This window comes from Haloarcula sp. CBA1127, from assembly GCF_001485575.1.
Lineage (GTDB): Archaea > Halobacteriota > Halobacteria > Halobacteriales > Haloarculaceae > Haloarcula.
This window is the reverse complement of the sequence record NZ_BCNB01000006.1, coordinates 2,234,971-2,289,494: the sequence shown is the minus strand read 5'-3', so window position 1 is coordinate 2,289,494 and position 54,524 is coordinate 2,234,971. Positions and strand designations below refer to the sequence as shown.

Here is a 54,524-nt window from a genome sequence, read left to right as displayed (position 1 = left end):
GCTTGGTCTGGGCGGCCTCCTTGACGAACGACTCGCCGGCCATCTTCTTATCGGCGGCCTGGTGCATCAGTAGGCGGGCCGCCTGCGTCTTCGTGTCCATGTCGGCGAGCTTGTGCTGGATGGCCTGGAAGTCGCTGATTGGCTGGTCGAACTGCTCGCGGTCCTGGGCGTATTGTAGCGCCTCGTCCAACGCCGCCTGGGCGATGCCGACACCGCGGGCCGCAATGGTGATGCGTCCGCCGTTGAGCGTTTTGAGCGCGTGGACGAACCCGCGGCCCTCCTCACCGAGCATACGGTCGGCAGGGATGCGCATATCGTCGAACCGTAGTTCGGCAGTCGGACAGCCCTTGTCACCGAGTTTGTGCTCGGTCCCTTCGACGATGAAGCCGTCATCCTCCTCGGGACGGACAATGAACGAGGAGATGCCCTTGTTGCCGGCCTCAGGGTCGGTCTTGGCGAACAGGACGACAGTGTCGGCGACGGACCCGTTGGAAATCCAGAGCTTGCCGCCGTTGACCAGATAGGCGTCACCGCCGTCAACCGGTTCGGCGGTGGTGTCCATCGCCGGTACGTCACTGCCTGCGCCCGCTTCGGAGAGGGCGAACGCGCCGATTTCCTCACCCGCTGCCAGCGGCGTGAGGTAGGTCTCTTTCTGGGCCTCGTTACCGAACTCGTAGATCATGTTGCAGGCCAGCGAGATGTGTGCGGCGACGATTGTGCCGAGCCCGCCGCTTCCCCGCGAAATCTCTTCGAGGGCCATGGCGTAGCTGTGATAGTCTAGTTCGGCCCCGCCGTACTCCTCCGGAATCGGCATTCCCATCAGACCGAGATCGGCCATCTCGTCGACGAGGTCCCACGGGAACTCGTCGGTTTCGTCGATCTCCGCCGCCCGCGGCTTGACCTCGTCGTCGACAAACTCCGAGACCATGTCCTGTATCTGGCGTTGTTCCTGTGTGGGGCTAAAGTCCATGATAGATTCTAACGCGGGTTGGGTCTTTACTGTTGGCCAACGCGCGGCCCGTTGCCGGGTATCGTACTCGGCCCGCTACTGTCGGTGTCTGTCACCGCAGAGCGGTCAGTCGTAATCGTAGAAGCCCTGCCCGGATTTTTTGCCGAGGTCGCCGGCCGCGACTTTCCGTTTGAGCAGGTATGCAGGCTTGTAGCGGTCTCCCAGCTCTTCATACAGCGTTTCAGAGGCGTCGAGAACCACATCAAGGCCGATGTGGTCGGCCAGTTCGAGCGGCCCCATCGGGACGTTTGTCCCAAGAGTCAGCCCACGGTCGATGTCGGCCTTGTCGGCGACACCCTCGTCGTACGCGCGAACGCCTTCATTGATCCAGGGCATTAACACACGGTTCACTACGAAGCCGGGCTTGTCGTCGGCCTCCCAGGTTTCCTTGCCGATGTCGTGGGCGAACTCCCGGCCCAACGTCACTGTCTCGTCGCTAGTTTTCTCGCCGACGACGAGTTCGACGCCTTTCATGACCGGCACAGGATTCATGAAGTGCAGTCCGAGGACCTGCTCGGGCCGGTCGGTGACACTAGCGATAGTCGTAATGGAGAGCGTGCTCGTGTTGCTGGCAAGCACTGTGTCAGGCCCACAGACTGCGTCGAGGTCCTCGAACACAGACTGCTTGATGTCCATGTTTTCCGTCACGGCCTCAACGACGAGGTCGGCGTCCGCGAGGTCGTCCACCTCGGTAGTTCCAGTGATGCGGGCTGTTGCCGCTTCTGCCTCCTGCTCTGTGACTGTATCCCGCGCAACGAGTGTCTCAAAGCTCGACTGAATCTCCTCAAACCCGGCGGCAACCAGTTCATCTGTCATATCGCGCATGACGACGTCGTAGCCGGCCGTCGCCGCGACCTGCGCGATGCCGTTGCCCATCGTTCCAGCTCCGACGACGCCGACGGTGTCGATTTTTTCGAGATGCATACCGGCGTCTTCGTCGGGTGGTCGTGTAAGTCTGCCGACGGTATCGGACCGTCACGGTGCTAGCATTCTACCGAGAGAATCTGTCACAGGCTTAGCGGCAATCACTGCCCCGTGGCTGAATATTCACTCGAAATGTAGTAAATGTCAGCAAAAAGATACTTATGGTGTGCCGGAGAACCAACTGGTGATGAGAGACCCTGCGGGCAGCAGGCTCGGAGAAAAATTCGACTGGTCACCGGATGGCCAGTTTCTGCCCCTACACCTGACAAATGAGTAAGTCACTCGATATTTCGACCACCGAAGCCGAGCAGACAGTCACGGAAGTCATCGACACCATCGCCGGGACGACACCGGACGTCCGCCGCGCCATCGCCGACTACCGTGGCCAGAGCAACTCCGTCAACCCCACCGGCGACGACCAGCTCGCGGCTGACCTACGCGCCGACGAACTGTTCGAGCAGCGGGTGCTGGACATCGACGGTGTCGCCTCCTACGCCAGCGAAGAACGCTCGGACGTGAAAACGACAGACGGCCGTCTCCACGTCGCGATGGACCCCCTCGACGGGTCGAGCAACCTCGAACCCAACAGCGGGATGGGGACGATTTTCGGCATCTACAGCGAGCAGCCGCCGACTGTCGGTACCAATCTCCTTGCCGCCGGGTTCGTCATCTACGGCCCGATCACCTCGATGGTCGTTGCTCGGGACGGCAGCGTCCGCGAGTATATTCTCGAAGACGGCGACAAGCGGGTCGTCGACGATGAGGTGACGGTTCCTGAAGACCCCACCGTGTTCGGGTTCGGCGGCGGCGTCGACTCCTGGACGGACGAGTTCGAGCCCTACGCCGAGGAAGTCCGTCACGAACTGAAACTCCGCTACGGCGGGGCAATGGTCGCGGACATCAATCAGGTACTCACCTACGGCGGTATCTTCTCGTACCCCGCACTGGAGTCGTGCCCCGAGGGGAAACTCCGAGTCCAGTTCGAGGGACACCCGATGGCCTACATCCTCGAATCGGCCGGCGGTCGGTCCTCTGACGGCGACCAGTCGCTACTTGAGATCGAACCCGACGAGCTACACGAGCGGACGCCGCTGTATCTCGGGAACCCCGACCTGATCGACCGACTCGAAGCGAACATCGATTGATACGCCCGATTTTGTCATTCAGTAGCCGAGATAGATCGCCAGCGCTTTGAGAACGCTGTACAGCCCGACAGCGACGCCCAGTAGTCCACCGAGGACGGTTCCGACGATGCCGTCAGGCCACAGCGAGAGCGGGTTCGGAACGCCAATCGAGGGGAGCGCTGGAATCGGGAGGCCACCGCTATCACCAGTCACGTTCCCGACGCGCTGCCCGTCGACCGTCAGCTCGCCAGTCCTGTTTTCCGGAACGGAGCGGGCGAACTCCGTCGTTCGCGCCTCGCCAGCAGGGACGGTGACCGTCCGCGTTGTCAGTATCGAGGTGTTGAGCGCGACGATTACGTTGTGGTCGCCGCTCGCAGTGCCCCGGTTTTCCAGTTCGACAGTAATGACAGTCCGGTCGCCGGGACTGAGCGTCGATGGAGCGGCCGTAGCGTTCGTAACCACGATGTCCGGCTGCCCGGACTCTGCTGTCCGTATCTCGGTCGTTGCTGGTTCAGACGGCGACGGTTCCGAGTCGGTTGTCGCCGCCTCCGCATCCATGTCTGTTGCTGCCGTTTGTTCGATTCCGACGACGAACGTCGAGAGGCCCGGAGCGTCAGCCCGGTAGATGATGTGTGACTCGCTCCGGCCGGCGATATCAGTTGTCAGGGGCGTCCACCCGTCGCTGTTCCGGTACAGTGTCACGGCATCGGGTTCCGCACCGACCGCCGCCAGCGCATCACGGTCCACAGTAAATGTGAACGTCGCGTCCTCGGCCCGGACGGAGCCATGGTCAACGTCGAACTGGCTGACGCCGGTGTGACCGGTCGCAGCAGCGAACGCCGGCCCGGGCCGGCGGGAACGGATAGTGAGTGTTGCGGATTCGTTCCGCGGGAACGACACGGCAAGCCGCTCTAGCGTGCCGTTCTGGCCGGTGACGAGTGCCCCTTGTGGGGGCTGAATTCGCTGTGTCTGGCCAGTCCCGTTCAGCGACACGTTCGCTGTTGTTGCGTTCAATTGCCGTACGGTTACGTTCCCGCTTGTTCCATTCCCCATCACAGAAACGATTCTGGTTACTGTCGCCGTGTTTCCGAGCGAATCCGCAGCCGTCACCGTGACTTCGTGGCTGCCGGGCGAAGCGAAGGCCACGGTAATGTTCTTGCCGGTCAGAATCGTGTCGCTCCCCACCTGCCACCGAACCGAATCAACGCCCTGGTCGTCTGTCGTCTCCGCCGCCGAGAAGGTCACCGACTTGCCAACCGTCGTGTTCTCTGGCCCGGTGATGGTGACGTTCGGCGCGGAGTCGTCATAGAGGAACGTCTGCTGCCGGCTAAAGGAGTTCCCGTTTCCGTTCTCGTCGGTCACCGACATCAGAAGCAGCGAATACTTGCCTTCCTCCGGGAATGTGTACGTTCGTGTATATGTGACCGTGTTACCGGTGCGTTCGGTGAACCCCGAGAGATTGAGTGTGTCTATCGACGGGCCACCGACAGAGACTCGGAGCTGCTGTATCGGTTCGTGAATCCCGACAGAGATGCGGGCGGTGGAGCTATTGATACGGCTGACCTCGAACGACTGATACTTCGGCACGACGGAGTCCATTCCGGTGACAGTAACTGACTCCCGGGGCAGTTCATTCCCCGCCTCATCGGTGATACTGCCGGTGTCACGGAGGCTGACGGTGACGTTGTCCGTGTCCAGCTTTTTGTCCAGCAACAGCGAGACGCGTACTCCGGTCCTGTTTGCTCCGGAGGCGTTGATCGATGCGACCGAGACGTTCTCCACTCGGCCCGCAGTTAGCTCGAAATCCGTCGCCTGAATCGTACCCGTGTCCAGCGACCCGCCGTCGTCGTACAGGGACACCTCGATAGTCGTGGCGTTACCCCGCGTCGCATTGCCCCACTCCGGCGACTCGGTGTCTTCGGCCGCGGCCGTGCCAGAAGCGACTGCAATAAGCAGCGGGAGCAAAAGAAACACGGCGAGAACCGGCAGCCACCAGCGACGACGCCCGGCCGACGGCGGCGTCTCTCGGGCGTGACCGGTGGCACTCATAGTGCATGAGTAGTCCGGCACCCGATATCAATGGTGCGCCACCATTATGAGAGGTGATAATCGCGTGCACAGCAACTACATCACATCCGCCAAGGCATCGAACGCGTCGCCAACGGTCGACCCGTTGGGATCATATTTGTCGAGAGTATACAGTCCCTACTCCCTCAGTTTCAGTGGTAAACAGTGTGTATTTAATACGGTGGATGAGAACGGGTTAACAGACCACGTGGGGGCGTGGTTGCGGAGGGTGACGTGTTCACAACGGACCGAACGGTCCTGATAGGGACCATCGACGGGTGGTGTAGCGCCCTGCTCGACGAACTTGCGGCCGTCGAGCGAGAACTATGGCTTGTCGTCGCCGTGACGCTCATTGTCGACGTGTGGCTGACACACATCGGCCTCCAGCACGGCCTACACGAGGGAAACCCCGTGATGCGGGCCGCGATAGAGACGTTTGGAATTGCCGTTCTCGGCCTGACGAAGATCGGCGTTCTCGGGCTGGCGGGGCTGACCCGCCAGCTACTGAACGACCAACGTGGTGTCGTCGTGCCGCTCGGGCTAGCGCTTCCGTGGGTGGCGGCCGTCGTGATCAACGCGGCCCTCTTGGTTAGCCTGTAGCCGCCCTGGGATTGCGCTGTCTTCCGGCGTTACCCGTTCGCTCGCTGGACCAGCATCCCGTACGTATCGTGTCGCCGTGGGCGATTCAGTCGCAGACATTCCGTCTGACCGGCTGGTTCCGTCGTAGGTAATTGTTATCTGGAGAATCCCATGGACGGCGGTACCCTTTTGCCCACAGTCTGAGATATTAGCCGTATGTCGCCTGAGGTAAACCCCTTTGAGAGTTTACAGGAGCAGATCGACGACGCGTCGGACTATCTCGAATATTCGACCGACGTGCTCGAACGGCTGAAACACCCCGAGCGAGTGCTGGAGACGAATCTCTCCGTGGAGATGGACGACGGCTCCGTTGAGGTGTTTCGTGCCTACCGGTCACAGTTCAACGGTGACAGGGGACCGTACAAGGGCGGGATCCGGTATCATCCACAGGTCACACGCGATGAGGTCAAGGCGCTGTCTGGCTGGATGGTGTACAAGTGTGCTGCGGTCAACATCCCCTACGGCGGCGGGAAAGGCGGCATCGAAATCGACCCGCGCCAGTACTCGGCCAGCGAAATCGAGCGGATAACGCGGTCGTTTGCGAAAGAACTCCGGCTAATCATTGGCGAGGACCGGGACATCCCCGCACCCGATGTCAACACCGGCCAGCGGGAGATGAACTGGATCAAAGACACGTATGAGACACTGGAGAACACCACCGAACCCGGCGTCATCACCGGCAAGGCACCCGAGTCGGGCGGAAGCGCGGGCCGCGTCGAAGCGACCGGCCGGTCCGTGATGCTCACGGCCCGTGAGGCGTTCGACTATCTCGGGAAGGACATGGCGGACGCGACGGTGGCCGTGCAGGGCTATGGCAACGCCGGCTCCGTGGCGGCGAAGCTCATCGAGGATCTGGGCGCGAACATCGTCGCCGTATCGGACTCCTCGGGAGCTGTCTACAACCCCGACGGGCTCGACGCACGCGACGCGAAGGCGTTCAAGAGCGAGACCGGGTCGCTAACCGGCTACGAGGGTGCGACGGAGGAACTGACGAACGAAGAGCTGCTGACGATGGATGTGGACCTCCTCGTCCCGGCGGCGCTCGAAAACGCTATCGACGGCGACCTCGCACAGGACGTGCAGGCCGACATCGTCGTGGAGGCGGCGAACGGCCCGCTAACGCCGAACGCGGACGACGTCCTCACCGAGCGAGACGTGGCTGTGTTCCCCGACATCCTCGCCAACGCCGGCGGCGTCACGGTGTCGTACTTCGAGTGGGTCCAGAACCGCCAGCGCTTCTACTGGTCCGAGGAGCGTGTGAACAACGAACTGGAGACCATCATCACGAACGCGTTTGACGACCTCGTCGAGACCTACGAGGAGACCGGCGCGCCGAACTTCCGGACCGCGATGTACGTCGTCGCCATCCAGCGCGTCGTCGCTGCGGCCGAGGAAGGCGGCATCTGGCCCTGACCGTATCCCGGAAGCAGTCGCGGCTACCGCGGGTGTTTTGCCGGCGCTTCCCCTACTGTGTGTATGGACATTTACGAGCGTCAGGTTCGCGTCGAAGCCCCGCTAGCAGAAGTCTGGAAATTCCACGCGACAGGCGACGGGCTGGTCGCACTGACCCCCGACTGGATGAACATCCGCATCGAGGCGGAGCGGGGACCGGATGGCGAGCCGAACCCCGACGAACTGACCGCCGGATCAGTCGTCGAATCCTCGATCAAGCCCTTTGGCGTGCCGCCGCGGCAGCAGTGGGTCTCGAACATCGTTGCCCGAGAAGAAGGCGAGGGCGAAGCGATGTTCCGTGACGTAATGGCGGAAGGGCCGTTTCCCCACTGGGAGCATACGCACACCTTCCGGGCGCTGAGCGACAGGGAGACGCTCGTCCACGACCACGTCGAGTTCGAACTGCCCGGCGGACCGCTCGGCCAAGCGCTCGGGCCCTTCGGCTGTCTCGGAATGGAACCGATGTTCCGGTATCGCCATCGGCAGACGAAGGAACTACTCGAAGGGTAGCGTACCCGTGCCCGCAGACGGCACGGTCCCGACTATGGTATCCGGTGTTTCTTTATCCCCGTGTCGGATACTGCCACAGGATGAGTAGACGTGTCGTTACGATAACTGGTGTGGTCGTGATGTCTCCGCGCCACAGCGGAGCGGAGTGGACGTGACCGAGCCGCGAATCGACCCGCGAATCGGGCTGGTCGTCGCTGTCCTCGCGGTCAGTACGAGCGCGATTCTCGTCCGCTGGACCGACGCTGCGGCGTCGGTAGCGGCGTTCTACCGTGTCCTGTTGACGACCGCGCTGTTGGCCCCGCTGGCGCTGGGTCGGCATCGGTCGGCGTTCGGGCGACTCGCCCGACGGGACGTACTGGCGGCCGGGGCGACGGGCGTCGCGCTCGCAGTGCACTTCGCCGCGTGGTTCGAGAGCCTGGCGTGGACGAGCGTCGCGGCGTCGGTCACGCTGGTTCAGTGCCAGCCACTGTTCGTCGCCATCGGCGCGTGGGCGCTGCTGGACGAGCGTGTCACGCGCGGCACGACGGCGGGCATTCTGGTCGCTATCGGCGGTATCATCGTGATGTCTGTCGGCGAACTGCTCGGGAGCGGGACCATCGGCCAGCGTCCGCTGTACGGTAACGCCTTGGCCCTCGTCGGCGGTGTCATGGCCGCCGGCTACGTGCTTGCCGGGCGCTCGCTCCGCCAGCGGTTCCCGCTCATTCCCTACGTAACCGTTGTCTACGGCGTCGCCGCCGTATGCCTCCTCGGCTTCGTCGTCGCGTCGGGCCACCCCGTGACAGGCTACCCGCCCCGGGAGTGGGCACTGTTCTTCGCGATGGCTGTTGGCCCCGGCGTGTTCGGCCACACCGTCCTCAACTGGGCGCTGGCACACGTCGAATCCAGCATGGTTAGCGTCTCATTGCTCGGTGAACCGGTCGGGAGCGCGCTGCTGGCGCTGCTGTTGCTCGCGGAGATACCCGGTCCGTCGACCGTCGCCGGCGGAGCCGTCGTGCTCGTCGGTATCGGCGTTGTTGCCAGAAGCCGGTCGGTCGGAGCAGCGCCAGCGGACTGAAACTGTTCCGGACGGCCTACGCGTGTTTTTCGACGGCACCGCGGATTTCGGCGGCGGCGAAGTCGTGGTCCGGGCGGATGTTGACGAAATCAAGGAACTCCTCCGCAGCCAACAATTCAGACGTATCGTAATGCTGTGCGGCGGCGGAGACAGCAGCCGGTGCACCGATGAGCGGCTCCAGCGCGCCAAGCGCACACGCAAGATCATAGGCACGAGCGTCACTGATGGCATCCTCTCGGACGCACGTAGCATCGATGAAGTACAGGTCGTCGTGGGCCACGAGCACGTTCTCACAGCGGAAATCGCCGTGGGCCAGGCCGTCCTCGTGCATCCGGTGGAGGAAGTCAAACACCGTTGGGCTGTGTCGCTCGACGGTTTCGGCCGGGAGGTTGTCCAGCGGCTCGAAGTCGGGGATGTACTCAAGCACCAGAACCCCCATCCCGTCGTACTTGAATGCCTCGATGGGCTCGGGAGCGTTGACGCCGATCTCCCGCATCCGCTGGGTCGCCGCCAGTTCGTGTTCCGCCATCTCGTAGGGCGTCCCGAAGTGCTCGAAAAAGCCCTCGGTCCCCGACGAGAACGCGCCGATATTGCGGCCGGCGGTCAACAGTGTGTGAACCAGCGAGTTCTGCCCCGTGATGACTTTCACGAACCATTGGTCGTTGACGACCAGCGGGGTCGAAAGCCAGTTGTCCGCCTCCAGAAACGCCACGTGGGCCGCGGGCTCGTCGTACCGCTCTATTACCGCCCGTACCACGCCTTCGAGTTGCTCCCAGGGGACCGTCCCGCGGAGGAGTCGCCGGAACGCCATTCCCTCCAAGAAACGCCGTGGGCGGTCAAATGACTTGTGTCTGCCCCCGTGTGGTATTTAATAACACAATACATAGATCCGGTATGGAGTTCGACGTTCCCGGCGAACACCGGATGATACGGGATTCGGTCCGCGAGTTCTGCGAGAACGAGATTCAGCCGATAGCCCAGGAGATCGAGGACGAGCACCGCTTCCCGGCGGAGGTATTCGAGGAACTCGGCGAGCTGGACGTGATGGGGGTGCCGATCAGCGAGGAGTGGGGCGGGCTGGGCGGCGATACGCTGATGTATGCGCTCGTCGCCGAGGAACTCGGGCGCGTTTCCGGAAGCATCGGGCTCTCATACGTGGCCCATACTTCGCTCGGGGCCAAGCCGATAGAGCTGTTCGGCACGGACGCCCAGAAAAAGCGCTGGCTCACACCGCTCGCCGCCGGCGAGCAACTCGGCGGCTGGGCACTTACAGAGCCGGGCAGCGGGAGCGACGCCAGCGATATGGACACGATGGCCGAGCGGGACGGCGGCGAGTACGTCATCAACGGCACCAAGCAGTTCATCACGAACGCCTCCGTCGCCGGATCAGTGCTGGTCAAGGCTGTCACCGACTCCGAAGCCGGATACGACGGTATCTCGACGTTCATCGTCGCCCCCGAAGACGACGGCTGGGCGGTGACGACTGAGTGGGAGAAGATGGGGCTGAACGCCTCACCGACCTGCGAACTCCAGTTCGACGACTGCCGGATTCCGGCGGACCGACTACTCGGCGAGGAAGGCGACGGCTGGGCGCAGACGCTGAAGACGCTCAACGGGGGCCGCATATCCATTGCCGCGCTCTCGACTGGGCTCGCACAGGGGGCGTTCGAGGCCGCAAAATCCTACGCCACCGAACGCGAGCAGTTCGACCGCCCCATCTCGAAGTTCGACGCCGTCCGGGACAAAATCGTCGAGATGGACCGCAAAATCGAGCGTGCTCGCCTGCTGACTCACAAGGCGGCGACAATGTACGATCAGGGCGAAGACGTGACGCGGCTCTCCTCGCTTGCGAAGCTCGATGCCAGCGAAATCTGTCGCGAGGTCGCCGAAGACGCCGTTCAGGTGCTTGGCGGCTACGGGTACACAACGGATTTCGCCCCGCAGCGGTTCTACCGGGACGCGAAGCTCATGGAAATCGGCGAGGGAACGAGTGAGATACAGCGGATGGTGCTCGGCCGGGAACTGGGCCTGTGATACGCCGCGCGGCGTTCACGCGTCGCCGGGACCTTCCGGGACGATAGTAACGGGCACGTCAGCGGCGTCGATGACGGCGACTGCGGCGTCACCCTCCCGGAGTCTGCCGGCCAGCCCCTTCGGCTCGTGGCCCATGACGATGTGCTGAACATCCACGTCAGCCGCGAGTTCGAGCAGTTCGTTGCCGATCCGCGTGCCAGAGCGCATCGCAGACCGTCCGACGTGTTCAATCGCGACCGTCGCCACGACGGTGGCGTCACGGAACCGGTCGCGCATCTCGTCCCGGAGTTGCATGGCCGTGCCATCAGCGGTGTTCTCGTCGACGAGATGGACGACGTACAGTTCCTCGTCGAGTCCGTCGGCGAGTCGAACTGCCGTGTCAATGACTGCCGGCGAGACCGAATCGTTGGCGATAGCCACAAGAATGGTCATACAGGAGACAGGGCCTTCGTGTCCTAATCACTTTCTGCCAGACCAACAGGTTCGCTCACTCAGTTGCCTTCAGATTATGGACGGCGTCGACGTACTCGACGACCTTGGCGGTGGGCTGGATGGCCGAGAGTATCGCGTCGGCGTCCTTGTACGCCATCGGCGCTTCGTCCCGGACGCCTTTGATGACGGACTCCGAGTAGATGCCGTCCATCGCTTCGGCGAACTCGTCCATATCGACCACGCTGTGAGCCCGCCGCCGGCTCATCACGCGACCCGCGCCGTGTGGCGCTGTCTGGTGGTACTCGTCGTTGCCCTTCCCGCGTGCAATAATCGACCCATCGGCCATGTTGAACGGGACCAGCAACCGCTGTCCGTCGCGGGCCGGGGTTGCCCCCTTGCGGATGGTCAGGTCGCGGAAGTCGATGTAGTTGTGAATTGACTGGAAGCGGTCGACGGGGTCGACTCCCAGCGCGTCACAGACGGCATCGCTCATCAGTTCGCGGTTCCAGCGGGCGTACTGCTGGGCGAACAGCATATCGACGAGGTAGCCGTGGGCCTCGCGACCCTCCAACCAGTCTAAGTCCGTGTTGCGGTCCTCGTCGTCGCTACTGTGGATGGCGTCTTGGACCTGTCCCAGCGCGTCGAAGGCGTTCTCGATTTCCTTGCCATCCAGTTCGCGGCGGAGGCGGTCCTTCCGGATGTAGGACTCACCCATGCCGCCAGTGACCCAGGCGTAGAGGTCGCGGGATTCGACTGTATCGGGGTCAAACTTCAGATACTCGACGTACTCTTCGGGAATCTGATCGCGGATCTCGCCGATTGTTCGGCGGTCCGTCGCCGTCGACTGCCAGTACTCGGCGACGGACTTGCCCAGATACCGGGAACCGCTGTGGATGACCAGCCAGTAGTCACCCGACTCGCGGGCCTGACCGAACTCGACAAAGTGGTTCCCGCCGCCCAGCGTCCCCGCGCTCTTGATTATATAGCCCATGCCCTGGCGCTGGTCTGCCAACACGCGGTCACACAGTGACTCGAAGTACTCTCCGTCGTAGCCGTCGAAGTCGAACTCGACGGGGTCGATGTGTTCGCCGAACCGCTCGGCATAGGCTGTGTCGAACTGCTCGAAGATGCGGTTGGCCCGCTCGAACGGGAACTCCTCGACGAAGTGGACCGCGTCGTCGTAGTCGTGGACCGACCGGCCCATCGGGACCGCCTCGCGGACGCGTCGCTCGCGCTCGGCGTCTTCTAGTGGGAGTTCCGGTCCGAGATTTGTCGCGGCCATCCCACATCCCACGTCGACGCCGACGATGTTCGGCACGACACGCTCGCTCAGCGGCATCGTGAAGCCGATAGGTGCGCCGGCCCCCCAGTGCGTGTCCGGCATGATTCGAACCGGCTCAGTAAACGCCGGATGGTCGATGAGCGTCTCGATCTGCTCCCGACACCCGCTCTCGACGAGCGATTCGTCGTCGACCATCACCCGTGCTGTGGTGTGTTCGCCCGTCAGTTCGAGTACCATTGGTGTCGTACCGTAGTTGCATGGAGGGTTTGAACCTCACGGTGGCCCGTGGGTGGCCCTCATCCTTGCGAAAGCGATTAAAAGCCACAGCCGAACTGGGCCCGAGACACGCAGCCACTGAGATGTGCCTTCTCAGCCGCTGAGATGGGTTTTCACTCTGTGGGAACACTCTATCCCTTATATGTCATAGTGGTGCGGAACTTCAAATGTGAGGTGACACAGATGTCCTATCAAGCGGCGAACCCCCTGGCAGACGACTTCGAGCTCGAGCTCGGCGGGGCCTGGACCGCATACTGGCTGGCGTTCCTGCGTGTCGTAACCGGCTGGTGGTTCTTCCACGCAGGCGTAACGAAACTCATCGAAGACGGGCTGGCCTACAGCTACGGGCCGATGTATCTCAAGCAGATGACTGGCACGGCACTCGGTCCGATCCCCGTGCTGATGGGCGAACACTTGGGCTGGGTCATTCAGGCGATGGTCCCGCTCGGAGAGACGCTCATCGGGCTCGGACTGATGGTCGGCGCGCTAGTCAGGCTCGCATCCGTGTTCGGGGTCTTCTTCATGTCCCTGTTCTGGATCGGCAACGCGGGCTTCGGCCACGGGCTGGTCAACAGCGACTTCATGGGCCTGCTGCTGTTCATGACGATGATCGTGCTGGCCACCGGTCGCTACTACGGCCTCGACGCGATCATCGAGAAGACCACACTGGTCAAACGACACCCGAAACTCAGGTACCTGCTCGGCTAAGGAAGTGACCACCAATGCAACAACACACCACCGTCATCGACAAAGCGGCGATGGCACTCAGCGGCGGACTGATGCTGCTGGGCGTCGTCGTCCTCGGCATCGTGGAGATACTGGCGGGGAAGCCCTACAGCGCGGCACCGCTGACGAACGACGCGGGCGAGATCATCGCGACACCGATGATCGATCCGACGCTCCGGACCGGGCTGGTCTTGGCCGGCCTCCTGGTCTTGGCCCTGTACGGGGTCTACAGGCTCGTCGCCCCAATGAAGACTGAGACGGCCACAACACAGCAGGAAATCACGGCAGACTGAGCAGTTCTCGTTTTCGCTGTTTTGACTCGGCGTGTCGCGTCCGTCGACAGAAGTGATAATGGGTGCCGTTTCACCCCACCGATTCCCCACTAACAACGTATTTACTATGGGTATATTAATCAAGTGGGGTAGTTTCTAATTCTGATAGAGCCCACCACAACGCTCATTTCTGTGGTAGTATTGATATCTATATGCCTTCGCTGGTGGTTCACTACGCCTTCGTTGGGTTACTCGCTGCAACGCTGCTGGGTGCTGCATTTGATAAGCGGTCGCTCCTCCTGTCGATACTCGTCGTCACATTCCCCGACATAGACGCGTTCATCGGGCTCTACTGGCAGGCCGGCCATCGGGCTGCGACGACGAACCTCGTCATCCCGGCGGTACTGGCACTCCTTATCGCGATGGACCTGTACGTGCGCGACGAATCGTATATCGAGGGCCGCTGGGGGGCCTACGGTGTTCGTGTCAGCTGGTTCTGTGTCGTGGTGTACGCGGTGGGTCACGTCCTTTTGGACCTGATTACGGGCGGCGCGAACCTCTTCTGGCCGCTGTACGACCAGTTCTATCAGCTCAGTGGCCACCTAGAGCTGTCGAGCCAGCGCGGTATCGTCCAGACGTTTGTCGAGCTACCCGAGCCGCGCGCTCAGACAGCCGGTAGCACCGGTACGGGCGGGAGCGGTGGCTCGACCACGCAGTCGATGGGCAACTCCAGCGAGGTACAGATGAGTACGGGCGTCGATCCCAATCCGGGACAGTCGGAGCCAGAAAACGTCGACCGCGTGTTCCCCATCGCCCGGAGCGGCTGGGAACTGGTCGTTCTCGTCGTTGGGACGCTCGCTACCAGCGCTCGCCTCGTCATCGGCCACGACCTCCCGGAGGAGTGACGGGGTGCCAGTCGGCGCTGTATGGCGTTCGTTTTCGAGTCCTTCATATACGCCGTGGCCAACCGGGGAACCATGGGCTTCGAGGTACGCCGACGACTCAGTGTCGCCGACACGGTGACCTTGTTCAACGCCGTCGTCGGGTTCGTCGCCGGAGCCATCGCCTTCACTGACCCGCATTTGGCCGCTCGGCTCATTCTGCTGGCGGTTATCGCTGACGCAATCGACGGAATCGTCGCCCGGAACGGCGATAGCTCAGCGGTCGGCCCGCTGCTTGATTCTGTGACTGATGTGGTTTCGTTCGGTGCAACACCGAGCCTCTTCCTTTACGTGCTGTTGACAGACGCGTACGGCGGTATCGAATCCGCCCATCCGGCCGTGTTCGTCGGCCTCGCGTTGCTCGCCTCTGCGTACGTCGTGTGCTCCATCGTCAGGACGGCGTTCTACTCGACGTATTTCGATGCACCTGACGAGCGGCCGGGAATGCCGAACACGCTCGGGAGTATCATCATCGCAACGGCGTATCTGAGCGGCATCACGAATCCGCTCGTCTTGAGTGTCGGCGCGCTCGCCCTCTCGCTGGCGATGATCGCACCCTTCGACTACCCCAAGCCGGGGCCGAAACACGCCATTCCCATGGGTGTTGTGCAAGCGGTCGCCGTCGTCGCGCCAACGGCGTTATTCCGTGCTGGACCGCGAGTGATGCTTGCCATCGCTTTGTTGTTTTTCGCGCTCAGCCCGTGGTTCTATCTCGGAGACTGAGCTACCTGCAACAGAAGCCGTTCGTTTTCCGTTATACTCGCCACACCACCATCTTGCGCACTATGTCTGGTGGTTTAAAGTCTGTTAACCGCATACACGTGGAGTACGGAGCTCACAGTAGGAATGGACTTCCAGTTCTCTTGGTACCTATATATCCCGCTTCTATCCGCTGTGGTTTCGCTTCTCATCGCTGGCGTTGGCGTGCATTACCGCGAGTGCACGGGTTCTCGCTCGCTCGCTTTTTTGATGCTTGCAATCGCATGGTGGTCAGTAATCTCTTTGATTGAACTCGGGTCGACTGACCTTGCAACCAAGCGCCTTGCACTCAAGCTCATGTATCCGGCAATTGGCGTCGTTCCTGTCGTGTGGCTCCTGTTTGCCATCCAGTACACGGGCCAAACCCGCCTTCCGACTCGCAAGGAATTGGGAGGCATACTCCTTGGGCCTGCCCTGATGGTTCTGCTCGCATGGACGAACCAATACCACGGGCTGTTCTGGTCCTCGATGGAGCTGACGTTTCAGGGATCACTTGTCGTTCTGGCGACAGATAGAGGGCCCGCGTTCTGGGTCTGGACCGCCTACGCGTATGCCGTGGTGGCTGTCGGGACCGGTCTCATGTTGAAGTTGGCGCTGTTCTCAGGACGTGTCTACCGTAGCCAGGCCATCGGACTCAGCTTAGCAGCACTCCTCCCGTGGACGGGGAACATTCTCTATCTGACTGGCGTTTCGAGCGTGTTTGACCTGACCAAGATAGGATTCGTATTCAGTGGGGTCCTTCTGGGGGGTGCTATTTTTCGCCAGCAATTGCTGCAAGTCATTCCTGCAGCCCGAGAGATTGCCCGAGATGAGATCGTCGCCTCAATGGCGGAGGCCGTCATCGTTGTCGACGAACAGGGTATCATAGTTGATCTCAATCCACAGGCAAAATATATTATGGGCGCCTCACGCCCGGAATGTATTGGCCGACCTCTCAAGGATTTGCTCCCCAGTCTGGCAGCTCTCCGTGACGCACCAACCGATGACCCCCCGGACCGAGCCGAACTTACCATTTCTGTAGATGGGGACGACCGAGCATACGAAGTCCGGCTGACACCGCTATACCGTGGCTACGGTACAGTCACCGGACAGCTACTCACACTCACTGACGTAACCGAGCGCAAAGAGCGCGAACAGCGCATTGATCGCCAGCGCCAGCGACTGGAGGTCGTCAACCGTGTCCTTCGTCACGACATCCGTAACGATATGCAGGTTATTCTGGGGACCGCTGAGAACCTTCTCATGTCACAAGGAGACCAGCCACAAGTGAAGCGAATCAAACGGAAAGGCGAGGACATTATTACATTAAGCGAGAAGGCTCGAGATCTTGAACGGTTTGTCGGGAACGGGACAGCCGAAACGACGACTGTTGATATCAGTGCTGTCATTGCAGACGTAGTTGCTGACCTCGAACAAACGTATCCAGACGCGGAATTTCACGTCGAGCGACCCGAAACGGCGGCGGTGTCCGCTATTGATTTGGTTGACTCCGCGCTGCGAAACGTTCTGGAAAACGCGGCCGAACACAATGATCAGGCGGTCCCGGAGGTAGCGGTGACGGTTAGGAGGGACACTGATGGACACGGGGACGTCATAGTCGAAATTGCCGACAACGGTCCTGGGCTCCCTGACCGGGAACAGGAGGTGATCGAAACGGGGACAGAGACAGCACTCAAGCACAGCAGTGGACTGGGTCTCTGGATCGCCTACTGGACAGTCACCAACTCCGGCGGCACAATCACGTTCAGCGAGAATACGCCACGGGGCTCAGTCATCACGATTCGCCTGCCGCCTGCTTCAGCAGCACAACCGCAGCCGTGATGCCTGCTATTGCCGGCACCTGACATTGGTACCCTGAAATATTCGAGGGACAATCGGGTGGCAAACCCATTGCGCCCACTTCAGAAGAAGTCACAGACAGTAGACAGCCAATGGATTGCCCTTCCGGCTCCTGTACGCTGTCAGCAGGTGTGAATCTCAACAGCGCCGATTCAGGAGACGCCGAATCGTTCAGACCGCATCCTGAATAAACGACGCCATACTGTCATTGAACACCTTAGCCTGTTCGACCATCGCTAAGTGGGCGGCATCGGGGACAAACGACACCTCTCCGTGGGGGATTTCGTTGGCCAGTGTCTCGTGATACGCACGCGGAGTCAGTTTGTCGTGCTCGCCACAGATAGCCAGCACGGGCACGTCGATCTCATCGAGTCTGTCGCGCACATCGAACCCGTGACAGGTCATGAAATCGCGGCGGGTCACGGCCTGCCCGACCGCCGCCATCTGTTCTCGGGAGCGGGCGAGGGCCTCGTGGTCCGTATCGTGGAACAGGCGGTCCCGTTCGTGTAAGAACTCGACAGCACGGTCCCAGTCGTCTGCGAGCCATTCCTGCAGCCCTTCGAACACCGGGAGTTCGGGGCCGGTCCCCAGCAACACTATCGCCGCGGGCGTCCAGTCCCGCTCCAGTGCGACCCACTGGGCGACGGCCCCGCCCAGCGAATTCCCGATCAGCACCTCCGCGTCTGTCTCCCGCCCCACAGCGACCACATCGTCCGCGTAGGCGTCGAGTGTCGTGGTCCCGGCGTTGGTGTCGATATCCTCGGAGTCACCGTGACCTGACAGGTCCAGTGCGACGGCAGGATGGGTCGGACCGGACGGCGCGTACTGGCGGCCCCACACGCGGTGTGTCGCCCCGCTGCCGTGGACATACAGCGCCGTCGGTCCCGTCGCAGTAGACTGTGTCTGTCTGTACGCCGTGACTCGCCCGTCGTGACTGACCTGTTCCATGCGACACCGTTCGGAAGCGGTGTGGATAAAACGTTGGCGCGCTCAAAGAGAGTGTGAACCGCATTCAAGCAACTCTACTTATTTTTCTGCCGTACGGCGTATTTCGGCGATGAGTTTATATACTTATAGCACTTACTTTTGGTTAGCATGACTTCAGAACAGCAGTTGTTCGACGAGACGCCCCTCCGCCGATTCGAGTACGACGACAGCGTCGTGTTCGCGGCGGACGTGGGACCTGCCGCCGATGCGAGTGTCGATGTGGTCGACGGGACCGTCATCGTCGTCGCTGACGGCCACCAGTACGAACAAGAAATCCCCGCTGGCGACGCACGAGCGTTTATCAACCACGGGGTTCTCACTATCGAACTGTCAGAGAGCGAGGGAGATTACTGATGAGACTCACTGTTAAACCACTCAAACAGAAAGACGCCGGCCGTGGCCTCGCGGCTATCGACCGCGCCGCGATGGATGAACTCGAACTCGAGAACGGCGACTACATCGTTCTCGAAGGGAAACAGGACAGCCGCGCGGTCGCCCGGGTCTGGCCCGGCTACCCCGAGGACGAGGGGAACGGTATCGTCCGCATTGACGGGCAGCTTCGCCAGGAGGCGAACGTTGGTATCGACGACCCCGTCAATATCGAAAAGGCCGACGTCAACCCCGCGACCTCGGTCACCGTCGCGCTGCCCCAGAACCTCCGGGTTCGGGGCAACGTCGGCCCGATGATTCGCAACAACCTCAGCGGTCAGGCCGTCACACAGGGCCAGACCGTTCCGGTGAGCTTCGGCCTCGGACCGCTCTCCTCGATGTCCGGCCAGAAGATCCCGCTGAAGATCGCCGAAACCGAGCCCTCCGGCACAGTCGTCGTGACCGACTCCACGGAGATACAGGTCAGCGAGATGCCCGCCGAACAGGTCCACAGCGGCGAGGGCGCACCTGAAGCGAGCGACACGCCCGACGTGACATACGAGGACATCGGCGGCCTCGACCGCGAGCTTGAACAGGTCCGCGAGATGATCGAGCTGCCGATGCGCCACCCCGAACTGTTCCAGCAGCTCGGTATCGAGCCGCCGAAGGGCGTTCTCCTGCACGGCCCGCCCGGCACCGGGAAGACGCTGATGGCCAAGGCCGTCGCCAACGAAATCGACGCGTACTTCACCACCATCTCCGGCCCGGAGATCATGTCGAAGTACTACGGTGAGAGCGAGGAGCAACTCCGCGAGGTCTTCGAAGAGGCCGAAGAGAACGCCCCCGCCATCGTCTTCATCGACGAGATCGACTCCATCGCCCCCAAGCGCGGCGAGACCCAGGGCGACGTGGAACGCCGCGTCGTCGCCCAGCTACTGAGCCTGATGGACGGTCTCGAAGAGCGCGGACAGGTCATCGTCATCGGCGCGACCAACCGCGTCGACGATATCGACCCCGCCTTGCGCCGTGGCGGTCGCTTCGACCGCGAGATCGAGATCGGCGTCCCGGACAAGAAGGGCCGCAAAGAGATCCTGCAGGTCCACACCCGCGGGATGCCCCTCTCCGAGGAGATCAACATCGAGAACTACGCCGAGAACACCCACGGCTTCGTCGGCGCTGACCTCGCGACCCTCACGAAAGAGAGCGCGATGAACGCCCTTCGGCGCATCCGCCCCGAACTCGACCTCGAATCCGACGAGATCGACGCCGAGGTGCTGGAACGCCTGGAGATCAGCGACACGGACTTCCGCGAGGCGATGAAGGGCATCGAACCCTCCGCGCTCCGGGAGGTCTTCGTCGAAGTCCCGGACGTCACCTGGGACTCCGTCGGTGGACTCGAAGACACCAAGGAACGGCTCCGGGAGACCATCCAGTGGCCCCTTGAGTACGAGGACGTGTTCGAGTCGATGGACCTCGAAGCCGCAAAGGGTGTGCTGATGTACGGTCCGCCCGGCACCGGGAAGACGCTGCTGGCGAAGGCCGTCGCCAACGAGGCCCAGTCCAACTTCATCTCCGTGAAGGGGCCGGAACTCCTGAACAAGTTCGTCGGTGAGTCCGAGAAGGGCGTCCGCGAAGTGTTCAGCAAGGCCCGCGAGAACGCCCCGACTGTGGTGTTCTTCGACGAGATCGACTCCATCGCCGGCGAACGTGGCGGCGGCACGACCGACTCCGGCGTCGGCGAACGCGTCGTCTCCCAGCTCCTGACGGAACTGGACGGCATCGAGGACATGGAGAACGTCGTGGTCGTCGCGACCACGAATCGGCCGGACCTCATCGACGACGCGCTCCTGCGCCCCGGCCGGCTCGACAGGCACGTCCATGTGCCCGTCCCGGACGAGGAAGCCCGGCGCGCTATCTTCCAGGTCCACACCCGCGACAAGCCGCTGGCCGACGGCGTCGACCTCGACGACCTGGCCAGTCGCACTGACGGCTACGTCGGCGCGGACATCGAAGCGGTCGCCCGCGAGGCGTCGATGGCCGCGACCCGGGAGTTCATCAACAGTGTGGACCCCGAGGAGATCGGTGACAGTGTCAGCAACGTCCGCGTGACGATGGACCACTTCGAGGACGCGCTCTCCGAAGTCGGTCCCAGCGTCACCGAGGAAACTCGCGAGCGCTACGACGAGATCGAACAGCGCTTCGACCGGGCTGAACCTGGCGTCACCGACGAAAGCACGGCCAGTCGCACCTTCCAGTAGCGACGGTCGGCACACCACCGCTGATTTTCCGCACTGTAGGCACGTTTCCTGCTGCGTTATTGATTGTCAGCCCTGTCAAGCGTGATTTCACGACACTCGTAGGCTTCCTTCGTGGCACCGGACCCGCCGACAGTGACTGGTCCGTCCTCGGTCTCGATGGTGAGTGACCGTTCGGCCGGGTTCGTGCTCGATGCGGGATAGACGAGACTCTGCCGGGCGTTTATGACCGGCCCCGATATCGTTGTCTCAGTTCGGTCAGCCGTCGAGAGTACCCGGGCGCGAGCAGTAATCTGCGTCCCCGCGCGCAGCGCCAGCGCCGACATGAGCACCGCGAACTGAAACGCGGAGAACGTCCGCGGGAACTCACACACGTCGGCGACGTAGCGTTCCGTCCCCATCAGCCAGTGGCTCCCGAGAAACATCGTGAACTGGTCGTGCGCGAGGTTCTTGTTATCGAATTCGGTTGCCTGATATTCTGCTATCGAGTCAGTCAGCAGTCCGGAATGCCCAGTGAGTCCACGCTGGGTGTCGGCGGTAACGAGCAATGGGGTGATGTCGCTCTCGATTGTCCTGACCGCTGTTGCGATATCCTCGTATGCGGGCGTCGGTCCTGTCTCATCGCCATGGACCAGTAACAACACCAGCACATCCCGCTCGATAGCGGCGCTGAGTTGCGGCACAAGCTCCGAGAGGGCGGATATCGGTACCGCAACCGTGAGACTCTCCTCGGCACTGTCGGTAAGTGATTGTATCGCATCGAGGACTGCCGCCTGAGTCTGATGAATCTCCAGCCCCGGTTGTGCCATCATCAGAGGATTCGCTGCCACGAGTATAAATCGTCCCCTGAATTGGGCGATACCGTCGCTGAGACGGGCGAAGTGTCAGTAAGAGGGATGGTCGTGGTGTAACTTCTTTATGTGTGTGTCTCCTCGGAAGGGTGATGAAGTCACAGCCCACCGTCCTGTTTGTCCGTAGTCCGAGCCAGGACAGGGCCGCGATTTCGATGCTTCGGGACAGCGGTCTCACCGTCCACGAGTTCGATGGTGTTCGTGAACTGGAGTGTGCGCTCGGCGAGTACGACACGGATTGTGTCGTCACGAACTGCGAAGTGGGGAACCCGGACGGAACACAGTACCTCGGTGGGCTAACGCTTATCGAACGACTGCGGGAAAGCCATCCCGAACTTCCAGTCATCCTTTTTGCTGAGGTGACGAACGGAGACATCGCTCGTGAGGCATACGGCCGCGACGTGTTCGGATACGTTCCGAACACCGTGGCTGACGCCCACCAGCGGCTTCTGGCACAGGTCGACGCCGCCGTCGCGTCCAGCCCGGCCCGTCAACGGGCAAACAAGCGAAAACAGCTCAACGAGGCCGTCCGGCTGGTCAATCAGGCGCTCGTCCGCTCACAGTCACGGATAGATATCGAACACGACGTCACGGCAGTGCTGGCGGGCACGTCCAGATACAGCGAAGCCTGTACGGTGACCTGTCAGCACGACAGGCCGGTCGTTCGAGCGCTGGGCTCACAGCGAGACCGCGTTTCCATCGCCGTGCCGGAGCCGTTGCGTCGCGCTGACTCGGAGGACAGACTGGTCGTTGCAGACATCGACCCAGCAACGGTCGCGAACGGCACAGACGCACTGGAGACGGACTGCGTCCGCGTGCTCGCTGTTCCACTGGTGTACGATGGGGCGTCGTACGGTGTCCTCGGAGTGTACGCCGACCGTGTCGATATCTTCGACATGGAAGAACAGGACACGTTCCGGGAGGTCGGCCACAATATCGCGCTGGCTATCGACGCGAGCCAGACGAAAGACGCGCTCCAGCAGCGGACGACGGAGCTGGAACGACAGAAAGAGCGGCTCCGAGAGCTTGCACAGATCATCTCACACGAACTCCGGAACCCGCTTCAGGCAGCGATGGGACGGGTCGAACTGCTAGCCCCTGAACACGACGCCGAGGAGTTCGACGCCATCCAGCGCAGCCACACCCGTATGTCGTTTCTTATCGACGACCTCATGCAGATCGCCCGACAGGGCGGCCGACAGTACACCGTCGAGCCAGTCACACTCTGCGACGTGATGGCGGACGCCTGGGCGACGGTCAACACCGATGGGTCGACCATCGAAATCGACTGTACCGAGACGATATTGGCCGATAGCACCCGGCTGTGTCAGCTCGCGAAGAATTTCTTCCGGCTCGCGACGGAGCAGAGCGATACCGGGAAGATAACTGTCATGGACACGGCCGATGGGTTCGCCCTCGAACACAACGGCCCTCCGTTGGAGACGGGAAACGAGGGGCCGTTTGAACTCTACTACGCCTCCAGTGACGAAGGGGTCGGGCTCCACCTCGCCGTGATCCGGGAAATCGCACAGGGCCACGGGTGGGAAATCGCCCTCTCCAACGAATCGGCGGGACGGGTCCGGCTGGACGTAACCGACGTCGAGCGGCCGGCAGCGAAAACCACGTAGGACCCCGCCTCGCCGTACGCGACTCGAAACCGTATTCTGGATTCAGTCCGGAGTTGTGATATGGATCTTCAGGCTCGGTATCGCGTGCCAGCACTCACTGGCCTGTTGACGGTCGTGTCGCTTGCGCTCGTGTTCGGGGCCGTTCTCGGGGCGATTCCCCAGTCGGCCCTCCCCGCTGCGCCCGCGAGCGTTCTCGGGGCAATTCCCCACGCCAACGCCGTAGTCAGCGCCCTCGCTATCGGAACAATCATCGGCGGTGTCCGGGCCATCCGCCGCGGAAACATCGCTCGACACCGGAAACTGATGCTCTCCTCGTTTGGCCTGTTCGCCCTGTTTCTCGTGCTGTACCTCTACCGGATAACGCTCGTCGGGCCGACGGACTTCACCGGCCCGTCAGTCGTCGAGACCTACTTCTACCTGCCGTTTCTCGCCGTCCACATCTTGCTCGCCATCATCGCCATCCCGGCGGTGTACTACGTCCTGCTTCTGGCTTACACATACCCCGTCTCGGAACTGCCATCGACAAACCACCCGCGAGCCGGAAAGCTGGCCGCAAGCCTGTGGCTGATCTCCTTCTCGATGGGAATCGTCGTGTACGCGATGCTGTATCTGGTGTGGTAAGGCCTAGTCGCGCTCTGTTCGAAGCAGGCCGAACCACAACATATCGCGCCACGCGCCGTCGAGATACCACTCCGCTCGGTGCGTGCCCTCTTTCGTGAATCCCAGTCGTTCGATCACCGCGACGGAGCGGTCGTTTCCGCCCACAATCTTTGCCGACCATTTCCGGAGCGCCCGCTGGTCGAAGCCATACTGGACCAGCCTGCCCGCCGCCTCAGTGGCGTACCCCTGACCCCAGGCGTCCGGGTCAAGCCAGTACGCCAGTTCGGCTGTGCCGCGCTCCGTGTCGTGGTCCGTCATGGCGACGAGTCCGACCGGCTCAGTCCGGTCCTCAACTGGGCCGGGACTCCCAGTCGGATCGATACAGACCAGTAGATGGACCGAGTCCTCGTCAGAAAGGGTCTCTTCGTAGTAGGTCTCCATCTGGTCGCCGGTCGGCGGGCGGGCGTATGTCCCCAGCCCCCAGACCTGTTCGTCGTGAAAGACGTGTTGTATCCAGTCGAGGTCGTCTCGTTCCGGGGACCGGAGGGCGGTTCGGTCGGTCGCGAGAAAGGACGGCCCTGGCATGGGCGACGCCTCGCTCGGACTGGGCAAAAATGTAGTGCTGTGCAGCACCGACGACGCTAGTCGTCAGCCGGGCTCGACTGCGTCCCGATATCCGGGCGGGCAACGTCCCGATCCGTCGCCTCGCCCTCAATATCGTAGGGGTATTCGCCGGTGACACAGCCGAGACAGAGGTCAGTCCGGCTCTTGTCCAGCGTTTCCGCGATGGCGTCGATAGAGAGATACGACAGCGAGTCCGCCTCGATTTCGTCGCGGATTTCGTCGACAGACTGGTTCCCGGCGATGAGTTCATCGCGGGAGGCCATGTCGATGCCCATGTAACAGGGCGCGACGATGGGCGGCGCGCCGATGCGGACGTGGACCTCCTCGGCCCCGGCGTCTTTCAGCAGCTTGATCAGTTGCGTCGAGGTCGTCCCGCGGACAATAGAGTCGTCGATGATGGTGACGCTTTTGCCCTCGATTGTGGACTTGATGGGGTTGAGCTTCAGTCGGACAGCCCGCTCGCGTTCGTCCTGCGTCGGCATGATGAAGGTGCGACCGACGTACCGGTTTTTCATCAGCCCCTCGGCGAACTCGATGTTCGAGCCGTCGTCCTGTGCGGCCTCAGCGTATCCGGAGGCGAACGCACGCCCGGAGTCGGGCACCGGCAACACCACGTCCGACTCGACGCCGGACTCCTCCCAGAGTTTCCGACCGAGTTCGCGCCGGACCTCGTAGACGAGGTTCTCGTCAATGGTCGAGTCCGGTCGCGCGAAGTAGACGTGTTCGAAGAAGCAATGGGCCGTGTTCTCTGGCTCGACAAGCTGATAGGTGTCGTAGCCCGTTCCGTCGGCGTGCAGGACGACGAGTTCGCCGGGCTTGACATCACGGATCAGTTCGCCGTCAAGGGTGTCGATGGCTGCTGATTCGGAGGCGAGGACGTAGCCGTCCTCGAGTTCGCCGATACACAGCGGTCGGTTCCCCTGCGGGTCGCGCACGCCGAGGACCGTCTCGTCGTGCATGATAGTCAGCGAGTACGACCCGTGGATGCGATTCATCGTCCGTTTGACAGCCCGAACCAGATCCTCCTCGAGGAGATTACGCGCGAGGTCGTGGGCGATGACCTCGGTGTCGCCATCGGACGTAAAGGCGTGGCCGAGGTCAGCCAGTTCGTCGCCGATCTCGTCAGCGTTGACGAGGTTCCCGTTGTGGGACAGGCCCAGCGACCCCGACTTGAACGAGACGGAGAACGGCTGGGCACAGCAGGCGTTGACACTCCCGGCCGTCGGGTATCGGACGTGACCGATACCGTTGGAGCCGTTGAGCGCCTCCAGATCGCCGGGGTCGAATGCGTCACCGACGAGTCCCATTTCGACATGGCTGTACTGCTGGAACCCGTCGTGGGTGACGATACCGGCCGATTCCTGGCCGCGATGCTGGAGCGCGTACAAGGAGTAGTAAAGCGGTCGGGCGGCGTCACGGTCCTCCAAAGAGATGCCAACAACGCCGCACTTCTCGTGCATTTGTGTTGAGTGAGTTATTCGCCCGCTTTCGACTGCCACTCGTAGTCACGCCGCTTGGCCGACTTGCCGAAACCGCACGACGAGCAGACCTTCTTTTTCGTGTGATACGACTTTTCACCACACCGTCGGCACTTCGTGTGCGTCGTGGTGTTTTTCTTGCCCTGACTCGGAGTTCCTGCGCCAGTCATGGAGTAATTGAGACGACGTTATCGCCGCGTATAATCGTTGTGTCTTCATCCTCGACGACGAGGTTCATGTGTTGGTCGTAGCCGGTGAGTTCCCCCTCGAACAGTTCGCCACCCTTCAGCTGTACGGTGACTGTCTCACCGAGGGACGCTTCGAGTACATCTAGCGGTCGTCCACTCATGTACGGTTTGGATAGTGATGGCCGCTTAAACGTACCGTTTGTCTGATGGCGCGCGAGAGCGTTCAACTATCCTACACGTCGACGCTAAAGGGCGCTTGCTCGGCCGCTCGGACGGCGAAGCCAGCGAGCAGGTCCGCGAGCGCGTCGAGGTCGTCCGGGTCGATGACTTCGACCGGCGTGTGCATGTAGCGGTTCGGCAGGCCGACGTTGACCGATGGAATCCCACCGCGGGAAGTGTAGAAGGCGTCCGCGTCGGTCCCGGTCCGGATACCGGTCGCCTGCAACTGGATGTCGATGTCCTCGGCGTCACTCGTTTCTCGAAGGGCGTCGACGGCGACCGGGTGGTTCGCGCTCCCGCGAGCAACGACCGGTCCCTCGCCGAGTTCCACACCCGTCGCGGCTTTGCCCGGCGAGCCCGGTGCGTCCGTTGCGTGTGTCACGTCCGCTGCGATGGCGACATCGGGCGCGAGGTCGAATCCAACCATCTTCGCACCCTGTACACCGACTTCTTCCTGCACCGTCGAAACAGCGTACACCGTTGCGTCCGCATCTGACTCTGCCGCGCGGCGGAGGCCCTCTGCGGCCGCCCAGATGCCGATACGGTTGTCCATCGCCCGTGCAGCGAGGCGGCCGTTCTCCAGTTCACTCAGCGTCTGGACGAACGTCACCGGGTCGCCGCGGTCGACGAGCGATTCTACCTCGTCGCCGTCCTCGGCCCCGATGTCGACGTGCTGTTCAGCGATCTCCGGCACCGAGTCGTCGTCCGAATCTCGGAGGTGAATTGCGGTCTGTCCCACGACACCCGAGACAGGACCGTCAGCCGTGTGAATAGTGACGTGTTGCCCGCGCGAGACGGTCTTGTCAGAGCCGCCGATGCGGCCCAGTTTGACGAAGCCATCGTCCGTGAAGTCCCGAACGATGAACCCAATTTCGTCGCCGTGGCCTGCGAGCGCAACGGTTGTGTCGCCGCCCTCAACCTTCGCAACAGCGTTCCCGTAGTCGTCCGTTCGGACCTCGTCGGCGAACTCGCTGACGTAGTCGAGCCACACCCGCTGGCTGTCGGCCTCGTATCCAGACGGGCCGGGCGTTGTCAGCAGCGATTCAAGGAACTCTCGTCGTCGTGTGTCCATACACGAGATAATTGCCCCGTTGTCATGAAAACAACGGACGGCATACGGTCTGGGACATCTCGGCGTGGTCCCGGTACCGCCACGGCTAAGAGTCGTGGCGTCGAACTGTCAGTATGGCAGAATTCACCCTCCTCGAACTGCATCTCGACGGCGCCGAGTTCACTGCGAACGCCCCGTTCAGCGCTGCCGATGATGACGACGAATCGGAGCACAAATCACGGTGGTCGCGGTCCCAGACGGACAAAGCGAGCGACGAAACGGACACAGAAGGCGGCAGTGGCCCCAGCGTCGGTCGCCTTGCGCTCGCGGTACTCGGCGTCGTCGCAGTCGTCGCGCTCGTTCTGCGCCTGTACTTCGGCGGGTCTACCGCTGATGACGACAGCGACGAAGTCCTGTAGGGCCACGTCCCGCGCCACAGTGGCTCCCGAAGCGAACGCCGGGGGTCGTTTTCACAGGGAGAAGGCCTATTTTCTCCCGTCTCATTTCAGACGTATGGGACTATACCACAGCGTTCAGGCTGTCGCCGGCGCGACCGGCGACGGCCCCATCGACTGGAGTGCTGTCGCCGACGCCGCGAAGGGCGCCACGGACACGGGTGACCTCACCGTTGAGACGCCCGAACGCGACGGCTACGCGACCGACGTTCGGGACGCACGGGACCGCGTCCGAGAGGTCGGCGAACTCGCCTTTGACCTGCCCGAAACCGTCGAGATCCAGAACCGCCACCACTGGATCGACGCCAACGTCGCCACGTTCAGCCGTGTAATGGAGCCGATAGAACAGCAGGCCGAGTATATGCCCGGCATCGCCCGTGTCGTGAACACCGGGTCGATGGCCGTTGCACTGTCGTTTCTTGGAAACAACGTCTTGGGCCAGTACGACCCCGTCTTGCTCGCGGACAACGACGCCCACGCGCTGTACTTCGTGCGCCCCAACATCAACCGGGTCGCCAGCCAGTTGAACGTCGAGCGGGACCGCTTCCGCCGCTGGATCGCGTTCCACGAGGTCACGCACGCAGCGGAGTTCGGCGCGGCCCCGTGGCTGTCTGACCACCTCGAAACGGCGATGGAGGACGCCATCGACAACCTCACCGACGGCAACATCGACCGCGCAACGCTTGGCGAACTCGATACGACGATGACCGCCGTCGAAGGGTACGCGGAACTGCTGATGGACCGCGCCTTCGACGACGAGTACGACGACCTGCGGCGGAAAGTCGACGAGCGCCGACAGGGGCGTGGCCCCATCGCGTCGCTCATGCGCCGACTGCTCGGCCTCGGAATGAAACGCCAGCAGTACGAACGCGGGAAGGCGTTCTTCGACACGGTCGCCGACGCCCGCGGCGTCGCTGCGGCCGGACGCGTCTGGGACTCTCCGGACACCCTCCCCACCGAAGACGAGATAGAGACGCCGACGCTGTGGATCGACCGCGTCGATCCCTGAAAGCGCTACAGCACGCTGCGTGGTCGCACGGAACGGCTATTTGTCCGGTTCTTCTACAGGGCCTTCTATTTTCGCGACATCGAGGAGGATTTCGCTGTTCGATTCGTCGACAGCGACAACCGTCCCGGCGACGACGAGCTTCGAGATCGGCGTCGGGCCGAGAATGACGGCCTGTCCCTCGCTGAAATCCTGCACCGAACTCTGGAGGTGGAACCGGGCGCGGCACTTTTCCGGGTCGTGAACGTTCGTGAAGTTGATTTCCTCGACGGTGACGTCGACCCGATCGTAGTCGTGGGCGACGACGACGCTCTCTGCCTCGTCTATCTGCTGGCGGTCGATTGCGTCGAATGCCTCGGATGTCGGCTTGTACCCACCCGTTGGGCCGGGAATACCTTCGACAAGTCCCAGCGAGGTCAGACTCTGCATCTGGTTCCGTACCGTTCCGGGGTTCCGGTCGATTTCCTCCGCGATTGTCTCGCCGGTAACTGCCTCACCGGTCTGTTGATACCTGTTTACCAGCGTCGTAAGCATCGTTCGCTGGCTGTTGTTCAGATCGATGCTAACCATACCGGTGTGTATCGGGAGCGGCTACTTATCCCATTGGGTTCACTCATTTGAACGCCGGTCGTACTCACAGACGGAACTACTCCATGTATCCCAGTTGTTTCAGCCGGTCTTCGACGGCGTCGCCGTCGTCGCTTCCGAGGGCGTCCTCGATACTGAGTGGGGCACGCTCGCCGACATCAGGGTCGTCGGGGAATACCGGGAGCACCTTGCCACGCATATCAGTCGGGACAGCGCAGCCGTGGGCAGCCAGCACCGTCGGCGCGATATCGAGAATGCTGATACGGTCGAGTTCGCCCTGTGGCTCGAAATCCGGCCCGCTGGCGGCGAAGATGCCGTAGGGTGTGTTCTCGGCCGCCCAGCGGTCCGGGCCGCTCTGGATGGTGCCGCCGCCGATGCCGTCGTTGACGTGGACACCTGGGCGCTGGTCGACAACGACCTCTGGACCGGCGTCGACGTAGGGGCCGTTGTACACGTCCTCGCCTCTGTACACGTCAGTGAACAGCGGCCCGTGCTCGTCTTCGACCTCGCGGAGGTCGGCCATCAGCGACTCGCGGACCGATTCCACGTCGAATCGGGGGTTGATGTACACCGGCCCCTGCCCGCTAGCAACGACCTTCGTCTGTTCCAGGTCGATGGCTTCGAGCTTGCGGTCCCGTTTGACGCCGTCGCGCTGCGGGACGAGTTGCTGGATAGACTCAGGGACGACGCGGGCAAGTGTATCGACCAGTCCAGCCCGCTTTGCGACCGCGAGCAGGTTCTCTCGGTCGAGCCCGATTCGCGTGAGGAGCGCGTCGACGCTCGTATCCCGGACCTGATAGCCGTTCTCGGCCAGCCACTCGTTGATGTAAAATTCCGTCTGTGTGGCGTCACAACCGTGGTCGGACATCAACACGAGGTTCAGGTCCTCGCGGTCGTCGAACCGGCCGACCCACTCGTCGACGAGCTGCCACGCGCGCAGACTGGGGTCGTCGTCCCAGAAGAAGTGATGCAGGACGTTGAGATAGAACAGCGTGACGTGGACGAAATCGAGGTCCCGCTCGTCCATGAGTGTCGTCGCCACCTCGAAGCGCTTCTCTAGCAGGTCAAGAATGGCCTTGACCTCAGCGCCGCGTTCGTCATTCGAGGACAGCAGCGGCTCCGGGTGGACGCTGTAATCGAAGCGGGACTCTAGCTCTTCGGCCAGTTCCGGCGGCGAAGTGTAGCCGGAACTGATCGAGCGGTACTCCCCCTCGACGGCGTCCGGGCCGCCCGCGACGACGAGGCCGTCAATGTCCCGCGGGGGGTACATCGTCGGCATATTGACGACGCCAGCCGACTGCCCCTCGTCGTTGAGGTAATCCCACAGCTCGGCGGTGTCGTAGTCGCCGCCGTTCATCACGTTGATCTCGCCCGCGGCGAGGTCGACGTTCTCGAACCAGAAGACGCCGAACCCGCCGGGGTCCTTGCCCGAGGAGTAGCACTTCCAGTTCGGGAACGTCACCGGCGGCAGACAGCTCCGCGTCCCCGCCCAGGTGCCGGTGTCCCGCAGCGCGGCCAGATTCGGGAGCTCGCCGGCCTCGATCCACGGGTCGAGCAGTTCCCAGCTCGCTCCGTCGAGTCCGACGACGAGGGTCTTCGTCATGGTGAGACGGAGACAGGCGAGTCACTAGTCCCTTTCGCACCCTGTCTGTGTGATTGCCGGACGACCACCCGACCAAACCGACAACGCGTCACTTTTGAGCGCGCCGCCGGAAGGGCCGGTATGAGCAACCGGTCGGACATCGCACCGGACACCGTCTCGGTCGAGTTAACCGAGGACGGCGTCGTCGTGGAGTACCTCGACGGCCGCCAGGCGTTCTATCACGGCGTCCCAACGGCGGTCGAAGAGCGTATCCAGACAGCCCCGGGGAAAGACACACACGTCCTGATAACCGACAAAACGGAGACATCAGGTATCCTCGTGTACGTCAACGACCTCCGGACGCACGACGACATTCTCGAAGAAACGGGCGTCGGACGGGTCATTCTCGACGACGGTGAGGAAGACGAACTGTTCCCGGGCGTCACGGTCCGGGACAATCAGATGCGGACGGCAGTTGAGGTGGACTACGACGTGACGAACGGCCGGGTATTCGTCTTCGAGGAGGACGAACTCGGCGAGCGGAGCTTCGAAATCGTCGAGGGGTGAGCCCTGCAGTGGGGCAGGCGCGACTGCGGGGCGAGGACCGTTACTGGATGTAGGACGGGTCTTCGTCGTCACAGTTCTCCTCGTGCTGGCGCGCGTCGCTCTGGTCGTCGAACATCAGGCCACAGGTCTCGCACTTGTACCACGTGACCTCGTCTCGCTCAGTTTGGACAACCATATCAGAGACTCGAATTGCCGCCCGTATATTATTTTCCCGCAACACAACGGGAACCCTCAAGGGAGTCGGATTGCAAGAAGGCGGCATGAGCGGGTCCACTGAGGCCGGTGTCGAACTCACCGTCGAGGGTGCGAACAAGCGTGACGCCGGGCGCGGTATCGCACGACTGCCGGAGTCCGCACGGACTGAACTGGGCGTGCTGAGCGGGTCGCCCGTCATCATCGACGGGGATGACATGACTGTCGTGAAAGTCTGGCCGGCTGACGATGACGGCTCGTTTGTCCGCATCGATTCGGACACCCGGGCCAACGCCGGCGTCAACATCGGCGACACGGTCACAGTAACAAGCGGGTCGGTCTCAGAGGCCACCGAAATCGCCGTCCAGCCGGTCGAACCGATGCCGGGGAGCGAGGACTATGAGAGTCTGGTCAGGAAGCGTCTCGTCGACCAGATTATTCAGGCTGACGAGCGGACCCACATCGATGGATTGGGAACCTTCCTCGTCCGGAAAACGTCTCCGTCGGGGCCAGTCCGAGTTACTGACGCGACAGCGGTGACCGTGCTGCCGGGGCTCGACGGCGGCAGCGGTGGGAGCCAGTCGTCATCCGACGAGACAACAACAACGAACACGCCGACCGCCGAAACGGAGTCCGGGGTGAGCTACGAGGACATCGGCGGCCTCGACGAGGAACTGGACCGTATCCGCGAGATGATAGAAATGCCCCTCTCGGAGCCCGAGGAGTTCCGCCGTCTGGGTATCGACCCACCGAGCGGCGTGTTGCTCCACGGCCCGCCCGGAACAGGGAAAACCCTCATCGCCCGCGCCGTCGCCAACGAGGTCGATGCCTACTTCGACACCATCTCCGGCCCCGAAATCGTCTCGAAATACAAGGGCGAAAGCGAGGAGCGACTCCGCGAGGCCTTCGAGAAAGCCGAAGCGAACGCGCCGGCTATCCTCTTTGTCGACGAAATTGACTCAATCGCTGGCTCCCGAGACGAGGACGCCGACATGGAGAACCGGGTCGTCGCCCAGTTGCTTACGCTGATGGACGGCCTCGAAGACCGGGGCCGCGTCGTCGTCATCGGCGCGACGAACCGCGTCGACGCCATCGACCCGGCGCTGCGCCGCGGTGGCCGCTTCGACCGCGAAATCGAAATCGGCGTCCCCGGCGAGCACGGCCGCCGCGAGATTATGGACGTCCACACGCGGGATATGCCGCTGCACGAGGACGTGGACCTCGACCGCATCGCCGCACAGACCCACGGCTTTGTCGGGGCTGACCTCGCGTCGCTGACCACCGAGGCCGCGATGGCCGCGCTCCGGACAGACCGCGATGATGGCGATGTCCATCAGGACGACTTCGAGACCGCGCTCGCCACTGTCGACCCCAGTGCGATGCGGGAGTACGTCGCCGAGTCGCCGACAGCGACTTTCGACGACGTGGGCGGGCTGGCCGAGGTCAAGCAGACGCTGACCGAGACCATCGAGTGGCCACTGTCGTATGGTGAACTGTTCACCGCAACGAATACCGACCCGCCCAGCGGCATCCTGCTGTATGGCCCGCCGGGAACCGGCAAAACCCTGCTCGCTCGGGCCGTCGCCGGCGAGAGCGACGTGAACTTCATCCACGTCGCCGGCCCCGAAATCATGGACCGCTACGTCGGCGAGAGCGAGGAAGCGGTCCGGGAACTGTTCGAACGTGCCCGCCAGACCGCACCGAGCATCATCTTCCTCGACGAGATCGACGCCATCGCCAGCCACCGCGGTCAGGGCAACGAGGTCACCGAGCGCGTCGTCTCCCAGCTGCTCGCCGAACTGGACGGCATCACCGAGAACCCCAATCTGGTCGTGCTGGCTGCGACCAACCGCCGGGACATGATTGACGATGCGCTCCTGCGACCGGGTCGCCTCGAACAGCACGTCGAGGTCCCGAACCCCGACCGTGAGGCCCGCGAAGAGATTCTCGCCGTCCACACCGCCGGGAAGCCACTCGCCGCTGACACCGATATCGATGACCTTGCTGAAGAGACCGACGGCTTCTCTGGCGCAGAGTTGGAGGCCGTCGTCCGCGAAGCGTCAATGCTGGCCATCCGGGAGGTCGCGTCCGCCTACGGGCCGGAAGAAGCCACCGAGAACGCTGAGGAAGTCGAGATCACGCCCGAACACTTCAGCGAAGCGCTGGAACGGGAACGGACGCGGTAGCTCGACGGACGCAGGGTATCCATCTTGGTTGGACTATCCGCTGAGCGGGAGCGCTCCGTCGGTAGTATCCGAAAGGCGAGGAGAGGCGAAAGGGTCGACTCCGGGAGAGGAGTGAAAAGGCTGTCCGGACAGCCTTGGCGGACGAGCGACGCCGAGTGGCCGAGCAGCGAGACGGGCGTTAGCGCCGGCATCGACGTGAAAAGCGCCTTGCCGGCAGCTACCCGTAGCAAGTGGACACGCAAAAAAGGCCCGGTGTCGGGTTCCGGCTACGCCTCGTCGTCGGGCGACTCATCAGTCGGTTCGGGAGTGGGGTCCTGCTGTGGGCCGCTACCGCCGTTGTCGCCGTCTTCTGTGGCTGATTCAGACGTGCCACGTCGACCCAGCAGCGGGAGCGACCGCCCGCGAAGGAGTCGGCGGCCGCCGACGACTGGGACGGCGAGGACGACGAGCCACGGCGCAAGACTCGCGGCGGTCACCAGCAGCCCACGGGTGAACACGTACACGTCGGTCACTGACGAGAGGAACGCAGCGACAAGCGACCGCTCGTGGTACGGTACTTGCTGGGCCGACGGCTCGGGCGCTGGCTCATGGATCTCGACACGCAGCGTCGAATAGGCGACCCGCTGTTCAAGCGAGCGCTTCTGTGCTTCGAGGCGTTCGATATCGCTCTGGACCGACGACAGTTGTTCCTCGATGCGGAGCAGTTCCTCTGTGCTGTTGGCCTGTTCGTAGAAGGTCCGCAGTCGGTCGCGGCGCTCCCGGAGGTTGGTCAGCCGTGCTTCGAGGTCGACGAGCTTGTCGGTCACGTCTTTCGTCGTTGTTTCCTCGGAGCGGACCGTTCCCTGCTTGCTGACCATCGACTGCGTCGGCTCGTACTCCTCGCTCGGCACTCTAACGACAATGTAGCCGGTGTACCACGTCTCGCCGTCGTCACGGTGGAGTTCGCGGTTCGAGTCGCTCACGTACCCGCCGGACGTGCGAGCGCGGGCGGCGATTGCGTCGGCTGTCGTGGAGTAGTTCTCCACTTCGACCACCATCCGTCCGTTGCGAATGATTGCCCGATCGGCTGCCGCGTCGCCGGCCTGAATGCTTTCGGGATCACCAGCGCTCGCCCCGGAATCCGCTTCGACAGGCTGACTCGACCCGTCGCCGCTGCTGGACATCTGTGCGCCGTCACCGCCGCCCTGTGCCTCGCCCGCATCGCCACTTCCGCCCATGCCAGTACAGCCGGCCAGCAGGAGGAGACCGACGACAGCGAGGACCCTGATTCGGGAAGCCATACGGGACGTACTCGTTCTGAGAGCAGTATAATGACGGCGAACGCTCAAAAACCGCTTTTTGTCAAACAGCGACTGCAGTTACGGCCAGTCTGTCCGGCGATCAGCAAGCGCCGGGAACTCATCGCGGACCTGCTCGACGCGCGCTGGGTCGAGGGCGGCGGTCACCAGCGCCGGGTGGTCGTCAGCGCTGGCGAGTGTCGTCCCCCACGGGTCGTACACCGTCGACCGACCCAGCAGTTCCGCGTCCTCGAACTGTCCGACGCCGTTCGCCGCGGCGACGTACAGTTGGTTCTCGACGGCACGGGCGCGACCGAACAGTTTCCAGTGTTCGACGCGCGGATACGGCCACGCGCTGGGCACGAGCGTCAGCGTCACGCCTTCGTCGACGAGGTGGCGATACAGTTCCGGGAACCTGAGGTCATAGCAGGTGGTGACTCCCACGGTGAATCCCTCGAAGTCGACAGTCGGAACCGTCTCACCCCGCTCCAGTAACTGGGATTCCGCGGAATCGTAGCCGAACAAATGGTGTTTCCGGTACACCGCCCGGCGCTCCCCGTCGCGGTCGAAGAATACAGCAGTATTGGCCAGCCCCTCATCCGCGGGCACGTCGAACCCGCTGTCAGCGCTGGCCGCGAGGTCCTCAACGACGCTCCCGGCCAGCACCGCCACGTCGTTGTCTGTTGCGACGCTGCGAATCCGGCTAAGCGTCTCGCCGTCCAGCCCCTCTGCCTCACGGGCGTAGCGGTCGAAGGCGAAGTACCCGATGTTGAACAGTTCCGGGAGCACGACGAGGTCCGCGCCCTCCGCGGCCGCGTCCCTGATGGCGGTCGTCGCGCGACTGACGTTCTCGGCCACCGAGTCTGACGATACGTCTATCTGGGCAAGCGTGAGCCTCATACTTCGACTTCGAGGTCGTCCCGCAGTGCCTGTTCGAGGTTCTGCATCTCATCGTCGAGGTTCCGCTTGAAAAACCGCTCGACGCCGGGGAGTTTGCCGTCGACGATGAACCGGTTGGTCAGTTTCGTGCCGCCGTCAGCCGTCTCTTCGAGTTCGTGTTCACCCTGGACGGTCATCACCTTCGAGCGACCGATGAAGCGGGCGTACTCCGGGCGACGCTGCTCGACGTCCTCGGTTTTCACCGTCATCGTCCGGTTGACTACTGGAATCGGGAGTTCGATCGACCAGTTCGCGTGTGTGTCGTCGATGACTTCCCAGTCTGTGACGACGCTGATCGGCCGAGCCCGTTTATCCGGGTCGGTGATGAATTCCCAGACACGTTCCGGTGTGGCCGGCACAGTCATCGTTCGCTCGGCCCGGACAGTCATGGAAGGTACTCAGGACTACTGGCCGATGAATCCACCGATTGTAACAGTGCGTAAAACCCAACGGGGGCTACCCGGTCGGCGTGACGCGCCACGTCGTCGACCGTGCTCGTCCCCACTTCTCGATTTCGACTTCGTCGGCCTCTTCAGCTAAGCGTGGCAGCCGTGCTCCCACTTGCTTCGACGAGAGGCCGAGCTGCTCAGCGATGTTCTTCGCGCGGAAGTAGCTCTCCCCACGCGAGACGCTGTCCCGGAGATATTCGAGAATGCGTCGGTCTTCCTCGCTGTAATCGGCCATACAATATATACGGTCTCAGCGTTTTTAACGGTTCCCTTCACAGTCTCTCCGCTGATACCAGACCTCAGGCGTCGTAGGCGTGAATCGCCACGATAGCCACGGCCGCGGCCAGCATGGCGAGCCCGAACGCGCCGCCGGAGGTCACAAGCAGGTTCCCCGTCTCAAGCTCCTGTGCGTGCAAAACTGCGTAGTTGTAGCTGTTGGTTGCTGTGAACAGGGCCGCGCCGACCGAGACGAGCCCGAACAGCAGGGCCAGGCCCATCCCCATGTCGCTTTTGGACGCCTTGGAACTCATGTACGACGCTTTCGGTGTTGCCCACTTAGTTCATTCGGGCTGGAGCCACAGGACATATACCGACCCATCGAAGATGGGTGTACAATTATGAGACGGTTGAGAATAGTTGGCGTGCTGGTCGTCGCGGTCGTCGCTGTCGCAGGGGGCAGTGTCGCGCTCGGCGTTCTTGGCACACCCAGCGTCGCGTCCGTGGACAACCACTTCGCGGGCGTCTCGAACCAGACGACCACTGTGGCGACGAACCTGACCGTGACTAATCCCAACCCCGTCGGCGTCCAGCTGGGCGGTGTGGGAGTCAATTACACCATCTCGATGAACGGCGTGGGGATGGCACAGGGGAACAAGCAGGGCGTTGAGCTCGGTACTGGGAACTCGACGCTGCAGTTCAGCACCGAGATGCAAAACGACCGTATCCCGCCGTGGTGGGTCACCCACATCGACAACGGCGAGACGACGACGGTGGGCATCGACGCGACCGTCACCTCCTCGACGCTCGGCGGTCGGTCAGTGTCATTTAGCCAGGAACGAACTATCGAGACGGACCTCCTCAGCCAGTTCAACTCCACCGAGACACGTCCCGTCGAGGCCGACCAGCCGCTCGTCTCGGACCCCGTGCTCTACATCAACGAGACTCGCGGCACATGGGATCAGGAAAACCTCACCCAGTCCGAGACGCCGCTTGACCTTGCATTCGACGTGTACAACCCCAAGCCGTACCCATACACGATTACCAAGGTCGGCTACACCATCCGGATGAACGACGTGACCGTCGGCGAAGGCGAAACGGATCGTGGCTACGTCCTCAGCCCCGGCGAGGAGACGACACTCGAAGCGAACACCGCTATCCAGAACGAGAACCTTGACCGCTGGTGGGTGACCCACCTCCAGCGAAACCAGCAGACGGACCTCTACATCGATTTCTATCTCGTCCTTGAGGGTGGCAACGAGCAGTTCAGAGTCGACCTGGACTCAATCGACTACCAGCAGGAAATAGAGACAGACATCTTCGGCACCAAGGCGCAGTACCCGACCGGCGATGGGGCCGCTGACGGCTCCAGCGATGGGTCCGATAGTTCGACAGCCGATAGCGCAACTGCAACCCTGACACCGACACCCACGGAAACCGAAACAGACGGTGGACTACTGGGTGATGAGGACACACAGACGGATGACGGCCTGTTTGACGGCGGAGAGACGGACACGGAGGCCACGACTGAAACGACGACCGAGAAACCCACAGCGACCCCAACGGAGACGGCCACGCCGACTGAAACCGAAACAGACGATGGCGGCCTCCTCGGGTAGTCAGTACTAGTAATCCGCTCCCTCAGTTCTCGACATAGAGCATCCCCGTGCCATCGATCGTTATCGTGTAGCCGCAGTACTGGAACAGCATCGGCAACTCTCCCGGTGGGATATCCGATACTGCGTCCAGACGCTCACCGTCGACAACCATGTCAAGGCTCCCGAGTTGCGTGGGGTGACAGTCCTCAAGCGCCGCGATGGTCTCTTTGACAGTGATGTGAATGGGTGTCGGTGGACCGACAGGCCGCTTCATACTGGACCGTTCACAATGCCCACTCAAAGGCACAAGTGTTTTTCACCGCAGTTTGTCGTGGCAGTGAACCTGCTAAATTAGATGGTGGAGTCCGAAAACAGGACTGTTGCTGCAAACCGCAACCGCGGGCCGCGGTAGCCGCCTCACTCGATCGTCGTGTGTTCCGATTCCTCGTTGAGCGCGAGGTTCGTCGCGATTTCGGCGCTTCGGACCGCAAACTCGGCCGTCTGCTGAAGACTGACCAGCACTTCACGCACTTCCAGTAGCGCCTCGTTGTCCATCTCCGGCAGGTCGTCAAGGATTTCGTGTTCCTTGTCGCCGATGTCCTTGTACAACTCTCGGACCTGAATCGCGGTGTCGTAGTTGCGGTCGACAGCCGCCTGCACCGCCAGCTCGGTAATGTCGTTGACCTGGTCGGTGAACTCGCGGATGCGACGCATCGTCGAACTGTCGACGTTGAGGGAGTGGTCGTCGGTCTCCAGCGCGATCTCGGCGATGTCCTCGGCGTTGTCCGCCGTCAGTTCGAGGTTCTTCGCAATCGAACGATAGCCGATGAGCGGGAAGCCGTCGTTGAGGCCGATAGCCCGCGCGAGGTTGGGGTTCTGGTAGGCCGTGAAGATGAGCCGTAGCAGGAGGACGAATATCTTGTTGGCCTGTCGCTCGCGGTTGAGCGCCCGCTGGGCGAGGTCGGGATTGCCGTGAGCGAGGGATTTCACTGCCTCGTTTCGCATCGTTGAGCCGGTGGATTCCAGCCGTTCGAGGAGGTTGTTAAGCGTGAAGTCCTCCGGGTCGACGGAGCAGCGAATCGCGATCCGGTCGGGCGTCTCCTCAATGACGCCGAGACCCATCAGCTGAGTTTCGGCGTTGTAGACGGCGTTGATGTGAGAGGATTCCAGCGTCTCACCCTCGGGAGCTTCGACGTGGATGACACGCCGGCCGAGCACGTACTGGGCGACGATAGCCCGCTCGACAGACGCGGCATCGAGATTCTCCGCGTGGATGATAGCTTCTGATTCCTCGGTCTGGACGGACTCGGGCATGACTGTCAGCGTGCCTTTGCCGCCCATTCGTAGCGACACCTCGTCGCCTTTTTCAACGTCGTGCTCACTGGCCCACTCCGCCGGCAACGTCATCGCGAGCGTTGACGGCCCCAGTCGCTGGACTTTCCGGGTTTCCATATGTCCTTTGTGGGGCGTGAGATACCTTAATCTTGACTATACATGATAAAATACCGCAGCCGATATATCATAGCTTGCGTCTCTCGGCTGGGGAGGCCATACAGATTAGACGACTTCGACGAGTCTGCGTTCGTGTCGACCGACGCGGACCCGCAGCCAGCCGCGCAGTTCCTCGTCTAGGTCCGGGTCGCCTGTGTCGACGCGGAGCGTGCCGATACCGTCCAGTTTCCGGCGGGAGGCGACGACTTCGAGGTCACACTGCCTGATGACCGCCGGTGACAGTTGCTGGTTCCCCCTGCCGAACACGAACCCCTGCCCGCCGATGGGCGAGACGACAATGACGTTTCGGTTGCCGAGGGCATCGAGGATGTCTGATTCGGCGGCGTCGCGAGCAAGCACCTCCCCGTCGCGCCACACATCCACGCCGAGCGTCGTCCCGTCGAACCCGAGTTGTTCCTTGATAGCACCAACCGTGCTCCCCGGACCAAGGACGTAGGTGACGCCCGACTCGACGGCGTCGGCGACGCTCTCGGCGAGGGACTCGACGCTGCCGCCGCCCAACTGCTTCGCAGACTGGCGCTGGTCGGCGACAGGCACTTCCGCGACGGCCCGGAGTTCAGTGACGACTTCCCCGCCTCTGAAGGCGTCCTCGTCGATGTCGTTGACCTCCGCGCGCTCCGTCTCGGAGAAGCGGGCCACGATACGCCCGGCCGCGCGCGGCGACACACCAAACACGGAGGAGTACACCTTGACGCCAGCCGGGACGCCCAGAATCGGAATGTCAGCGTCCAGTTCGTCGAGGGTCGTCGCCACGTCGACAGCCGTGCCGTCGCCACCGACGAACAGAATCACGTCCACATCCGCCTCGACGAACGCTCGGACCGCATCTCGGGTGTCCTCGCTGCCTGTCTCATCAGCGCTCGCCGGAGCGCCGACGACCATCGGATCGAATCCCACCTCACGAGCGAGACGCTCTCCCATCGGGTCGCCGTACGTGAGCAGTGCCACGTCCGTCCCGACCTCGGCGAGTGAGGCAAGCGCTGTCCGTGCGCGGTCCGGTGCGCGTTGCTCCGCGCCGCGCCGGCGCGCCTCGTCGACTTTCCCGTCAGTGCCCTTGAGGCCGACGCGGCCGCCCATGCCGGCGATGGGGTTGACCACGACACCGATTCGTCGCATTCGCCGTCACTACGCGACCCTGCGGCAAAAGCGGCCCGGGAGCGTGCCTTTCAAGCCACCCCACGCAGAACGCACAGCTATGTCAGTCGTACTCCAGAGCGGCGTTCAGACAGGGATCATCAACGCGTCCGGCGCGGTCATCACGCTCGGTGGCCTGCTGCTTACGTTTCTCTGGCTGAACCACCTCTACCGGTAGTCACTCTGCCGTCGGTGACTCGACGCGTTCGCTGAACCACGCGGCCGCCTCCTCGACTAGCTCCTCCTCTGTCCCCTCGAACCGGACGGTCACGTGCTCGCCCGGATAGCTCCCGACCTTGACCGGGAACTGCTCCTGTACCTCTGCCAGTCGATCAAGGAGTGCGCTCTCGGGCTCGGCGGCATCGACGGTGTGAACGTACCGCTGCTCGCCAGCGAACTCTTCTGCGACCTCCTCGAACATCCGCTTCATCTCACCCGGCACGCCCGGCAAGACGTAGCAGCTCTCGACGACACAGCCGGGCGCGACCCCCTCGTGGTTGGGCAAGACACGGGACCCTTCCGGTACCTCGCCCGTTCCGTCGGTCAGGTCGTCGCGCGTGTACCCGCCGTGTTCCTCCAGCCACGCAATGGCGTCCTCGCTCTCGACGACATCTCGCCCGAACGCCGCGGCGACGGCTTCGATTGTTTTGTCGTCGTGCGTCGGTCCGAGGCCGCCAGTGACGATGACGGCGTCGAACTCCGCGTGATACTCGTTGACCACGCGGGCAATGTCCGAGATCTCGTCGGGGACGACCGTCGTTCGGCCGACAGTGACGCCACGCTCCGCGAGCTGTTGTCCCAGCCACGCGGCGTTCGTGTTGACCGTCTCGCCACTGAGCAGTTCGTCTCCGACGGTGACTACCGCGACGCGCATACCGCCCGATTGGACTGGGAGACACAAATACTGTCGGTCACAGAACGTGGTAACTGTGTATGCGTTGAATCGGAGAGAAATGCTCCGTCAGGGATTTGAACCCTAGTCATCACCGTGAGAGGGTGATATGATTGGCCGGACTACACCAACGGAGCGTACACAAATTCGTAGCGAGGAGATACGTATAATCATTGCGTTTCGGCCCCGCCCTGTGTTGGTTACTCATACTGTTGGCTGTAACTATTCCCAGATATTCACGGTGGAGAAACTCTATACAGATGTCCAGCCGCCAGTATCACTCGTCGTCGAACGGCGACCCGGCGGCGTCGGGTTCCTGACCGGCGAGGCTGATGATGTTCTCGCGGCCGACCCTGAGCTTCGAGATGTCGCCGTCGTCCTCCATGTCAGAGAGGAGCATACTCACCTTCGACTTCGACCAGTCGGTGCTGTCGACGATGTCGACCTGCTTCATTCGGCCGCCGTTTTCCTCCAGTAGTTTGCGGACGCGGTCGCTGTCGGTGAGCAGTTCCTCGTCGGGGACTGCCGGTTCGTCAGGCGTGTCGGTGTCCGCCGTTGCATCGCCCGAGGCAGCCGTCGATGGCTGCTCAGTGCTGCCTGTGGCCGACGGCGTCGGAGCGGGCGGCTCGTCATCATCATCCGTTCCCAGCCTCCCTCCCAGCGCGCCGGACCGCCACGCGGCCACACCACCGGCGACGACAATGAGACCGACGACAGCGGCCGGGAGCAGCCACGACGGCCCGCCGGCGGCCTCGGCAGGTGTGTCATCGTCCGCTGTGGTGCGCTGCTCAGCACCAGCGCTCTGCCCGGTTTCGCGCGGCTGCAATTCCACGTAGGGCCGACGGTCGTTGAACGACTGCTCGCCGTTCCACGTGACGCTCTCGCTGTTTTCGAGCGAGTCCGGGGCGCTCTGTGAGGCGGGGGCCGGCTGGACGTCGGCGAATGCTAGCTCGGGGCCGCGCTCGAAGACGAACGACTGGCTCGGCCCGATGTAGAACCCGCCGTCGAACACGTCGCTGACCACGACTGCGTCGCCCTCAACGACCGCGAAGTTACGCCAGCGGAACGACATCCGCACCGTTCCGGTGTTCTGGAGCGGGTCGACCGTCGCCGACCGGTCGTAGTTGGTCGCACTCATGTTCCGGCCAGTCACGTTCGTCCCGTACTGTGTCAGCAGCGTCGACTGCTCGACAAAATTCTGATACAGAGGCTGCTCCGATTGCTCGAACTCCCGGGCAAACTCCTCGAACTGCTGTTGTTCGGTGTCGTTCGCGAGCGGCGTCCGGTGGACGATCGCCCACTTCGCCGACCCGTTCTGATACAACGTGACCTGAAACGTCGTCCGGTCGAACCTGTCGGGCGTCTGGACGCCCACGCTCTCGTCGGCCGGCTGTGACATCGCCAGTGGCGCGGCACCGCTTCCCAGCAGGAGAGCCAGCACGAGACTGGCGACGACCAGGCGTACCATCTGTCGTATATCATCGATGGACCGCATAAAAGCGCTGTGAATAGCACCGTTCTCCGTCGGTATCGGGCCGATGGCCGGTGATTTCTCGATACGGCTACAGCTTAAAACACTGGTAACCGAGGACAGTATCGGGTGCTGTGCGGGCGCTCACCCTCACGTTCCTCACCGAGTTCGAAGTAGCTCCATTCGCTATCTTTCTCGTGGTATCAATGGTCTCTCGACCGATACCTGACCATGGGAGGGGTTAATTCCTGTTTTCACAGCGGTATCTTGGCTTCTACATGGTTATTCCGCAAGAATTTCCGGTGGGTTATTTACAAAGGAAGGTCCAACGAACGGTAACCTATGGGAATTGCTGAGTTCGCAAGAGACGGCCGCGTAGTGGTGGGCGATCGGCCGGGAGCAGCAGTGGTGGCCGCGGTAAGTGGCTTCCTCCTGCTGGATTTAGTTGCAAAGCTCGCTGGGACAACCGTGTTCTTCCTCGGGACCAGGTTACTGGGTGGGTCCCTTACCGTGGCCTCGTTGCTCTCGATGGTGGTGGACGGGCTGCTCGTCGGACTGGCGGTCGGACTCGCCGGCATTGGTCTGTCGATGACATACAGCATTCTCGACTTCGCCAACTTCGCACACGGGGACACTGTGACCGTCGGGGCGTTCCTGGGGTGGGTCGCCGCGTACATCACCGCCGGCCTCGGGACTGGAGCCCCGATATCGGAACTATTCATGCTCAACTCGGGGCGGCAGTTGAGTACCGTTTCGACGTTCATTCCGGTGCTTCTCGGGCTTGTCATCGCCGGCGTCGGGTCAATCGGGATCGTGTTACTCATCGACCGACTCACCTATCGCCCCATGCGCGATACGGACAACATCTCCTTGCTGATTGCGTCAATCGGTGTCGCACTCGCGTTGCGCTACCTCATCGCGTTCGTCTTCGGCACACAGACCAGTGGGGTTGCAAGCGGCGGGCTCCGGGTCACGCTGTTCTCGATGATTTCAGTCACCGACAACGAAATCACCCTGCTGGTGGTGTCGGTCCTGTTGATGCTCGGCGTTCACCTGCTGCTACAGCGGACGAAGCTCGGCAAAGCGATGCGGGCGATGGCCGACAACGAGGACCTCGCACGCGTGACCGGGATTCCGACCGAACGCGTGATTCGACTTACCTGGATTCTCGGCGGCGGCCTGGCAGGCATCGGCGGCTACCTGCTTGTGCTGGAAAGCGGCACGATATCGTTCAACTTCGGCTGGATTCTGCTCCTGCTTATTTTCGCCGCTGTCATTGTCGGCGGCATCGGCTCGATATACGGGGCGATGGCCGGCGGGATTCTCATTGGGCTGGTCGATAGTCTGGCTCTGATCTGGTTGCCATCCGGGCTGACGCGAGCCTCTGCGTTTCTGGTACTCATCGTCGTCCTGTTGTTGCGCCCGTCCGGTATCTTCGGGGGGGTGTCGACAGCATGAGTACTGTTGACACTGTTCGAAACCGTCTGGACGCGCTCCCGGACGTAGGGCTGGTCGTCGGCTTCATCGCCAGTATCTGGGCCGTCATGCTCGTACTGGCGATCGCTGTCGGCGGGGCGAACTGGGCGAACCTCGCTGCCGGCTTCATCGGCAGTGTGACCGTCCTCATCGGTGGCTACGCCATCCTCGCGCTGGCACTGAACCTCCAGTGGGGGTACACCGGTCTATTCAACATCGGTATTGCAGGATTCATGGCCGTCGGCGTGTACACGACAGCGATTCTCACTGCGCCAACTGACCCGGCCGCCGGGGCGGTCCCTGGGCTCGGCCTTCCACTGTGGGTTGGCCTCATCGGCGGCATGGTGATGGCCGCCATCGTCGGCGGTCTCGCGGCGCTACCGGCACTCCGACTGAAGGCTGACTATCTTGCCATCGTGACGGTCGCGTTCTCCGAGATCATCCGGCTTATCGTCAACTGGAACGGCCTCGCCGAGTTCTCGCTGTTCGGAGCGCCGGTCGGAACCGGCGGCGCGACCGGTATCTCGTTCAAGTCCGCAAACGAGGTCGCGTCGACGCTCATCAACGGCGTCGGACAGCCACTCGTTACTGCTGCGGAGGGCGTCGGCGTCTCCGGGCCGAATCTGGCAAACCTCACGTACGGGATACTCCTCCTGCTGGTCGTGGCTGCGAGCTACTGGGTGCTCGCCCGAATCACCAATTCGCCGTTCGGCCGCGTGCTGAAGGCGATCCGCGAGGACGAAACTGTGACCCAGTCACTCGGCAAAGACACCCGACGGTTCAAAATCAAGACGTTCATGATCGGCTGTGCGCTGATGGGGCTGGCCGGTGTCCTGTTCCGCGGACAGGCGGGCTACGTCAGCCCACAGCAGTTCAGACCGACGATCACGTTCTACGTGTTCGCGGCGCTCATCATCGGCGGCTCCGGATCTAACACCGGGAGCATCATCGGCGCAGCGACGTTCTCCGGACTGCTGTTCTACCTGCCGGCGCGGCTGGGCGAGAACGTCTCGCTCGGCGGCACTCGCGCACCCGGCAACATCGTCGACGCCGTTGCCGGACTCGGGTCGCTGGACCCGCTTCCACTCCTCGCATACACCATTAGCAACGTCAGCACGCTCCGGTTCGTCCTCATCGGCGTCGTGCTGATATACATCATCCAGAACCAGCCAGACGGACTGCTTGGCCACCGGAACGAACCCGCAACGAGCGTGAGCCTTGACAGACCGCAGTCCGGGTCCGGAGGTGAGGCAGATGAGTGAACCCGACGCTGCACCGCGACAGGAGACCGCCGTCACGAGCGACGCAATCGAGTCGCCGCTGCTTGAAGTCGACGGCCTCCGCAAGGAGTTCGGCGGCGTTGTCGCGGTCGACGGGGCGACGTTCTCCGTGGCAGAGGGGTCCCTAACCGGCCTCATCGGCCCGAACGGGGCCGGCAAGTCGACGACGTTCAACTGTATCACAGGTATTCACGAACCAACTGGTGGCCGGGTCACCTTTGACGGCCAGAGCATTACCGGGCTCCCACCGTACACACTCGCAAATAAGGGGCTGGTCCGGACGTTCCAGATCGCCCGTGAACTGTCCGAGATGACGGTGCTAGAAAACGTGATGCTCGCGCCGGGTGGACAGGTCGGCGAGTCGGTCATCCAGTCGGTGACGCCAGGGCTTCGCGGCAATGTCATCGACGACGAGGCGACTGTTCGGGACCGCGCGTGGGAGACACTGGAGTTCTTCGAGATCGACCATCTCGCCCACGAGAACGCCGGTAATCTCTCCGGCGGTCAGCGGAAACTACTGGAGATGGCGCGGGTCCTGATGACCGACCCCGAGATGATTCTACTGGACGAGCCGCTGGCCGGCGTCAACCCGACGCTGGAAGAGAAGCTACTGGAGCGGATTCACGAACTCCGCCGAGAGCAGGGCCTGACCTTCCTGCTGGTCGAACACGATATGGATGTCATCATGAACAACTGCGAACACATCATCGTCATGCATCAGGGGAGTGTCCTCGCCGAAGGGGACGCCGAGACTATCAAGTCGGACGAGCGGGTACTTGAGGCGTACCTGGGAGGTGACGTATGAGCCCGCATGCGACAGAGTCAGAGGCTGTCACGCTCCCTGACCCGGCCGAGCGGCTCCTCGCCATCCGAGACCTTGATGCGGGCTACGGCGATCTGCAGGTCCTCAATGATGTCCATATGGACGTTTCCGACGGCGAGTACGTCGTCATCGTCGGCCCAAACGGGGCTGGCAAGTCAACGGTGATGAAGTCCGTCTTCGGCTTGACGACGTACATGGGCGGAGCGGTCATCTTCAGCGGGACCGATATCAGCCAACGCAATCCCGACGAGATCATTTACGAGGGAATCAGCTACGTCCCCCAGACCGGCAACGTGTTCGGCTCGCTGAGCGTGCGCGAGAACCTCGAGATGGGCGCGTACATCCTCGACGAAGTGCCGGAAGATCGGATAGAGGACGTGTACGACCGGTTCCCCATTCTCCGGGAGCGGTCCGAACAGTCAGCCGGGACGCTGTCGGGCGGCCAACAGCAGATGCTCGCCATGGGCCGGGCGCTGATGCTCGACCCCGACCTGCTGTTGCTCGACGAGCCCTCCGCCGGGCTCGCCCCGGACCTGGTCGACGATATGTTCGACCGCATCGACCGCATCAACGAAGACGGCACAGCTATTCTGATGGTCGAGCAAAACGCAAAGGAGGCACTCCGGCGGTGTAACCGGGGCTACGTGCTCGTACAGGGTCAGAACCGTTACGAGGACGAAGGGACGGTCCTCCTCAACGACGAGCAGGTTCGCCAGGACTTCCTTGGCGGATAGCTCGAAAAAAGAATCGACGCCGGCAGCCCCGTTACTGGTTCATCGCGCTGTTGATTTCAGACGTGTAGGAGGACTGTTGTTGCTCGAAGCCGACCTGATTGACGATGGTCCCGCCCTCCGCTTCAAACGCGCCGGCGAACGCCTCTTGCAGTGCTTGACCGTAGCTGTTGTTCACGTACAGCGTCGATGCGGTCGCGGCACCGAGTTCGTCCACGCCGACTTGCGCAAGGACCTGTCCCTGTAGGGCGTCGCTGGGCGGGGTGCGGAACATGTAATCGTTGTCTTCGAGGTCGGTAATCGTCGGCGACGTGGAAGCCGGTGAACAGCCGACGACGCCGCTATCGATGAGCACGTTTCTGGCGACCTGTATCGACGTTTCGGAGCTGGCCGCCCCGGTGATCGACGGATAGCCCGCACTGACAAGAGAGTTGGCAGCGTCGATGCCCGCCTGCGCCTGGGTCTGGGTGTCACCGACCTGATAATCGAACTCGAAGTCGACTTGGCCTTCGAGTTGCAGGGCCGGGAGTAGCGCTCCGTCACGGATCGGCCTGCCGAGCGGCCCGAGGTCGCCGGTTTCGGGCATCAAGACACCGAACTTGATCGTCCGTCCAGAGTCGCTCCCGGAGCCGTTCGGTTCCGGCTGTGGGAGGTCGTCGCCAGCGCCGAAGTCGACGGTGCTGAGCGTATCGACGCCCCCACCGTCTTGGAAGCCGAAGACCTGGTACTGCGCCGAGGCCATATCCCCGTTTTCGTCGAAATTGACCGCACTCGATGCACCCTCGTACTGGATGTTCTCGCCTGCGGCGGCCGCTTCGACGGCCGCTGGCAGTTCGGAGGGGCCGTACGTGTCGCCCCCGGGGTTGGCGACGACGCGCATGTGATTCCGGACGGCTTGCCCGTCGTTTTCGCCGGCCAGCAGGTTTGCGAGAATCTGGACCGCCGTCGCGTCGTAGGCCTGTGACGTGAACACACCGGCCTCGTCGTAATCGAACTCGGAGGTGAACTGCTCTGTGAAGGTATCGACACCAGGCCCGGCCGCTGACGGGGCCGTGCCACGGACGTTCGACATATCGTCGCCGACGTTACTCGGCAGTTCGCCGTCCTGCAGGCCATCGGTGACGAGGATGTCAGCAGCGTCGTCGCTGTAGTCGGCGTAGAAGTCCTTGAACAGTTGCACACCGCTCTGGGGATAGCCGACGACCATCAGCACGTCTGGTGACTCCGGACCGCTGTCGCCACCGGACTCGGTCCCGGTTCCGGTCATCCCCCCATCGCCGCCGTCTCCGCCATCCCCGCCGTCACCGCCGGTCTGTTCGGTTGAACAGCCTGCCAACCCACCAAGCAGACCGACAGTGGTTACCGCCCCAGTGCGCTTCAGGAACGCTCGCCGATTGGTATCGCGACTCATACCACTTACCACTGATTCGCATCTTATAAAACTATATCCTCCCGTAACCTCGCTGTTCCGTAGTCTGCTCCAGTCACGCCGATAGTTTTTGTTATTATAGTTAGATATTAACGCCGGAGAAACCGCTATCGGCTCAGACGGCTCTCGGACTCCCGGCACATCCACGAAAAAACGTCGGGTATCGCCCGTTACTCGAAGTGACTAACCGACTTCTCGTACTCTTCGGCAGCCTTGTCCCAGTCGACGACCTCGAAGAAGGCGTCGATGAAGTCACCGCGAGCGGGGCCGTAGTCGTAGTAGTAGGAGTGCTCCCAGACGTCGAGCGCGAGGATGGGATGGGAGCCCCAGAGCGCGCCCTGGTCGTGCTTGTCGACCGGCACGTTGCGCAGTTGCTTGGCAACGGGGTCGTACACGAGCAGCGCCCAGCCGCCGGCAGCTGATGCGGCGGCTTCGAACTCGCCCTTCCAGCCTTCGTAGGAGCCAAAGTCCTCCTCGATGCGGTCGAGGAGTTCGCCCTCCGGCTCACCGCCGCCGTTGGGGTCCATGTTCTCCCAGAACAGCGTGTGGAGATAGTGACCACAGCCGTTGTGGGTGACGTTGCCCATCGCGGCGGCGCTTGAACCGAAGTCACCGGATTCGCGGTTCTCGGCGAGCGTCTCCTCGGCCGATTCGAGGCCGTTTACGTACCCCTGATGGTGGGTGTCGTGGTGCCAGGTGAGCACCTGTTCGGAGATGTGTGGCTCCAGCGCGTCGTAGTCGTACGGGAGCGGTGGCAGTTCGGGATTGGAATGTTCGGGCATATGAAAACGCCTCCATCACTATCTGTCGCGCGGCTGCCTGTTAAACGTTTAGGAGCCATTTGGTAGCACTAGGCAAGGACAGCGAGACGGAGCCGTATCTGCCCGCAGCACTGACACCACAACGCGGCCTTGTCTCGCGTGTAAGCACCTGGGAGAGTTCAGTGAATCTGAACGAACGCGTTTAGTCGTCTCCTCTGGCCCGCTCGAACATCGCCAGCGCCTCCTCGCGGCGCTCGCTGTGGTCGACGACGGGGTCCGGGTACTCCGGTGCGGCGCTGCGCCGTTGTGTGAGCGAGCACTCGTTCCACTCGTGGATAATCTCGGGTGCAGCATCAGATAGTTCCGGGACGTACTCCTTGATGTACTCGGCTTCCGGGTCGTAGTCTTCGCCCTGTGTCATCGGATTGAAGATGCGGAAATAGGGCTGCGCGTCGGTCCCCGTGGAGGCCGCCCACTGCCAGCCGCCGTTGTCGTTTGCCGTGTCGTGGTCAACCAGTTTCTCCCGGAACCACTCGTAGCCGTGTCGCCAGTCGATGAGCAGGTCCTTCGTGAGGAAGGAGGCAACAATCATCCGGACGCGGTTGTGCATATACGCCTCGTCACGGAGCTGTCGCATCCCGGCGTCGACAATGGGATACCCCGTTTCGCCGTCTTTCCAAGCCTGTAACAGCTCCTCGTCGTTCTCCCACTCGATTGGGTTCTCGTATGATTTGTAGTTCGAGCTAACGACGTGTGGATGGGCAAACAGCACCTGCGTGTAGAACTCCCGCCAGGCCAGCTGGGACTGGAACTCCCGGACGGAGTCGCGGCGGTCACCGCCGGTCCCCTCCTTGGCATCCTGTGTCCGGTCGTACACCTCCCGGATGCCGATAGTCCCAAACTTCAGATGGGCTGAGAGCCGCGAAGTGCATTCGTCGGCCGGGAAATCCCGTCGTTCCTCGTACTCGTAGACGTTCTCGTCGAGGAAGTCACCAAGCAGGGCGCGCGCTTCGTCGGTTCCCGCCGCGGGCACGTCCGCCTCTGGCTTCTCGAAGCCGAGGTCAGCCAGGGTCGGGAGCGCATCACCGTCGACATCGGCTAACTCGTCAGCAGACGGCGGGTCGTAGGGGGCTGCCTTCTCGCGGTCGTGCCATTTCCGACCGAAGTAGGTGAAGACGCTGTATGGGTCGCCGTCGTTCGTCGTAATCTCGCCCGGTTCGTGTAACACGGCGTTCTGGACGGCTTCGCGGGCCACGTCCGCGTCGTCAAGCGCTTGCCGGACGGCCGCGTCGCGTTCCCGTGCGAGCCCGGAGTAGTCCTTGCCCCAAGTGACCTTCTCTGCGCCGTACTCGGCTGCCAGTTCTGGCAAGACGGATGTGGGGTCGCCCTCGGCAACGACGAGGTCACTACCCTGGTCGCGGTACCACTCGCGCAAACTGTCGAGCGCGTCAAGCATGAACGCGACCCGGGGCGGGCCGGCGTGGTCGAGAACGGCTGTGTCGAAAATGAACACCGGGACGACCGGGTCAGACGGAGTCGCCGTGGCGAGGCCGGCGTTATCCGTTGCCCGGAGATCACGGCGATGCCAGTGCAGGCGCATACCTAGTACACGGGCTAGCCCGGGCAAAAGGTACTGCCCAAGGATGTTGGTCTGTCAGGCGCTGACGGACACCACTGTTATCTTGCCGCCGGTCGAGGGCCCACATATGGAAGACGCAACCGTGACGCTGTCTGTTGACGACGGAATCGCTACAGTAACGCTGAACCAGCCGGAGTCGCGAAACGCCCTGTCAGCGGAGTTGGCCGACGCGCTCACTGCCACGTTCGAATCGGTGACCGACAGCGACGCCCGGTGTGTCGTACTGGAAGGCGCAGGCCCAGCCTTTTGCGCTGGCGGGGACATCAACGCAATGGTACAGGGGGTGGAACACGACCGACCGCCGGCCACACAGGTCGAACTGGTGGTTTCGTCACTCCACGAAGCGATCCGGACTGTCCACAGCTGTCCGCTCCCAGTCGTCGCGAAAATCGACGGCCCCGCCTTCGGTGCCGGTGCAGGACTCGCGCTGGCCTGTGATACACAGGTCGCAAGCACTGACGCCCAGATCGGCTTTGGCTTCCGGCAGGTCGGCCTGGCGAGTGACTCCGGCGTCTCCTATTTCCTTCCACGAATCGTCGGCCCGAACAAGGCCAAGGAACTCCTGTTTACCGGCGAACTGCTGGATGCTTCGGCAGCCGAGGAACTGGGGCTGTTCACCCGTGTGTTCGACGCAGAGACATTCGAATCAGCGTTTTCGGACCTCGTTGCAGACATCGCCGCTGGACCGACAGTCGCACTCGGCCACGCCAAGCGGCTGGTCAACCGAAGCCTGAACAGTTCGCTGGAACAGGCACTCGAAAACGAAGCCACCGCACAGGGCGTCGCTTTCACGACCGACGACCATGAGGAGGGTGCAACCGCATTCGTCGAGAAACGCGACCCGGAGTTCACGGGTCAGTAAGCTGATTACCGTAGCCGACGCCACCACTGATTCAGCAACCAAAGACCAGACAGATGGCACCTACGACCGTTCCACCACTGATTCGACTGACTACCGGCGCCGAAATCGACCACGCCTGTGCTCCCGATAGGAGGGCAGTCACAGCATGACCGACGACCCCCCAGACTGGGAGTTCAGCGAGCGTGATATGTACATTCTGCGCGAACTCTCGGCGGACCCCAAGCGGTCGTCCCGTGATCTTGCGGATCTGCTGGAGTCCGAGTACGGCATCGACGTGTCGCACGTAACGGTCAGCGAATCGATCCGGGAGATGCGCGACGCGGATGTCTTCCGCGAGACCATCGTCCCGAACGAGGAGCTGTTCAATTTCGCGCTGTTCGAGTTCAAGTTCAACCCCGAGCATTTCGCCGAGTCCTGGCACGACGCGATGGTGGCCATTCGCGACGACCGGCACACGCTGTTTTACTTCCTTTCCGACGGCGAGTATCAATGGAAGTCAGTGATGATGTTCCCGAGCCGGACGGCCGAATCCCGCTGGATACACGACTTCTACAAGGACCACGGCGACGTGATTCAGAACGTCCGGAACTCAGTCGTCCACAACGTCCTGAAATTCAAGACGGACCCGGAGCTGTTCACCGAACTCGACGGAGAGCAGTCGTAGTCAAGCGGGGAAGACGGGCCAAAATAAAGACGAGAGAGACGGCGACTCGGTAGCGTCGTACTTACAGTTTCCGCTCGGCGTCCTCGGCCAGTTCCTTCATTCGCTTGCTGACCCGACCCGCATCCGAGAACTCGTCTTCGCTCATCGCTGTCGCCAGGGAGTTCCCGAGCACGAACACGGCGTGTTTGTGCTCACTTTTCGACTTGTGGACGTCCGATGGCCGCACATCGAGTTCCTGGTAGGCGTCGAATAGCTCCGGATCGACTGAGTCCATGTCGTCGCGGAAGTACTGCATAATCGTCACCATCTGCTCGTGTAGCTCAAGAAGCTCGTCTTTGTGCATGGCTACAGTATGCGGTGGCACGTGCATAAGAATTGCTTGAGAAGGGATACCAGACGCTCACGCCTGTATTTTCAGAAGACGTACTCGTCGTCGTGGCCCATCATGCCGTCTTCTTCGAACCCTGGTTCCTCGTCTTCGTCCTGTGGTCCGGAGGTTTTGTACGCCTTGAGCCCGGTCGACAGGAGGTCCTCGATAGCTTCCTCACGATTGAGGAACTCGCCTTTCTCGACGAGCTGCGCGATTTGCATCTCCAGGTGTTCCGGGATATTGATCTCTACCTTAGGCATCGCAACATAGGGGGCTTCGACTATGCCCTATTTAAACTTGACGGGGGTATGTTTGTAGATTGCAGAATTACAATTGTAGAACTGAGAGAGGAACTTTGTGAACCCAGATATTAATTTCTACGAATCGGAATCCGAGAGCCGCCATGTCGTGCGGCGGCCCGGAGCGGCGTGAAATCGGCCGCGCCACGACAGCGGTCCGATCGAAGTTCACTGTGTGGAATCGAGCGTATAGTTAGGCTCAAAGGTGCGCAATCCTAAGGCATGGCTGATGGAACCACTGCGTGGTGACGAGACGACGGTTGGTGAGACAACGGTCGTCGCACGCGGGTGTCGCCTCGACGATGCACCGGTGCGAGCGGTACTGGAGACGGACGCTCGCCCCCGGTTCTTCTGGGCGGCCGGTACAGAGTCAATCGCGGCCCGCGGGAGCGCGGCGACTGTGACTGCCGACGGGCAGTCGCGGTTCGACGACGTGCGGACAGCAGTCGAAGCACTGTTCGATGACTGCTCAGTGCCCGACAGCCTCCCGAGCATCGCTCGACCGCGAGCGTTCGGCGGGTTCGCTTTCCACAACG

The 54,524-nt window shown here is 62.3% G+C and carries 58 protein-coding genes and 1 tRNA gene (2 of these 59 only partly in view); 27 read left to right on the top strand and 32 right to left on the bottom strand.

From position 1 onward, the window contains the following. Both AV059_RS16055 and AV059_RS16050 read right to left on the bottom strand, forming a co-directional pair. Window positions 1-970 carry the 5' portion of an acyl-CoA dehydrogenase gene (locus AV059_RS16055; protein ID WP_058996035.1) on the bottom strand. The gene continues 179 nt to the left of window position 1, outside the view, so 970 of the gene's 1,149 nt are visible here — the first part of the coding sequence; it begins with the start codon at window positions 968-970; its stop codon lies beyond the left edge, outside the window. Window positions 971-1,075: 105 nt separating this feature from the next. Then, window positions 1,076-1,933 (bottom strand): 3-hydroxyacyl-CoA dehydrogenase family protein, encoded by an 858-nt coding sequence (locus AV059_RS16050; RefSeq protein ID WP_058996033.1) that lies wholly within the window; start codon window positions 1,931-1,933, stop codon window positions 1,076-1,078. Between the two features lie 269 nt (window positions 1,934-2,202). Here AV059_RS16050 and AV059_RS16045 point away from each other — a divergent pair, with 269 nt between their 5' ends. After that, the gene (locus tag AV059_RS16045; protein ID WP_058996031.1) at window positions 2,203-3,078 is read left to right on the top strand and encodes a class 1 fructose-bisphosphatase; all 876 of its coding nucleotides are present in this window, start codon (window positions 2,203-2,205) and stop codon (window positions 3,076-3,078) included. A gap of 18 nt (window positions 3,079-3,096) precedes the next feature. Here the strand turns inward: AV059_RS16045 and AV059_RS16040 are convergent, their stop codons facing one another. Continuing rightward, the gene (locus AV059_RS16040) at window positions 3,097-5,106 is read right to left on the bottom strand and encodes a PKD domain-containing protein (RefSeq protein ID WP_058996029.1); all 2,010 of its coding nucleotides are present in this window, start codon (window positions 5,104-5,106) and stop codon (window positions 3,097-3,099) included. Window positions 5,107-5,340: 234 nt separating this feature from the next. Here AV059_RS16040 and AV059_RS16035 point away from each other — a divergent pair, with 234 nt between their 5' ends. The 4 genes from AV059_RS16035 to AV059_RS16020 all read left to right on the top strand — a co-directional run bounded on the left by AV059_RS16035 (window position 5,341) and on the right by AV059_RS16020 (window position 8,779). After that, window positions 5,341-5,724, top strand: a complete 384-nt coding sequence (locus tag AV059_RS16035) for a DUF5658 family protein (RefSeq protein WP_058996028.1) — start codon at window positions 5,341-5,343, stop codon at window positions 5,722-5,724. 195 nt (window positions 5,725-5,919) lie between these two features. After that, window positions 5,920-7,176, top strand: a complete 1,257-nt coding sequence (locus tag AV059_RS16030) for a Glu/Leu/Phe/Val dehydrogenase (protein WP_058996026.1) — start codon at window positions 5,920-5,922, stop codon at window positions 7,174-7,176. Between the two features lie 63 nt (window positions 7,177-7,239). Further along, on the top strand, window positions 7,240-7,725 hold the full coding sequence (locus tag AV059_RS16025) for an SRPBCC family protein (protein WP_058996024.1): 486 nt from the start codon (window positions 7,240-7,242) through the stop codon (window positions 7,723-7,725). 145 nt (window positions 7,726-7,870) lie between these two features. Then, window positions 7,871-8,779 carry a DMT family transporter gene (locus tag AV059_RS16020; protein ID WP_079990791.1) on the top strand — a complete coding sequence of 303 codons (909 nt, stop codon included), beginning with the start codon at window positions 7,871-7,873 and terminating at the stop codon, window positions 8,777-8,779. Between the two features lie 16 nt (window positions 8,780-8,795). Here the strand turns inward: AV059_RS16020 and AV059_RS16015 are convergent, their stop codons facing one another. Further along, window positions 8,796-9,590 carry an RIO1 family regulatory kinase/ATPase gene (locus AV059_RS16015; RefSeq protein WP_058996022.1) on the bottom strand — a complete coding sequence of 265 codons (795 nt, stop codon included), beginning with the start codon at window positions 9,588-9,590 and terminating at the stop codon, window positions 8,796-8,798. Between the two features lie 83 nt (window positions 9,591-9,673). Between AV059_RS16015 and AV059_RS16010 the strand changes: the two genes are divergently transcribed. After that, on the top strand, window positions 9,674-10,813 hold the full coding sequence (locus AV059_RS16010; protein ID WP_058996021.1) for an acyl-CoA dehydrogenase family protein: 1,140 nt from the start codon (window positions 9,674-9,676) through the stop codon (window positions 10,811-10,813). Between the two features lie 15 nt (window positions 10,814-10,828). Here the strand turns inward: AV059_RS16010 and AV059_RS16005 are convergent, their stop codons facing one another. Together AV059_RS16005 and AV059_RS16000 are read right to left on the bottom strand one after the other, a co-directional pair. Continuing rightward, complete coding sequence (locus tag AV059_RS16005) at window positions 10,829-11,245, bottom strand: universal stress protein (RefSeq protein ID WP_058996019.1); 417 nt, start codon at window positions 11,243-11,245, stop codon at window positions 10,829-10,831. 55 nt (window positions 11,246-11,300) lie between these two features. Further along, window positions 11,301-12,764: an RtcB family protein gene (locus AV059_RS16000; protein ID WP_058996017.1), complete on the bottom strand. Its 1,464-nt coding sequence runs from the start codon at window positions 12,762-12,764 to the stop codon at window positions 11,301-11,303. Between the two features lie 222 nt (window positions 12,765-12,986). Between AV059_RS16000 and AV059_RS15995 the strand changes: the two genes are divergently transcribed. The 5 genes from AV059_RS15995 (at window position 12,987) to AV059_RS15975 (ending at window position 17,322) form a co-directional block, all read left to right on the top strand. Then, window positions 12,987-13,511: a DoxX family membrane protein gene (locus tag AV059_RS15995; protein ID WP_058997642.1), complete on the top strand. Its 525-nt coding sequence runs from the start codon at window positions 12,987-12,989 to the stop codon at window positions 13,509-13,511. Between the two features lie 14 nt (window positions 13,512-13,525). Then, window positions 13,526-13,822: a hypothetical protein gene (locus AV059_RS15990; protein WP_058996015.1), complete on the top strand. Its 297-nt coding sequence runs from the start codon at window positions 13,526-13,528 to the stop codon at window positions 13,820-13,822. Window positions 13,823-14,013: 191 nt separating this feature from the next. Next, a complete protein-coding gene (locus AV059_RS15985; protein WP_058996012.1) occupies window positions 14,014-14,706 on the top strand; it encodes a metal-dependent hydrolase in 693 nt (230 codons plus the stop codon). 72 nt (window positions 14,707-14,778) lie between these two features. Then, a complete protein-coding gene (locus AV059_RS15980; RefSeq protein WP_058996010.1) occupies window positions 14,779-15,465 on the top strand; it encodes a protein sorting system archaetidylserine synthase in 687 nt (228 codons plus the stop codon). Between the two features lie 123 nt (window positions 15,466-15,588). Next, window positions 15,589-17,322, top strand: a complete 1,734-nt coding sequence (locus tag AV059_RS15975) for a histidine kinase N-terminal 7TM domain-containing protein (protein WP_058996008.1) — start codon at window positions 15,589-15,591, stop codon at window positions 17,320-17,322. Window positions 17,323-17,511: 189 nt separating this feature from the next. Here the strand turns inward: AV059_RS15975 and AV059_RS15970 are convergent, their stop codons facing one another. Then, on the bottom strand, window positions 17,512-18,288 hold the full coding sequence (locus tag AV059_RS15970; RefSeq protein ID WP_058996006.1) for an alpha/beta fold hydrolase: 777 nt from the start codon (window positions 18,286-18,288) through the stop codon (window positions 17,512-17,514). Between the two features lie 147 nt (window positions 18,289-18,435). Here AV059_RS15970 and AV059_RS15965 point away from each other — a divergent pair, with 147 nt between their 5' ends. Continuing rightward, on the top strand, window positions 18,436-18,681 hold the full coding sequence (locus AV059_RS15965) for a hypothetical protein (RefSeq protein ID WP_058996004.1): 246 nt from the start codon (window positions 18,436-18,438) through the stop codon (window positions 18,679-18,681). Then, window positions 18,681-20,954, top strand: a complete 2,274-nt coding sequence (locus AV059_RS15960; RefSeq protein WP_058996002.1) for a CDC48 family AAA ATPase — start codon at window positions 18,681-18,683, stop codon at window positions 20,952-20,954. Before AV059_RS15965 ends, AV059_RS15960 begins: the two co-directional genes overlap by 1 nt. A gap of 56 nt (window positions 20,955-21,010) precedes the next feature. Here AV059_RS15960 and AV059_RS15955 read toward each other — a convergent pair whose 3' ends face one another. Further along, window positions 21,011-21,763 carry a TrmB family transcriptional regulator sugar-binding domain-containing protein gene (locus AV059_RS15955; RefSeq protein ID WP_058996000.1) on the bottom strand — a complete coding sequence of 251 codons (753 nt, stop codon included), beginning with the start codon at window positions 21,761-21,763 and terminating at the stop codon, window positions 21,011-21,013. 131 nt (window positions 21,764-21,894) lie between these two features. On the opposite strand from AV059_RS15955, the gene AV059_RS15950 reads away from it, so the two are divergent. Continuing rightward, complete coding sequence (locus AV059_RS15950) at window positions 21,895-23,430, top strand: hybrid sensor histidine kinase/response regulator (RefSeq protein ID WP_058995999.1); 1,536 nt, start codon at window positions 21,895-21,897, stop codon at window positions 23,428-23,430. 60 nt (window positions 23,431-23,490) lie between these two features. Then, on the top strand, window positions 23,491-24,051 hold the full coding sequence (locus tag AV059_RS15945) for a DUF420 domain-containing protein (protein WP_004961586.1): 561 nt from the start codon (window positions 23,491-23,493) through the stop codon (window positions 24,049-24,051). A 3-nt stretch (window positions 24,052-24,054) separates the two neighbouring features. Here the strand turns inward: AV059_RS15945 and AV059_RS15940 are convergent, their stop codons facing one another. The 5 genes from AV059_RS15940 to AV059_RS15925 all read right to left on the bottom strand — a co-directional run bounded on the left by AV059_RS15940 (window position 24,055) and on the right by AV059_RS15925 (window position 27,611). Continuing rightward, complete coding sequence (locus AV059_RS15940) at window positions 24,055-24,615, bottom strand: GNAT family N-acetyltransferase (protein WP_058995997.1); 561 nt, start codon at window positions 24,613-24,615, stop codon at window positions 24,055-24,057. A 56-nt stretch (window positions 24,616-24,671) separates the two neighbouring features. Continuing rightward, window positions 24,672-26,114: an amidophosphoribosyltransferase gene (gene purF / locus AV059_RS15935; RefSeq protein ID WP_058995995.1), complete on the bottom strand. Its 1,443-nt coding sequence runs from the start codon at window positions 26,112-26,114 to the stop codon at window positions 24,672-24,674. Window positions 26,115-26,128: 14 nt separating this feature from the next. Next, window positions 26,129-26,302 (bottom strand): 50S ribosomal protein L37e, encoded by a 174-nt coding sequence (locus AV059_RS21655; protein ID WP_004517916.1) that lies wholly within the window; start codon window positions 26,300-26,302, stop codon window positions 26,129-26,131. After that, a complete protein-coding gene (locus AV059_RS15930; RefSeq protein ID WP_004517917.1) occupies window positions 26,299-26,481 on the bottom strand; it encodes an LSM domain-containing protein in 183 nt (60 codons plus the stop codon). Before AV059_RS15930 ends, AV059_RS21655 begins: the two co-directional genes overlap by 4 nt. Before the next feature lie 71 nt (window positions 26,482-26,552). Next, complete coding sequence (locus tag AV059_RS15925) at window positions 26,553-27,611, bottom strand: M20/M25/M40 family metallo-hydrolase (RefSeq protein WP_058995992.1); 1,059 nt, start codon at window positions 27,609-27,611, stop codon at window positions 26,553-26,555. 113 nt (window positions 27,612-27,724) lie between these two features. On the opposite strand from AV059_RS15925, the gene AV059_RS15920 reads away from it, so the two are divergent. Together AV059_RS15920 and AV059_RS15915 are read left to right on the top strand one after the other, a co-directional pair. Next, window positions 27,725-28,009: a hypothetical protein gene (locus tag AV059_RS15920; protein ID WP_058995990.1), complete on the top strand. Its 285-nt coding sequence runs from the start codon at window positions 27,725-27,727 to the stop codon at window positions 28,007-28,009. Window positions 28,010-28,103: 94 nt separating this feature from the next. After that, entirely contained in the window at window positions 28,104-29,054 is a 951-nt protein-coding gene (locus tag AV059_RS15915; protein WP_058995988.1) for a zinc-dependent metalloprotease, read from the top strand. 36 nt (window positions 29,055-29,090) lie between these two features. Here the strand turns inward: AV059_RS15915 and AV059_RS15910 are convergent, their stop codons facing one another. Together AV059_RS15910 and AV059_RS15905 are read right to left on the bottom strand one after the other, a co-directional pair. Beyond that, on the bottom strand, window positions 29,091-29,621 hold the full coding sequence (locus AV059_RS15910; protein WP_058995986.1) for an Rrf2 family transcriptional regulator: 531 nt from the start codon (window positions 29,619-29,621) through the stop codon (window positions 29,091-29,093). Between the two features lie 76 nt (window positions 29,622-29,697). Beyond that, the gene (locus AV059_RS15905; RefSeq protein WP_058995984.1) at window positions 29,698-31,242 is read right to left on the bottom strand and encodes an alkaline phosphatase family protein; all 1,545 of its coding nucleotides are present in this window, start codon (window positions 31,240-31,242) and stop codon (window positions 29,698-29,700) included. A gap of 120 nt (window positions 31,243-31,362) precedes the next feature. Between AV059_RS15905 and AV059_RS15900 the strand changes: the two genes are divergently transcribed. Further along, window positions 31,363-31,788: a DUF5796 family protein gene (locus tag AV059_RS15900; RefSeq protein WP_058995982.1), complete on the top strand. Its 426-nt coding sequence runs from the start codon at window positions 31,363-31,365 to the stop codon at window positions 31,786-31,788. Window positions 31,789-31,828: 40 nt separating this feature from the next. Here AV059_RS15900 and AV059_RS23015 read toward each other — a convergent pair whose 3' ends face one another. After that, window positions 31,829-31,963 carry a hypothetical protein gene (locus AV059_RS23015; RefSeq protein ID WP_004517924.1) on the bottom strand — a complete coding sequence of 45 codons (135 nt, stop codon included), beginning with the start codon at window positions 31,961-31,963 and terminating at the stop codon, window positions 31,829-31,831. 85 nt (window positions 31,964-32,048) lie between these two features. On the opposite strand from AV059_RS23015, the gene AV059_RS15890 reads away from it, so the two are divergent. Continuing rightward, window positions 32,049-34,166, top strand: a complete 2,118-nt coding sequence (locus tag AV059_RS15890; RefSeq protein WP_058995979.1) for a CDC48 family AAA ATPase — start codon at window positions 32,049-32,051, stop codon at window positions 34,164-34,166. A 266-nt stretch (window positions 34,167-34,432) separates the two neighbouring features. Here the strand turns inward: AV059_RS15890 and AV059_RS15885 are convergent, their stop codons facing one another. The 5 genes from AV059_RS15885 to AV059_RS15865 form a co-directional block, all read right to left on the bottom strand. Continuing rightward, window positions 34,433-35,446: a DUF4349 domain-containing protein gene (locus AV059_RS15885; RefSeq protein ID WP_058995978.1), complete on the bottom strand. Its 1,014-nt coding sequence runs from the start codon at window positions 35,444-35,446 to the stop codon at window positions 34,433-34,435. Between the two features lie 78 nt (window positions 35,447-35,524). Beyond that, on the bottom strand, window positions 35,525-36,343 hold the full coding sequence (locus AV059_RS15880) for a carbon-nitrogen family hydrolase (RefSeq protein WP_058995976.1): 819 nt from the start codon (window positions 36,341-36,343) through the stop codon (window positions 35,525-35,527). Further along, window positions 36,340-36,771 (bottom strand): SRPBCC family protein, encoded by a 432-nt coding sequence (locus tag AV059_RS15875; RefSeq protein WP_058995974.1) that lies wholly within the window; start codon window positions 36,769-36,771, stop codon window positions 36,340-36,342. Before AV059_RS15875 ends, AV059_RS15880 begins: the two co-directional genes overlap by 4 nt. A 67-nt stretch (window positions 36,772-36,838) precedes the next feature. After that, entirely contained in the window at window positions 36,839-37,066 is a 228-nt protein-coding gene (locus AV059_RS15870; RefSeq protein WP_004592831.1) for a hypothetical protein, read from the bottom strand. A 64-nt stretch (window positions 37,067-37,130) separates the two neighbouring features. Continuing rightward, window positions 37,131-37,328 carry a hypothetical protein gene (locus tag AV059_RS15865; RefSeq protein WP_058997641.1) on the bottom strand — a complete coding sequence of 66 codons (198 nt, stop codon included), beginning with the start codon at window positions 37,326-37,328 and terminating at the stop codon, window positions 37,131-37,133. A gap of 120 nt (window positions 37,329-37,448) precedes the next feature. On the opposite strand from AV059_RS15865, the gene AV059_RS15860 reads away from it, so the two are divergent. Further along, window positions 37,449-38,666, top strand: coding sequence for an LEA type 2 family protein (locus tag AV059_RS15860; RefSeq protein ID WP_058995972.1), 1,218 nt, complete (start codon window positions 37,449-37,451; stop codon window positions 38,664-38,666). A 22-nt stretch (window positions 38,667-38,688) separates the two neighbouring features. On the opposite strand, the gene AV059_RS15855 is transcribed toward AV059_RS15860, so the two are convergent. From AV059_RS15855 to AV059_RS15830, 6 genes are all read right to left on the bottom strand, one after another. Next, the gene (locus AV059_RS15855; RefSeq protein WP_058995970.1) at window positions 38,689-38,919 is read right to left on the bottom strand and encodes a HalOD1 output domain-containing protein; all 231 of its coding nucleotides are present in this window, start codon (window positions 38,917-38,919) and stop codon (window positions 38,689-38,691) included. Window positions 38,920-39,062: 143 nt separating this feature from the next. Then, window positions 39,063-40,097: a phosphate uptake regulator PhoU gene (locus AV059_RS15850; protein WP_058995968.1), complete on the bottom strand. Its 1,035-nt coding sequence runs from the start codon at window positions 40,095-40,097 to the stop codon at window positions 39,063-39,065. Between the two features lie 105 nt (window positions 40,098-40,202). Then, complete coding sequence (locus AV059_RS15845) at window positions 40,203-41,273, bottom strand: ATP-NAD kinase family protein (protein WP_058995965.1); 1,071 nt, start codon at window positions 41,271-41,273, stop codon at window positions 40,203-40,205. 196 nt (window positions 41,274-41,469) lie between these two features. Further along, a complete protein-coding gene (locus AV059_RS15840) occupies window positions 41,470-42,165 on the bottom strand; it encodes a molybdopterin-binding protein (protein WP_007190411.1) in 696 nt (231 codons plus the stop codon). 80 nt (window positions 42,166-42,245) lie between these two features. After that, window positions 42,246-42,320: transfer RNA gene (locus tag AV059_RS15835), tRNA-Glu, on the bottom strand. Window positions 42,321-42,460: 140 nt separating this feature from the next. Next, the gene (locus AV059_RS15830; protein ID WP_058995964.1) at window positions 42,461-43,678 is read right to left on the bottom strand and encodes a hypothetical protein; all 1,218 of its coding nucleotides are present in this window, start codon (window positions 43,676-43,678) and stop codon (window positions 42,461-42,463) included. Window positions 43,679-43,996: 318 nt separating this feature from the next. Here AV059_RS15830 and AV059_RS15825 point away from each other — a divergent pair, with 318 nt between their 5' ends. From AV059_RS15825 to AV059_RS15810, 4 genes are read left to right on the top strand one after another with little or no spacing between them, the layout of a single operon-like run. Next, a complete protein-coding gene (locus AV059_RS15825) occupies window positions 43,997-45,112 on the top strand; it encodes a branched-chain amino acid ABC transporter permease (protein WP_058995962.1) in 1,116 nt (371 codons plus the stop codon). Beyond that, window positions 45,109-46,392: a branched-chain amino acid ABC transporter permease gene (locus tag AV059_RS15820; RefSeq protein ID WP_058995960.1), complete on the top strand. Its 1,284-nt coding sequence runs from the start codon at window positions 45,109-45,111 to the stop codon at window positions 46,390-46,392. Before AV059_RS15825 ends, AV059_RS15820 begins: the two co-directional genes overlap by 4 nt. Further along, window positions 46,385-47,215 (top strand): ABC transporter ATP-binding protein, encoded by an 831-nt coding sequence (locus tag AV059_RS15815; protein ID WP_058995958.1) that lies wholly within the window; start codon window positions 46,385-46,387, stop codon window positions 47,213-47,215. Before AV059_RS15820 ends, AV059_RS15815 begins: the two co-directional genes overlap by 8 nt. Next, a complete protein-coding gene (locus AV059_RS15810; RefSeq protein WP_058995956.1) occupies window positions 47,212-47,967 on the top strand; it encodes an ABC transporter ATP-binding protein in 756 nt (251 codons plus the stop codon). The genes AV059_RS15815 and AV059_RS15810 overlap by 4 nt, the downstream gene beginning before the upstream one ends. A gap of 31 nt (window positions 47,968-47,998) precedes the next feature. Here AV059_RS15810 and AV059_RS15805 read toward each other — a convergent pair whose 3' ends face one another. The 3 genes from AV059_RS15805 to AV059_RS15795 form a co-directional block, all read right to left on the bottom strand. After that, a complete protein-coding gene (locus AV059_RS15805; RefSeq protein WP_058995954.1) occupies window positions 47,999-49,375 on the bottom strand; it encodes an ABC transporter substrate-binding protein in 1,377 nt (458 codons plus the stop codon). Window positions 49,376-49,563: 188 nt separating this feature from the next. Continuing rightward, on the bottom strand, window positions 49,564-50,175 hold the full coding sequence (gene sod, locus AV059_RS15800) for a superoxide dismutase (RefSeq protein WP_058995952.1): 612 nt from the start codon (window positions 50,173-50,175) through the stop codon (window positions 49,564-49,566). 181 nt (window positions 50,176-50,356) lie between these two features. Then, complete coding sequence (locus AV059_RS15795; protein ID WP_058995950.1) at window positions 50,357-51,754, bottom strand: deoxyribodipyrimidine photo-lyase; 1,398 nt, start codon at window positions 51,752-51,754, stop codon at window positions 50,357-50,359. 43 nt (window positions 51,755-51,797) lie between these two features. On the opposite strand from AV059_RS15795, the gene AV059_RS15790 reads away from it, so the two are divergent. Together AV059_RS15790 and AV059_RS15785 are read left to right on the top strand one after the other, a co-directional pair. Beyond that, complete coding sequence (locus AV059_RS15790) at window positions 51,798-52,655, top strand: enoyl-CoA hydratase/isomerase family protein (RefSeq protein WP_079990790.1); 858 nt, start codon at window positions 51,798-51,800, stop codon at window positions 52,653-52,655. Between the two features lie 145 nt (window positions 52,656-52,800). Next, the gene (locus AV059_RS15785; protein WP_058995946.1) at window positions 52,801-53,319 is read left to right on the top strand and encodes an Lrp/AsnC family transcriptional regulator; all 519 of its coding nucleotides are present in this window, start codon (window positions 52,801-52,803) and stop codon (window positions 53,317-53,319) included. A 61-nt stretch (window positions 53,320-53,380) separates the two neighbouring features. Here the strand turns inward: AV059_RS15785 and AV059_RS15780 are convergent, their stop codons facing one another. Beyond that, window positions 53,381-53,662 (bottom strand): UPF0058 family protein, encoded by a 282-nt coding sequence (locus AV059_RS15780; RefSeq protein WP_058995945.1) that lies wholly within the window; start codon window positions 53,660-53,662, stop codon window positions 53,381-53,383. A gap of 71 nt (window positions 53,663-53,733) precedes the next feature. Continuing rightward, window positions 53,734-53,949 carry a ribbon-helix-helix domain-containing protein gene (locus tag AV059_RS15775; RefSeq protein ID WP_004517946.1) on the bottom strand — a complete coding sequence of 72 codons (216 nt, stop codon included), beginning with the start codon at window positions 53,947-53,949 and terminating at the stop codon, window positions 53,734-53,736. Between the two features lie 268 nt (window positions 53,950-54,217). Between AV059_RS15775 and AV059_RS15770 the strand changes: the two genes are divergently transcribed. After that, window positions 54,218-54,524 carry the 5' end (the start) of an isochorismate synthase MenF gene (locus tag AV059_RS15770; protein ID WP_058995943.1) on the top strand. Its footprint extends 1,031 nt past the window's final position, so 307 of the gene's 1,338 nt are visible here — the first part of the coding sequence; it begins with the start codon at window positions 54,218-54,220; the stop codon falls past the right edge of the window.

Bases quoted from the DNA above. Each gene is read 5' to 3' on its own strand.
- AV059_RS15810 (WP_058995956.1), top strand. From the start codon at position 47,212: ATGAGCCCGCATGCGACAGAGTCAGAGGCTGTCACGCTCCCTGACCCG.
- AV059_RS15865 (WP_058997641.1), bottom strand. From the start codon at position 37,328: ATGGGCCTGGCCCTGCTGTTCGGGCTCGTCTCGGTCGGCGCGGCCCTG.
- AV059_RS15775 (WP_004517946.1), bottom strand. From the start codon at position 53,949: ATGCCTAAGGTAGAGATCAATATCCCGGAACACCTGGAGATGCAAATC.
- AV059_RS15860 (WP_058995972.1), top strand. From the start codon at position 37,449: ATGAGACGGTTGAGAATAGTTGGCGTGCTGGTCGTCGCGGTCGTCGCT.
- sod (WP_058995952.1), bottom strand. From the start codon at position 50,175: ATGCCCGAACATTCCAATCCCGAACTGCCACCGCTCCCGTACGACTAC.
- purF (WP_058995995.1), bottom strand. From the start codon at position 26,114: ATGCACGAGAAGTGCGGCGTTGTTGGCATCTCTTTGGAGGACCGTGAC.
- AV059_RS15805 (WP_058995954.1), bottom strand. From the start codon at position 49,375: ATGAGTCGCGATACCAATCGGCGAGCGTTCCTGAAGCGCACTGGGGCG.
- AV059_RS15910 (WP_058995986.1), bottom strand. From the start codon at position 29,621: ATGGTTAGCATCGATCTGAACAACAGCCAGCGAACGATGCTTACGACG.
- AV059_RS15905 (WP_058995984.1), bottom strand. From the start codon at position 31,242: ATGACGAAGACCCTCGTCGTCGGACTCGACGGAGCGAGCTGGGAACTG.
- AV059_RS15980 (WP_058996010.1), top strand. From the start codon at position 14,779: ATGGGCTTCGAGGTACGCCGACGACTCAGTGTCGCCGACACGGTGACC.
- AV059_RS15900 (WP_058995982.1), top strand. From the start codon at position 31,363: ATGAGCAACCGGTCGGACATCGCACCGGACACCGTCTCGGTCGAGTTA.
- AV059_RS16030 (WP_058996026.1), top strand. From the start codon at position 5,920: ATGTCGCCTGAGGTAAACCCCTTTGAGAGTTTACAGGAGCAGATCGAC.
- AV059_RS16015 (WP_058996022.1), bottom strand. From the start codon at position 9,590: ATGGCGTTCCGGCGACTCCTCCGCGGGACGGTCCCCTGGGAGCAACTC.
- AV059_RS15975 (WP_058996008.1), top strand. From the start codon at position 15,589: ATGGACTTCCAGTTCTCTTGGTACCTATATATCCCGCTTCTATCCGCT.
- AV059_RS15950 (WP_058995999.1), top strand. From the start codon at position 21,895: ATGAAGTCACAGCCCACCGTCCTGTTTGTCCGTAGTCCGAGCCAGGAC.
- AV059_RS15820 (WP_058995960.1), top strand. From the start codon at position 45,109: ATGAGTACTGTTGACACTGTTCGAAACCGTCTGGACGCGCTCCCGGAC.
- AV059_RS15785 (WP_058995946.1), top strand. From the start codon at position 52,801: ATGACCGACGACCCCCCAGACTGGGAGTTCAGCGAGCGTGATATGTAC.
- AV059_RS15795 (WP_058995950.1), bottom strand. From the start codon at position 51,754: ATGCGCCTGCACTGGCATCGCCGTGATCTCCGGGCAACGGATAACGCC.
- AV059_RS15915 (WP_058995988.1), top strand. From the start codon at position 28,104: ATGGGACTATACCACAGCGTTCAGGCTGTCGCCGGCGCGACCGGCGAC.
- AV059_RS15790 (WP_079990790.1), top strand. From the start codon at position 51,798: ATGTTGGTCTGTCAGGCGCTGACGGACACCACTGTTATCTTGCCGCCG.
- AV059_RS15960 (WP_058996002.1), top strand. From the start codon at position 18,681: ATGAGACTCACTGTTAAACCACTCAAACAGAAAGACGCCGGCCGTGGC.
- AV059_RS15840 (WP_007190411.1), bottom strand. From the start codon at position 42,165: ATGCGCGTCGCGGTAGTCACCGTCGGAGACGAACTGCTCAGTGGCGAG.
- AV059_RS23015 (WP_004517924.1), bottom strand. From the start codon at position 31,963: ATGGTTGTCCAAACTGAGCGAGACGAGGTCACGTGGTACAAGTGCGAG.
- AV059_RS16000 (WP_058996017.1), bottom strand. From the start codon at position 12,764: ATGGTACTCGAACTGACGGGCGAACACACCACAGCACGGGTGATGGTC.
- AV059_RS15970 (WP_058996006.1), bottom strand. From the start codon at position 18,288: ATGGAACAGGTCAGTCACGACGGGCGAGTCACGGCGTACAGACAGACA.
- AV059_RS16045 (WP_058996031.1), top strand. From the start codon at position 2,203: ATGAGTAAGTCACTCGATATTTCGACCACCGAAGCCGAGCAGACAGTC.
- AV059_RS15965 (WP_058996004.1), top strand. From the start codon at position 18,436: ATGACTTCAGAACAGCAGTTGTTCGACGAGACGCCCCTCCGCCGATTC.
- AV059_RS15890 (WP_058995979.1), top strand. From the start codon at position 32,049: ATGAGCGGGTCCACTGAGGCCGGTGTCGAACTCACCGTCGAGGGTGCG.
- AV059_RS15990 (WP_058996015.1), top strand. From the start codon at position 13,526: ATGCAACAACACACCACCGTCATCGACAAAGCGGCGATGGCACTCAGC.
- AV059_RS16050 (WP_058996033.1), bottom strand. From the start codon at position 1,933: ATGCATCTCGAAAAAATCGACACCGTCGGCGTCGTCGGAGCTGGAACG.
- AV059_RS15925 (WP_058995992.1), bottom strand. From the start codon at position 27,611: ATGGACACACGACGACGAGAGTTCCTTGAATCGCTGCTGACAACGCCC.
- AV059_RS15815 (WP_058995958.1), top strand. From the start codon at position 46,385: ATGAGTGAACCCGACGCTGCACCGCGACAGGAGACCGCCGTCACGAGC.
- AV059_RS16010 (WP_058996021.1), top strand. From the start codon at position 9,674: ATGGAGTTCGACGTTCCCGGCGAACACCGGATGATACGGGATTCGGTC.
- AV059_RS15855 (WP_058995970.1), bottom strand. From the start codon at position 38,919: ATGAAGCGGCCTGTCGGTCCACCGACACCCATTCACATCACTGTCAAA.
- AV059_RS15830 (WP_058995964.1), bottom strand. From the start codon at position 43,678: ATGCGGTCCATCGATGATATACGACAGATGGTACGCCTGGTCGTCGCC.
- AV059_RS15920 (WP_058995990.1), top strand. From the start codon at position 27,725: ATGGCAGAATTCACCCTCCTCGAACTGCATCTCGACGGCGCCGAGTTC.
- AV059_RS15845 (WP_058995965.1), bottom strand. From the start codon at position 41,273: ATGCGACGAATCGGTGTCGTGGTCAACCCCATCGCCGGCATGGGCGGC.
- AV059_RS15870 (WP_004592831.1), bottom strand. From the start codon at position 37,066: ATGGCCGATTACAGCGAGGAAGACCGACGCATTCTCGAATATCTCCGG.
- AV059_RS16025 (WP_058996024.1), top strand. From the start codon at position 7,240: ATGGACATTTACGAGCGTCAGGTTCGCGTCGAAGCCCCGCTAGCAGAA.
- AV059_RS15945 (WP_004961586.1), top strand. From the start codon at position 23,491: ATGGATCTTCAGGCTCGGTATCGCGTGCCAGCACTCACTGGCCTGTTG.
- AV059_RS16005 (WP_058996019.1), bottom strand. From the start codon at position 11,245: ATGACCATTCTTGTGGCTATCGCCAACGATTCGGTCTCGCCGGCAGTC.
- AV059_RS15825 (WP_058995962.1), top strand. From the start codon at position 43,997: ATGGGAATTGCTGAGTTCGCAAGAGACGGCCGCGTAGTGGTGGGCGAT.
- AV059_RS15930 (WP_004517917.1), bottom strand. From the start codon at position 26,481: ATGAGTGGACGACCGCTAGATGTACTCGAAGCGTCCCTCGGTGAGACA.
- AV059_RS15955 (WP_058996000.1), bottom strand. From the start codon at position 21,763: ATGATGGCACAACCGGGGCTGGAGATTCATCAGACTCAGGCGGCAGTC.
- AV059_RS15995 (WP_058997642.1), top strand. From the start codon at position 12,987: ATGTCCTATCAAGCGGCGAACCCCCTGGCAGACGACTTCGAGCTCGAG.
- AV059_RS15850 (WP_058995968.1), bottom strand. From the start codon at position 40,097: ATGGAAACCCGGAAAGTCCAGCGACTGGGGCCGTCAACGCTCGCGATG.
- AV059_RS15985 (WP_058996012.1), top strand. From the start codon at position 14,014: ATGCCTTCGCTGGTGGTTCACTACGCCTTCGTTGGGTTACTCGCTGCA.
- AV059_RS15780 (WP_058995945.1), bottom strand. From the start codon at position 53,662: ATGCACAAAGACGAGCTTCTTGAGCTACACGAGCAGATGGTGACGATT.
- AV059_RS15875 (WP_058995974.1), bottom strand. From the start codon at position 36,771: ATGACTGTCCGGGCCGAGCGAACGATGACTGTGCCGGCCACACCGGAA.
- AV059_RS16040 (WP_058996029.1), bottom strand. From the start codon at position 5,106: ATGAGTGCCACCGGTCACGCCCGAGAGACGCCGCCGTCGGCCGGGCGT.
- AV059_RS15885 (WP_058995978.1), bottom strand. From the start codon at position 35,446: ATGGCTTCCCGAATCAGGGTCCTCGCTGTCGTCGGTCTCCTCCTGCTG.
- AV059_RS21655 (WP_004517916.1), bottom strand. From the start codon at position 26,302: ATGACTGGCGCAGGAACTCCGAGTCAGGGCAAGAAAAACACCACGACG.
- AV059_RS15880 (WP_058995976.1), bottom strand. From the start codon at position 36,343: ATGAGGCTCACGCTTGCCCAGATAGACGTATCGTCAGACTCGGTGGCC.
- AV059_RS15940 (WP_058995997.1), bottom strand. From the start codon at position 24,615: ATGCCAGGGCCGTCCTTTCTCGCGACCGACCGAACCGCCCTCCGGTCC.